The sequence below is a fragment of the Lactobacillus mulieris genome (assembly GCF_007095465.1).
Taxonomy (GTDB): domain Bacteria; phylum Bacillota; class Bacilli; order Lactobacillales; family Lactobacillaceae; genus Lactobacillus; species Lactobacillus mulieris.
This window is the reverse complement of sequence record NZ_SDGL01000005.1, coordinates 1-57,671: the sequence shown is the minus strand read 5'-3', so window position 1 is coordinate 57,671 and position 57,671 is coordinate 1. Positions and strand designations below refer to the sequence as shown.

The window sequence follows — 57,671 nt, the reverse complement described above, 5'->3', positions numbered from 1 at the left end:
GATGTTGGAACTGGTTCGGGGATTTTAGCGATTGCGGCTAGCAAATTAGGAGCAGAAAGTGTTCTTGCTACGGATATTTCCGATGAGGCAGTTACAGCAGCTAACGAGAATATTGCACTTAATAAACTTAACAATATTAAAGTTATTAAAGCTAACTTGTTAAAAAATATAAATGGTAAATTTGACTTAATTTTAGCTAATATTTTAGCTGAAATCTTATTTGATCTAATTCCTGAACTGAATGATCACCTTGCTCCTAATGGTAAAATTATTTTTTCTGGGATTGATTATTTACAAGCAGAAAAAGTTAAACAAAGTTTAGCAGAAAATGGTTTTTCTGTAAAAACCACTATGCAAGAAGGACGTTGGGTTTGCCTATTAATTGAACGTAAACCAGAATAAAGTGCTAGAATTAAAAGAAATTAAAACAGAAAGAGTTGGATAATATGGCAAAATTACAGCTAGCCAAAAAGAAAATATTAGAAGCAAGCTGGATTAAAAAATTAAATAGTTATTCCTTTATGCCAGTAATTTGGTGGACACTATTATTGGTTCTTTTAGCATATGGCTCAAGTTTATTACAAATAAAATTAACTTGGCGAGTAGGATTTATTTTTATTATTTTAAATAGTTTGATTAGTTATCAGGTAGGAAAAGTAATAAATGATAGGAATCTTAAGAAGTATTGGCTGTTATTTTTGCCAATTGTGTTTTTATTAGTTGTATTATCACGATATGCTAAGTATAATTTAGTTTTAATTATTATTTATTTAATTATGGAATTTTTTGGCTCATTGAAGGGCAATATTTATAAAAACTAAATTTTGGAGTAGGTGAGTAAGATGTCTAAATACATTGAAATGACCCATGAAGAGGTTATCTCTGCATGTAAAAAATATATGAATAAAGAACAACTTGCTTTTGTAGAAAGAGCTTATGAATATGCAGATAAAGCACATTCAGGTCAAAAAAGAGCAAGCGGACAGCCATATATTATTCACCCAACTCAAGTTGCTGGGACTTTAGCAAATTTAGGACTAGATCCAGATACTGTTGCTGCGGGATTTTTACATGACACAGTTGAAGATACTTCAGTTACTAATGATGATATAAAGCGTGAATTTGGTGAAGATGTAGCTTTTATTGTTGATGGGGTAACAAAGCTAAACAAGTATGAATATAAGTCACATGAAGAATTTTTAGCTGAAAATCACCGAAAAATGCTGATTGCTATGGCAAAAGATTTGCGGGTAATTATGGTTAAATTGGCAGACCGTTTGCATAATATGCATACCCTTGACCATTTACGCCCCGATAAGCAACGCCGAATTGCATCAGAAACTTTAGATATTTATGCGCCGCTGGCAGATCGTTTAGGTATTGGGACAATTAAATGGGAGCTTGAAGATATGAGCTTGCATTATCTAAACCCTGAAGCCTACTACAATATTGTCAACCAGATGAACTCTAAGCGTAGTGAGCGCGAAGGCTATATTGAAACGGCAATTGCTTATTTAAAAGATACCTTAGATAGTTTGCATATTAAATATGATATTTATGGTCGACCTAAGCATATTTACTCTATTTACAAAAAGATGGTGAATAAGCATAAAGATTTTAGTGAAATCTTTGATTTACTTGCTGTTCGTGTGATAGTTCAAAATGTGCGCGATTGTTATGCCGTGCTTGGTGCTGTTCATACTAAGTGGAAGCCAATGCCTGGAAGGTTTAAAGATTATATTGCTGTTCCAAAGGCTAATGGCTATCAATCATTGCATACTACGATTATTGGACCAGGTGGGAAACCTCTTGAAATTCAAATTAGAACTCAACAAATGCATGAAGTGGCTGAATATGGGGTTGCCGCACACTGGGCATATAAAAAAGGTGACACTCAAGCTGTTGAAGCAACTAGTGCTGGTCGCAAATTAGATATGTTTCGAGAAATTTTGGAATTAAAAGATGAAACTAGTAATGCTGATGAGTTTATGAAGAGTGTGAAATCTGATATCTTTTCAGATTCAGTTTATGTCTTTACTCCAAAAGGGGATGTTTATGAATTAGCAAAGGGTTCTGTCCCACTGGATTTTGCCTATGCAATCCACACTCAAGTTGGAAGTCATGCTGTTGGTGCAAAAGTTAATGACAAGTTAGTCCCACTTGATTATCGTCTTAAAAATGGTGATGTTGTCTCAATTTTGACACAGTCTAATGCCGAACCATCACCAGATTGGATGAATATGGTCAAAACATCACGGGCTCGTAACAAAATTAGACGTTTTCTAAAAGAGCAACGCAAGGATGAAAACATTGAGAAAGGCCGTAGTGACGTTGCTAATTTACTTAGAGAACGTGGCTTGAATGCAAAGGAATATCTTGATAAAGAGCACATTCAAAAATTACTTGACCAATTAAATTATCATTCTGAAGATGAGATGTTCTCACAAGTTGGTTACGGTGAAGTTTCTGCAATTGGAATTGTTAATCGTTTAACTGAAGATTTACGTAAAGAAGAAAATAAAAAGCAAAAAGAATTAGAAGAAAAAATTCTGAATGCTGGGCAAACGGCAACTGAAGAAACTAAAAATATTACTCCAAATCGTGCAGTTATGCATGTAAAACATAATAATGGTGTCGTTATTCAAGGCGTAAGTGACTTAATGTTGCACTTAGCTAAATGTTGCAATCCAGTTCCTGGTGATGAAATTATTGGCTATGTTACAAAAGGCCGTGGTGTAACTATTCACCGGACAGATTGCCGCAATGTGACTGATGAAGCAGCTAAAGAGGGGCGTTTGATTGATGTTGATTGGGAAAATGTCGGAGAACGCTCAGAAACATTCAATGCCAACATTGAAATTTTTGGTTACAATCGTTCTAGCTTACTTAGTGATGTAATTAATAAGTTAAATAGTTTAACTAAAAATATTAAAAATATTTCTGGTAAAGTAAATGAAGAAAATATTGCCCATATTTACGTTACGATTACTGTTAAGGACTCTCAGCAGCTAAATGAAGCTTTGAGTCGCTTGCGCGATATACCAGATGTATATTCAACAAAGAGGTCTGATAATTAATGAGAGTTGTTATTCAAAGAGTTAATCACGCACAAGTGAAAATCGATGATGAAGTTGTAGGTAAGATTAAGCGTGGCTTTTTGTTATTAGTTGGTATTGGACAAGATGATAATGAGAAAGTAATTGCCAAGGCAGCTCAAAAAATAGCTAAAATGCGCATTTTTGAGGATGAAGAAGGAAAAACAAACTTAAGTTTGGCTGATGTAAAAGGCCAAATCTTAAGTGTTAGTCAGTTTACCTTATTGGCAGATACTAAAAGGGGAAATCGGCCTAGCTTTGTCAATGCTATGCGACCACCCAAGGCTGATGAATTATGGCAAGATTTCAATCAAGAGTTAAAGCAACTTGGCTTCCACGTGGAAACAGGTCACTTTGGGGCAGATATGAAAGTTGAACTTGAAAATGATGGCCCTTTCACAATCGTTTTAGATCTTGATTAGTATTGACTTTAATGAAAGAAAAAAGTAAGCTATAAAAGAATTATCAATGACGAAGAATTGAAGATTGAAACTTATTTTCAGAGAGTGTCCGTTTGGGTGAAAGGACATAGAGTAGCAATCTGTGACCCCTTTAGCAGATAATGGTTCGTGTGGCGAGCGTTAATCGTAGCAAGCAAAAGGTGGTACCGTGCTATTTGAGCGCCCTTGGATATATTCCCGGGCGCTCTTTTTAGTTGCAAAATTTAAACATAAAAAGGGTGTAGTTAATGAAGGTACAAAAGCCAAAAGGTACAGTTGATATTTTGCCTGAAGTTTCAGGAAATTGGGAAAAAGTTGAACAAATTGCACGTGACTTTTTCAAACAAGCAAATTACCGTGAAATTAGAACTCCTAGCTTTGAAAGTTATGAAGTCTTTTCTCGTTCATCCGGTGAAACTAGTGATGTCGTTGAAAAGGAAATGTATGACTTTAACGATAAAGGTGGTCGTCATATTGCCTTGCGTCCAGAAGGAACTGCTGGGGTAGTTAGATCATTTGTTGAAAATAAGATGTATGGTCCAGATGTCGTAAAACCATTTAATGTTTATTACATTGAATCTATGTTCCGATATGAAAGACCACAAGCAGGCCGTCAACGTGAATTTCACCAAATTGGTTGTGAAAGCTTTGGCTCAAATAATCCATTAGCTGATATTGAAACAATTATGATGGGGAACGACTTACTTAATAAGTTAGGTGTTAAGAATTTTGAACTTCATATCAATTCACTTGGTAATGAAGATGTTCGCCAAAAGTATCATGATGCTTTAGTTGATTACTTTACTCCAGTAAAAGATCAATTATCAGAAGATTCTCAAAGACGCTTGGGTAAAAACCCACTAAGAATTCTTGATTCTAAAGAAGAACAAGATAAGCAATTTTTACCAAATGCGCCAAGAATTGTGGATTATTTAGATGATGAATCAAAAGCTAATTTCAAATATATAACTGACGCTTTGGATAAGTTAGGCATTAAATATGTTTTAGATGATGACTTAGTTCGTGGGCTTGATTACTATACTGGTGTGATTTTTGAATTTATGGTTGCTGATACTGATTTGTGGGCTTCTCCAACTACTGTATTAGGTGGGGGAAGATATAATCACTTAGTTGAAGAATTTGGTGGACCTGAAACACCAGCTGTTGGTTTTGGTATTGGTGAAGAGCGTTTGATGCTTGTACTTGAAAAGCAAAACCCAGAATTGTTTGCTGATACTGGAATTGACTTCTTCATTGCTAACATTGGTGAAGGAACTGCGATGAAGAGCGTTGAACTTGCCAGAACTTTACGTAAGCAAGGTAAAAAAGTTCAATATGATGTAGATCAAAAGAAGCTTAAAAACCAATTCAAGAAAGCTGACCGTGTTCATGCCGAATTTGTAATTACTTTGGGTGAAAAAGAACTTGCCGAAGGAAATGTTTCAATTAAACGTTTAGCCGACGGCAAGCAAATCAAGTTTAGCTGGGATGAAATGAATAACATTAGCGAAGCTATGAAAAACTTTTAGGGAGATAAAAACTAACAATGGACAAGAGAACTGATTATTGTGGTAACATTACCAGCCAATATTTAGATCAAGAAGTAACTTTGTACGGCTGGGTACAAAGAGTCCGTAACTTGGGTAACTTAATTTTTATTGATTTACGTGACCGTGAAGGTATCGTTCAAGTTGTGGTTAACCATGATTCTGGTAAGGATTTAATGGATAAAGCTGACAGCTTAGGTAACGAATATGTTATTGAAGTTAAGGGTAAGGTAGTTAAGAGAAGTAGCGTTAATCCAGAAATGAAAACTGGTGAAGTTGAAGTTGATGCTACTACAATTACCATCCTAAACGAAGCTAAGAACCCACCATTTGAAATCAAGGATGACTTAAGTGCAAATGAACAAACTAAGCTTAAGTGCCGTTACCTTGACTTACGTCGTTCAACTTTACAAAGAGCTTTAATCACTCGTTCAAAGATTACTACAGCTGTTCACGAATTCTTTGATAGTGAAGGCTTCATTGATATTGAAACTCCTGATTTAGGTAAGTCAACACCAGAAGGTGCACGTGACTACTTAGTACCTTCACGTGTTTACCCAGGTAGTTTCTATGCATTACCACAATCACCTCAATTGTTTAAGCAATTATTAATGGGTGCTGGTTTTGACAAATATTATCAAATTGCACGTTGTTTCCGTGATGAAGACTTACGTGGTGACCGTCAACCAGAATTTACTCAAATTGATATGGAAACTTCATTCCTTGATGAAAAGGGTGTTCAAGACATCACTGAACGTCTTTTGCAAAAGGTAATGCATGATGTTAAAGGAGTAGATATTAAGTTACCACTTCCAAGAATTACTTGGAACGATGCTATGAACTACTACGGTAGTGACAAACCAGATATGCGTTTTGATATGAAGATTCAAGACTTAAATGAAGTCTTCAAGGATTCTGACTTTAAAGTCTTCTCAGGTGCTATTGCTGATGGTGGTTTTGTTAAGGCTATTGCTGTTGAAGGCGGGGCAAAGGCATATAGCCGTAAGAAGATTGAAGAAAAGCAAGAATACATCAAGCGCTTCCACGCTAAGGGCTTGGCTTGGGCTAAGTTTGAAGATGGTGAATTCTCAGGTCCAGTTAGTCGCTTTATTACTGATAATGAAGCTGAACAACTTAAGAAGATCTACAACTTAAAGGGTGGCGAATTGTTACTCTTTGTTGCTGACAAGTGGAAGGTATGTTGTGATGCTTTAGGTTACTTAAGACGTTCAATTGCCATTGAACTTAACATGGTATCTAAGGATGATTACCACTTTGAATGGGTTGTTGATTGGCCATTGTTTGAATATGATGAAGGCGATGATCAATGGATTGCAGCTCACCACCCATTCACTATGCCAGATGATGAAGGTATCAAGCTTCTTGAAACTGAACCACACAAAGCTCACGCAAGAAGTTACGATATCATCTTGAACGGTTACGAACTTGGTGGTGGTTCAATCCGTATCCATAAGAAGGACATCCAACTTAAGATGCTTAAGGCTCTTGGCTTTACTAAGGAAAAGGCTTACGAACAATTTGGCTTCTTACTTGATGCTTTAGACATGGGATTCCCACCACATGCAGGTTTAGCAATTGGTCTTGATAGATTTGCAATGCTCTTAACTGGTAAGGATAACATTCGTGACGTTATTGCCTTCCCTAAGACTGCAAGTGCAAGTGAACCAATGATGAAGGCTCCATCTCCTGTTTCAGATGAACAAATGGCTGAACTTGGAATCGAAGTTACTGCTTCTGCAAGAAGTGTACGTGATGACAACCAAAAAGAACTTGAAAAAGAAGCTGAAGCTGATATTAAGGATCATGAATAATTAAGAAAATAGTCTAGTTCGAAATGGAACTAGGCTATTTTTGTATTTTTTGGGGGAAAGTTTTAAAATGAGTTCAATAATTTAACTAAATCTTATTTCTTTAGTACGAAGTGTTTTTCTTTTTTGCAAAATAAATATGTGATAAAATTAGTAAGACGTAAGATGTAAGAAATGGAGGCAAATTATGGATAATGTAATGACAGGAAGAATGTCACAAAAAGGCCAAATTGTTATTCCGGCATCAATTCGTAAAGCTTTAGGCTTAACCAAAGGAACAGAATTATCTTTTAAGGTAGAAGGCGACGAAATTACAATAAAAAAATTACCAACAGCATTAGATTGGGCTAATCTAGTAAAACAAATTCCTGTTGAAAATGTAGAAATTGATAAAGAAGGGCATTATAATCCTAAGAAATCTCCAGAATTCCATGATTGGATGGTTAATGGTTGATGGAACCAATGGATATTTATATTGCCAATGTCCCATTTGACGAGAATAATAGAAGCAAAGTTCGGCCAGCTCTCGTAATTGAAATTAGTCAAGATAGTGTTATGGTTTTTAAAATAACTAGTCAGTTTAAAAATAAATCAATTCAGATTAAAAATTTATATTACCCAATTGAAGAGTGGAACCAAGCAGGTCTAAAGAAACAATCATATGTAGATATTCACAAATTGTATAAGCTTCCCCAAAAATGGATTTTTAGGCAACAACCAATTGGAAAATTGACAGATAATGATAAATTAGGACTCTTCAACTTTATTAAAAGAAAACAAAAGTAATTTGAATAATAGAAAAACAAGCAAGTAATTTTGCTTGTTTTTTGATTGAAATAATTAACTTAAATTTGCGAGATACATTCTTTGTATGAATATGGTTTGAGATAGTAAAATTTAAGTAGGGATGCATGTAATAAAAAAGGGGGGGTAGTATGAATACTTCATTGAAATATGCACCAAAGTGGAAGTTAGTTCTATATTCGCTGTTAGCAATTATTAGTTCGCTTGGTAATGTTGTTATAGCTTACGTAACAAAAATTATGTTAAATTCCGCTCAAAATCATCAAGGATCAGTGCAATTGATTGTTGTAACGGCCACTATTGGCTCGCTTACATTAATTGCTATTATGTTTATTAATTTTGGATTCCGGTATTTACGAAATGATATTGTCCAAGATATTAATTTGAGTTTGAAGAAGCGTATCGTGACATATTTAATTTACAATCAAAAAGATTCTCAAAAAGATGGTATGAGCTTGCTGACGAATGACATGAAGCAAGTGGAAACTGCAAAGATTCAAAATGAATTGTTAGTTATTTATCAGGGGATAACTTTTGTCATTGCTGTTTCTGTTGGTTTAATCAATTCTTGGCTGTTGACTTTAATTTTCATGGTTACCACCTTAATTCCAGGCTTCATTCAGAAGTTCTTTACTAAGAATATTCAAGAAAAATCAAAAATCTGGGAAGATAATAATGCTATTTATACGCAAAAGGTAAACGATGGTTTAAATGGCGCGAAAACTGTTGCTCTTTATGATGTACAACCAGTTTTAATTAAGAAAATTATCAATAGTGCTACGAATATGGAAGTTGCTCTTAAGAAATTTAATTATACACAAGGAGCAGTGGGTGAACTTATTCTAGCTATTGCTAATGTTTTCAGCTTTATTATTCCATTTTTGATTGGGGCTATTTTAATGTTTAATAATCAAATTGGCGCCGGTACATTGGTAATGATAATTCAACTTTCAAATGATTTTATCAATCCTGTAGTTGATATTTTCCAAAGATATAATGCTATTAAATCAACTGATTCTATTTGGGGTAAAGTCAGTGATGCACTTAACTTTAAGATCGATGACAGTGTCAATGAAGTAATATCAGATTTCAATTCATTAAAAGTATCAAACCTTTCTTATGAAGTGCCAAATAAACAATTGTTTGATAATGTTAATTTTGACGTTAAACCTAAAGATAAAGTTTTGTTAATGGCTCCGAGTGGTTGGGGTAAGACAACTTTACTGGGTATTCTGTTAGGAAGAATTGCCCCAAGTTCGGGTAAAGTTGAAATTAATCAAGTAGATGAGACTGGAAACTGGAAAAAGCTACATTCGTACTTTTCATATATTAACCAAAAACCATTTATTTTTGATGATAGTTTAGAATACAACGTTACGTTGGGGAGAAAGGTTAGCTCAGAAAAATTAAACTATGCCATTAATCAAGCTGGCTTAAAAGACTTGGTTGAAGAAAAAGGTTTAAATTATCAAGTGGGTGAAAAAGGTAATAAGTTATCAGGCGGACAAATTCAGAGAATTGAAATTGCGAGAGATTTATTAGCTGAAAGACCAATCATTTTAGCTGATGAGGCTACAAGTTCACTTGATCCAAAATTATCTTTAGCAATTCACAAGACGATTTTAGAGCAAAACCAAGCTGCTGTAATTGAAGTTGCGCATAAGGTTACTGATGAAGAGCGCGCAATGTTTACGAAGATTGTTAAGTTTAGTAAATAATTTTTTCAAAGACTAAGATGAGCAAAATCTTGGTCTTTTTTGCTATTTTTGAGTATCCTACTAATTTAAAAGAGCTCTTTGTCAAATCCTGTTGATGAAGAATGATTTAAAGAATCAAGCAATGAAGAAGTTGCTTGTTTTTTTCTTCTAACCTAATTCTTGTTAGTAAATTAATGTAATTTGAATAACCATAAGCAGTACGCTCAATCTATTAAAATTTGAGTCGTGTTGAATTTTATTGTAAGTAGAGGGACTATGGCCTCTTTTTTTGCTAGCAATTGTGCTATTTATAACTACTTTCTCGTCATTCTTATATTCTGTTTTTAAACATTAATATTGAAGCAAATGAAAAAAGAAATTGCTCAAGAAAAAGTTTATGACAAGCAATTAAAGCTAAAAACATCTGCAATACAGAATTTGAGAGAATCATGGCAGAATGCAAGCATTAGAGAAAATATGAGAAAGAAGTTTGAATCAAAAGCAAAACTCAGAGCAAAAAAATTAGCTATGAGCAGAGGTTTTGAACGATAGATGATAGCAGACACTAGAAAGACATTATAGTGTCTTTTTTTGGAGAATTAAAATGATAAAAAGAAATATTGAAATTGAATACCATATTAGACAACCAACTGGTGAAGTAATCTTAACTTTTTTATTTCTGGCTTCTGAGAGCACTATTATTTTTTACCGAAAAATAAGTAAATGTGATTACTTTTGTAATTACTTATGATATTATATGTTTATCATTAAGTTAAATAAAGGCGGTGCATTTTATGGATACTGTAAAAGCAAGAATACAAGGTAATGCAACAGTAGTAACAATTCCCAAATCTTTTAATGTAAAGCCCGGCACTGAGTACCGATTTACTAAAGGCAAAGGTGGAGTTCTTACATTAACACCGGCTAAGAGAGTGCCATCTTCGATTGAAGAACTATTTAAAGATTGGCATGGTGAATACCAAGTGCCTGATGACTTAAAGGAATGGCAGAATGTAAAGCCAGAAGGAGAAGAATTATGGTAGAGTATCCCCAGAGTGGTAGTATTATCTATATTAATTTTGATCCTTCAATTGGAGCTGAAATTCAAAAGCGTAGACCAGCAGTGGTCATTAGTAACGATATTTTAGCAAAAACATCACCTTTTGCATGGGTAGTGCCAATATCACATGATTCATTTAATGGAGAAGACTATCCATTACACGTTCAACTGGATGCAAGGACTCAAGTTGATGGAACTATCTATGTGGAACAGATTAAGGCATTTGATTTTAACCATCGTCAGTGGCAATTTGTAGAAATGTTACCAATGGATATCTTTGATGAAGTACGAAAAAAAGCAAGATTGGTCATATGATGCAATTCTCACTTTTGCTGTTTTATGTGTGATTATAAAAAACACATTATCGGTTTGGGAACAATCTGGAATATTACAATGAATATTGGCCCAATTTTAGTAGGTTCTTCTGTTCAGGAAAGTTTGATTTGGTTTTTCTGGACAGAAGTAGTCATTGTTGTAGGCTTGCAGTTTCTTATTATTTTAGTTTATATAATAGGATTTTTTAGAAAGAAATTTTACTCTAAAAATGAATAATTTTTTCAAAGACTAAGATGAGCAAAATCTTGGTCTTTTTTGTCATTTTTGAGTATCCTACTAATTAAAAGGAAGTGTTCTTATGGATTTAAGTGAAAAACAAGCTGCATTGAAAAAGCTAAGTAAAGAGCAATATGAAGTTACACAACATGCTGCAACAGAATACCCATTCTCTGGTAAGTATGATGACTTTTTTGAAGAGGGAATCTATGTTGATGTTGTTAGCGGTGAGCCACTTTTTTCTAGTTTAGATAAGTACAATTCAGGTTGTGGCTGGCCTGCATTTACTAAACCAATCGAAAAAGTGGTTTATAAACGTGATAGTAGCCATAATATGGAGCGAACTGAGGTAAGAAGTAAAGATGCCGATTCTCACTTAGGCCATGTATTTAATGATGGTCCAGTTGATCAAGGCGGAATGCGTTACTGCATTAATTCAGCTGCTTTGCGTTTCATTCCTAAGGCAGATTTGGAAAAAGAGGGTTACGGAAAGTATTTAGCTTTATTTGAAGGAGCAAAATAATGACAGAATATAAAAAGGCGATTTTTGCTGGTGGTTGTTTTTGGTGCATGGTAGCACCATTTGATACCTTACCTGGAGTTAAAAGTGTAATTTCTGGTTATACAGGAGGACATAAAGAAAATCCAACCTATGAAGAAGTATGTAATCATACAACAGGGCATTTAGAAGCTGTTGAAATCACTTATGACCCAGAAAAAATGTCTTATGAAAAGCTCTTGTCATATTATTGGCAAGTAGTTGACCCAACTGATGAAATGGGACAATTCCAAGATCGTGGTGAAACGTATCGTCCAGTAATTTACTATAGTGATGAAGAAGAAAAATCCTTAGCTGAAAAGTCAAAGCAAGAACTAGCTGACTCTGGAAAATTTGACAAGCAAATTGTCGTTGCAATTGAACCGGTGCAAAAGTTCTGGCCAGCTGAAGACTATCATCAATATTTCTACCAAAAGAATCCACTTCGGTACATGATGGAAGAAGCCGGTGGACGTGCTGCTTTTATCGAAAAACACTGGTCAAAAAATAATTAATAAAATATATAAATAACAAACAAAATCTTTCTAAATTTGGTAAACTAGTTGTGTTACTAATTTAAGAAGGTTTTTTTATGGAATCACTAGAAGGACTCTCACGACGTTATAATTTATTATCGAAAATTTCAGCAGCATTTTTATATGCAATTGCTGTTGCTGTGGCTTTGAATTTTTTCTGGCAACCTGGTCATATGTATTCTTCAGGAGTAACAGGATTTGCTCAGCTGATTAATACCTTATCAGAGAGATACTTACCATTCACTTTGACCACTTCGACGCTTTATTTTGCTTTAAATGTGCCATTATTTATTTTAGGCTGGTTTAAGATTGGTAAGAAATTCACTATTTTTACGATTATTGCAGTATTTCTTGCTTCGATTATGATGCATAGTTTACCTGCTCCAGAATGGAAGCTAGATCCGCTTATTTGTGCTATTTTTGGTGGCGTAATCAATGGTGTTGGTACCGGATTAGCTTTGAAAAGTGGTATTTCAACTGGTGGGTTAGATATTGTAGGTATCATTTTACGTAAAAAGACGGGCCAAAGTTTTGGATCAATTAATATTGCAATTAATCTTTTAATTGTGATTGCGGCTGGTTTTGTCTTTGGCTGGACCCGGTCACTTTATACAGCTTTGAACATTTTTATTAACGGCCGGGTAATTGACACTGTTTATACCCAGCATCAAAAGATGCAAGTCATGATTGTAACTGAACATCCTAAAAAAATTATTGATGGTATTCAAGAAAAGATGCATCGTGGGATTACGATAATTCATGATGTTGAAGGAGCTTATGGTCATACGGAAAAGACAATTTTATTTACCATTATTGACCGCTATGACATGTATGATATTCATAATATTATTGTTGCTTGCGATCCGTATGCCTTTGTTAGTGTAAGTGAAGTGGCAAAGGTTTATGGTCGTTTTAAGGAACAAGAACTAGTTTAAATAAATATAAAATAAAATCGCACCTCAAAAGAGATGCGATTTTTTAATTTTTACATTTCATCTTCAATTCCCAAATGACGTAAAATCAATGCTGCAGTTTCTTCAATTGAACGGTGGGCAACATTAACAACATAGCAACCTAACTTAGTAAAGAGCGCTTGTGCGGAAGCTAATTCCTTATTAATTGCGTCCATATTTGAATAAGAAGTTTCAGGATCAAGTCCATAACTCTTAAGCCGAGCAACTCTAATTTCATTTAAAACTTGCGGATCATTTGTTAAACCGATAATCTTTTTAGGATCAATTTGATAAATTTCATCTGGAATATGGGTTTGTGGTACTAGTGGAAGATTGGCTACTTTTAGATTTTTATTAGCCAAGAATAATGAAAGGGGAGTCTTACTTGTTCTTGAAACACCAAGTAACACAACATCAGCTTCCAAAAAGCCCTTGGGGTCTTTTCCATCATCATACATGACAGCAAATTCCATAGCTGAAATACGATCAAAATAATTTTTGGTTAATTGGTGACTAGCTCCAATTTGACCTGAAGGTTCAAGCCCTGTCATTGCATGAATATCATCAACGACACTTGAAAAAATATCGACTGGTTTTGCACCATGTTCACGGGCAAACTTAATAGTCGCTAATTGTAAATCACTGTTTACAAGAGTATAGCCAATTAACATATGCTCACAGCTATCAAGTTCATCAAAAACTTTTTCTAATTTTTCCATTGTTGTGATGAATGGATAACGACGGTAGTTTACTTCAGCATCAGGATATTGTGCTGCAGCAGCTTTCATTAAGTTAAAGGCAGTATCACCAACACTGTCGGAAATGATTATAATGTTAACAATTTTGCTTTTTTCCATAACTTTTTACCTCATTTATATTTTCAATTCTATTATACTCTGAAATTTTTTCTAAAAGAACTATTGACGTATAAGGACCTTTTTGGCTATAATTTAACTATATTGTTATGGCAGTACTGCCAAGAAATGGAAGGAGGGATCTCACATGGCCAAGACTATTGTTCACGAAAACGAGTCAATTGATGATGCTCTTCGTCGTTTTAAGCGTTCCGTTTCTAGAAGTGGTACTTTGCAAGAATACCGCAAGCGTGAATTCTACGAAAAACCAAGCGTCCGCAGAAAGTTGAAATCTGAAGCTGCTCGCAAGCGTAGACATTATTAATTAATAGAAAGCTCTCGACGAATAGTTTTTGTCGGGAGCTTTTTTGCACCAAGAAAGAAGGATTTTTCAAATGTCATTAATGGATCAACTCATGGCTGATATGAAAGAAGCTATGAAGGCTAAAGATAAGGAAAGACTAGCAACAATTAGAATGCTTAAGTCAGCTTTAATGTATGCCACTATTAAGGATGAAGGTAAGCTCTCAGATAATGAATTATCACGTGAACAAGAACTTGCCGTTTTAGGTAAGGAAAAGAAGCAACGTGAAGAATCAATTGCTGACTTTAAAAAAGCAGGTCGTGACGACTTAGTAGCTGCCACTGAAAAAGAACTTGAAATTGTTGAAAGTTACATGCCAAAACCATTTACTGAAGCAGAATTAAGTCAGCTAGTAGATGAAACAATTGCTGAAGTTGGTGCAAGTAGCAAGGCTGATTTTGGTAAAGTAATGAAGGCAATTGTACCTAAGATTACCGGTCGAGCAGATGGTAAAGAAGTTTCTAAATTAGTTGGAGCAGCACTTTCTAAATAATTTACTAAAAGGATGATGAAATGCCTCAATTTACATTTACGCCACAAAATCCCGCAAATATTATGAGTTTAGTGGGAGTTAATGACTCTAATTTAAAATTATTGGCTGATGGTTATGATTTAACTGTTGCCGATACTGGTGATGGCATCTTGATAGATTCGCCAGACGAAAAGAAAGTCAAACTTGTCATTAAAGTATTAGCTGCCTTAGAAAAAGTTGTCAATTCTGGAGTAAGTATTGCAGCTCCAGACGTAGTTAGTGCTATGAAGATGGCTGAAAAAGGAACAGTTGAATTTTTTGGTGATTTATATAATAAAATCTTGATTAGAGATGCCAAGGGGCGTCCAATTCGTCCGAAAAATGCTGGGCAACAAGCTTATATTGCAGCTATTCAAAAAAGTGATATTGTTTTTGGAATTGGACCAGCAGGTACTGGTAAAACTTTTCTAGCGGTTGTAATGGCAGTTAGTGCTTTTAAAAATGGTGAAGTTTCTCGAATTATTTTGACTAGACCAGCTGTTGAAGCTGGTGAAAGTTTGGGATTTTTACCAGGTGATTTGAAAGAAAAAGTTGATCCATATTTGCGCCCAATTTATGATTCATTGTATGCCGTCCTTGGTACTGAAACGACTAATAGGTTGATGGAACGAGGAGTAATTGAAGTAGCTCCTCTTGCATATATGAGAGGTCGTACTTTAGATGAAGCATATGTTATTTTGGATGAAGCTCAGAATACAACTGATGCCCAAATGAAAATGTTTTTAACGAGACTTGGATTTAATTCTAAAATGATTGTCAACGGGGATGTTACCCAGGTTGACTTACCAGGGAAACAACATAGTGGTTTACTTGATGCAATGCATATTTTAAAAGATGTAGATCAAGTTAAGTTTGTTAACTTTACATTTAATGACGTTGTGCGGCACCCTGTTGTAGCCAAGATTATTAGAGCTTATGAAGAAGAAGGACATTAATGGACGCTATTGATATTACTTATAACGATGAAACCAATTTCTTAGCTGACACAAGTCGTGATTGGCGCAAATGGATTATGGATTTACTCCTCATGGCTAAGAAAGAAATTAGTAAAGATAATAATTTAGAAATGAGTATTAACTTCGTAGATGAAGATAAAAGTCACCAAATTAATCGTGATTATCGAGGTAAAGATCGCCCAACAGATGTAATTTCATTTGCAATTGAAGATGGAGAAGAAGGCGTGGATCTTTCTAGCTTTATTGAAGATCCAGATTTCACAGAAGATATAGGTGACTTGTTCATGTGCATCAGTGTGATTAAGCGGCATGCTGAAGAATATGGGACAGGATTCGATAGAGAATTTGGTTATACTTTAGTTCATGGCTTTTTACACTTGAATGGGTATGATCATATTGAACCTGCTGAAGCTAAGGAAATGTTTGGCATTCAGGGGAAAGTTCTAGAAGAATATGGTCTTCCTCTTTATCCAGATCAATTAGATGAAGGACGTGGAAAGTAATGAATACTGAAGAAAAGAAGTTATATGAACTTGCAGTTGCACATTTGAATACTGCTTATGCTCCTTATTCTAAATTTCATGTTTCAGCAGCGCTTTTAACAGAATCAGGAAAAATTACTACTGGTGTTAATATTGAAAATGCAGCTTATGGCTCAACTATTTGTGCAGAGCGAGTAGCACTTTTTAATTATGTTAATCAAGGTTTGAAGGATGATCCAATCAAATGCTTATTAATTACTGGCAATACTAGTCGGCCAATTTCCCCATGTGGTTCTTGCCGTCAAGTTATGGCAGAATTTATGAAAGCTGATAGTAAAATTATCTTAACTAATGCTCAAGGTGACTATAAAATGACAACTTTAGCTGATATTTTACCTTATTACTTTACAGATGGAGATTTAGCAGATGGTAGAAACAAGTAAATTTAAATCTGGTTTTGTTGCGCTAATTGGGCGCCCAAATGTAGGTAAATCAACTTTGATGAACCATTTAATTGGACAAAAAGTTGTTATTACATCTAATAAATCTCAAACAACTCGTAATAAAATTTCAGGTATTTTCACTACTGAAAATTTACAAGCTGTTTTTGTTGATACTCCAGGCATTCATAAGCCACAAAATAAATTAGATGATTATATGGATAAAGCTAGTCTTTCATCATTAAATGATGTTGATTTAGTTTTTTTCATGGTTGAACCGGAAAAAGTTGGTAAAGGTGATGAATACATTGCTGACTTACTTAGCAAAGTTAAAGTTCCAATTTTCTTAATCATTAATAAAATTGACCAGGTTCATCCGGATAGCTTGCTTCCTGTTATCGAGTCATATCAAAAATTAGGAAAATTTGCAGAAATTGTTCCAATTTCTGCAACCAACGGCAATAATATGGAAGATTTAGTTGCTACTTTATACAAATATTTGCCAGAAGGACCACAATTTTATGGTAGTGATGAAGTTACTGATCGTCCGGAATATTTTGTTGTTGCAGAATTAATTCGAGAACAAATTTTGCGCTTAACGCAACAAGAAATTCCACATGCTACTGCAGTTGTAGTTGAAAGAATGAATCAAAGAATTAATGGCAAATTGCAAGTTGAAGCCACAATTTATGTGGAACGTGATGGCCAAAAGAAGATTATCATCGGTAAGGGTGGTAGTATGCTTAAAAAGATTGGAATTCAATCACGTAAGCAAGTTGAAGCTTTATTAGGTGAAAAAATTAATCTTCATTTATGGGTAAAAGTTCAAAAGAATTGGCGAACTGATCCAAGCTTCTTAAAGCAAATTGGTTATGACAGTAAGGACTTGTTTTAATGACTAGAGAAGTCGTTGAAGTAACAGGGATTGTATTTAAACGTCAAAGATATAAAGAAGCCGATGTCTTAGCTAAGATAATTAGTAAGGACATGGGCATTTTTACTATGCTGGTGAGAGGAGCTCTTAGACCTAAGTCTAAATTAAGTGCTAGTGTGTTGGCATTTTCTTATGGAAATTATCAAGTTTTGACAAGCCAGAAGGGCTTGAGCCCCCTAAAAACCTATAAAGATATTAAACAATTTTCTAATTTATATAGTGATTTAACTTTAAATAGCTATGCTTGTTATCTTTGTGATTTGGTGGATCATGCATTTGTAGAATACCAATCTTTAGGTGAATTTTATAATTTGATATTAGTGGCTTTGACCAAGTTAAATGCTGGACAAGATCCTGAAATTATTTGTCAATTAGTTGAACTTCAGATGCTAGCTGCATATGGAGTAAGACCACAATTCAAGCAGTGTGCTATTTGTGGTGAAATACACGGCCCTTTTGATTATTCGATTAGTGCAGGTGGAGTGATCTGTCAAAAACATTTTAATGAAGTAGCTCGAATGCATTTGGATGCCAAGCAAGTCGCCATGATTAGAACGTTGGGGTTAGTTAATATCAATCGTTTAGGACAAATAAATGTGAAACCTGATACTAAAAAAGCAATTAGAAGAGCAATTGATCGAATTTATTTTCAAACAGTTGATTTGAATCTCAAGACGAAGAAATTTTTAGATGAGATGCGTAGACTTGAGATTTAATTGCACAATTTAAATAAAAATATGGTAAAATGTTAAAGTATACTGACAAAGATGAGGATAAGAAAAGTACTAGTTAAGCGAGTGCTGTTTGATGGGAGAGCACCTAGGAAAAGGCACCTCTAGTCAACTTAATTAAGAGCAGGAAACGATAGCTTCCTGAATTAGGGTGGAACCGCGATTCAATCGTCCCTATGCAAAATTTTGCATAGGCTTTTTTTATGCCTTTGCACAGGAGGAAATTAGATGACAAATAAGAAATTAAATGTCCAAGATATGATTTTTAAATTAGAACAATTTTGGGCTTCTAAAGGTTGCATGATTATGCCTTCTTACGATGTTGAAAAAGGGGCAGGAACTATGAGTCCGTATACTTTTTTACGTGCAGTAGGTCCAGAACCTTGGGCTGCATGTTATGTTGAGCCATCAAGAAGACCAGCTGACGGTAGATACGGTGACAACCCTAACCGGTTATTCCAACACCACCAATTCCAAGCTGTTATTAAACCTGCACCAATTGATATTCAACAATATTATTTAGATAGTCTTCGTGTTTTGGGAATTGAACCTTTAGAACATGATATTCGTTTTGTTGAAGATAACTGGGAAAACCCATCAATGGGTTGTGCCGGTGTTGGTTGGGAAGTATGGCTTGATGGGATGGAAGTTTCACAATTCACTTACTTCCAAGTTGTTGGTGAATTAGATGTTAAGCCAACTATGAGTGAAATTACTTATGGTGTTGAAAGATTGGCTTCATATATTCAAGATGTTAACAGTGTCTTTGATCTTGAATGGGGTAATGGAATTTTATACCGTGATATCTTCAAAGAACCAGAATATGAACATTCTAAATATGCATTTGAAGAAAGTAATCAAGAAGAATTGTTACAATTCTTTGACACTTATGAAGCAACAGCTAAAGAATTGCTTGGCAAGAACTTAGTTCACCCAGCATATGACTATATCTTGAAGTGTAGTCACACATTCAACTTGCTTGATGCACGTGGTGCTGTTTCTGTTACTGAAAGAGCTGGTTACTTAGCAAGAATTAGAAATATGGCCCATGAAGTTGCTCAATGCTTTGTTGAAGAACGTGAAAAGAGAGGATTCCCTTTACTTAAGAGCGCAGAAGTAGAAAAGGCGGAGAGTGAAAATGACTAAAGATTATTTATTTGAAATTGGCACTGAAGAAATGCCAGCTCATGTTGTTTCTAGAAGTGTAAAACAATTAGCAGATCGTACTAGTAAGTTCTTGAAAGATAATGGCTTGGAATTTAAAGCAATTAAGACTTTTTCAACTCCTCGCCGTTTAACGATTTTGGTGCAAGATTTAGCTGAAAAGCAAGCAGATATTGATGAAATAAAAAAAGGCCCTGCAAAGAAGATTGCTTTAGATAGTGAGGGTAATTTTACTAAAGCTGCTCAAGGTTTTGTTCGTGGTCAAGGAATGACGACTGATGATATTTACTTTGAGGAATTAAAGGGAACTGAATATGCTTATGTTCATGTTCAAAAAGCAGGCAAACTTGCCACTGATATTTTACTGGGCATGAGCGACATTATTAAGGCGATGACTTTCCCAACTAAAATGCGCTGGGGCAGCAATGACTTTGAATTTGTACGTCCAATTCATTGGTTAGTTTCATTATTCGGTAGTGAAGTAGTACCTGTTAAAATTTTAGACATCACAGCTGGACGTAAAACAATGGGCCACCGCTTTTTAGGTGATAGCGTTATTTTAGCAAATAGTGATGATTATGAAGAAGCTTTGAAAGGCCAATTCGTAATTGCCGATGCTGCTGAACGCAAGACAATGATTGTTAACCAAATTGATCAATTAGTTGCTGAAAACAATTGGAAAGTTAAGCTTGATGCCAGCTTATTGGAAGAAGTAACGAACTTGGTTGAATATCCAACTGTATTTGCAGGTAGCTTTGATGAAAGTTACTTAAATATTCCAGATGAAGTTTTGATTACATCTATGAAAGATAATCAAAGATACTTTGAAGTTTATGATCAAGATGGCAAATTAATTAACCACTTCATTTCAGTTCGTAATGGTAATAAAGAATTCCTTGAAAATGTTATTAGCGGAAATGAAAAGGTATTAGTTGCTCGTTTAGATGATGCTAAGTTCTTCTATGATGAAGATAAGAAATACCCACTTAGTCATTTTGTTTCAAGACTTGATAAAGTTTCATTCCACGATAAAATTGGTTCAATGGCTGAGAAATTAGTACGTGTACGTATCATTGGTGAATACTTGGCCAAGAAATTTGGATTAAGTGATGGAGTTATTAAGAACTTTGATCGTGCTAGTGAACTTTATAAATTTGATTTAGTTACTCAAATGGTTGGTGAGTTTGCTGAACTTCAAGGGGTAATGGGGATGCACTATGCAGAGCTTGCTGGTGAAAATAAAGATGTTGCTCTTGCAATTAAGGAACACTATATGCCTCTTACTGCAGAAGGCGAATTACCAACTAGTGAAGTTGGTGCATTATTGTCAGTTGCAGATAAATTTGATAATATTATTACTTTCTTCGCTGCTGGTATGATTCCAACATCATCAAATGATCCATATGCTCTTAGAAGATATGCATATGGAATCGTTAGAATTTTACTTAACCAAAATTGGTCACTAGCAATTGATAAGGCTTTGCCAGAAATGGTTGAATTGCTTGATGGTAAGACAAAGGCTAAGATGCCTAAGACTGGCCAAGAAGATGAAGAAATTTCACTCTTCATTCGTGATAGAATTAAACAATTTTTGCAAACAAATAATTACAAGTATGATGTAATTGATGCAGTTCTTCATTCTAGTCAAAAGGATCCAAGTCGAATTTTAGCAGCAGCTAAAGTATTGCAAGCACATCACGATTCACCAGAATTTAAGCCTGTAGTTGAAAGTTTAATTCGAATCGAAAATATTTTGAAGAAGGCTAAATATAAAGGCGATAGTGTAGTTAAGAGCGATTTATTTGAAGATAATTCAGAAAACGAATTATATTTAGCTAGTCAAAACTTGCAAGCAATTGATAACTTTACAGAATTGTATGAAGCATTTGTTTCAATGCAAAAAGTAATTGACAGATACTTTGAAGTAAATATGATTATGGCTAAAGATGAAGCAGTTAAAAATAATCGCTTGGCACAATTAAGCCAAATCAATGAATTAGCTACTCGTTTAGGTGCATTAAGCAAGTTAGTTATTAAATAAAATGCTTTGTTATAAAATAAAGACAAGTGTCTATTGAAAGAGGTGATACAATTGGCAGGACGCATCCCAGAAGATTTTATCAATGAGGTACGAAATAGTATCAATATTGTTGACGTAATAAGTCAGTATGTATCACTTGAAAAAAGGGGCAAAGACTACGTAGGCCTTTGTCCTTTTCATCAAGAAAAGACCCCATCATTTACTGTTAGTGAAGATAAGCAGTTTTTTAAGTGCTTTGGATGTGGTAAGGGTGGTAATGTCTTTAGTTTTATGCAGTATAAGGAAGGCTTAAGCTTTCCAGAAGCAGTGGCTGAAGTAGCAAAAATGGCCAATTTAGCAATGCCAAGTGGCTATCAATCTGAGATGAAGCCATTAAGTCCTTTGAAAAAAGTTCATCAAGATGCCTGTGATTTTTTTCATCAAGTATTACTAACTAGTAAAGCAGGTGAGCGAGCTCTAAATTATGCTAAAGAGCGTGAATTATCTGAAGATTTACTTGAACACTTCCAAATCGGATATGCACCAAATAGTGATCATCTATTATTAACTTTTTTACGTGGTAAAGGATACGATGATACAGTGCTTGCTAAAAGCGGGCTCTTTTCTCAAAATGAAAATGGACAATTATTTGATCGTTTTCGTGATCGATTGATGTTTCCTTTAGCAGATGAAGTAGGGTATATAGTCGGTTTTTCTGGACGAAGAATTTCTAATAATAAAGAATTAGCGAAATACTTAAATAGTCCGGAAACTGAAATTTTTAATAAATCTAAGGTCCTATTTCACTTAAAAGAAGCTAAAAAGGCAGCGCGAACTGAAAAGCACCTTGTTTTATATGAAGGATATATGGATGTAATTGCAGCCTATAAGGCTGGGATTAAGACAGGGATTGCTTCGATGGGAACTAGCTTGACTGATGATCAGGTATATTTACTTAAACGTATTAGTCGCAATATCATTATTAACTATGATGGTGATGAGCCTGGACAGCACGCAATTGAGAGAGCAAGTCATATGTTTGAAACAGTTGGTGGCTTTCAAGTTGGCGTAGTTTCCTTGCCAGAAGGGCTTGATCCAGACGAATATGTAAAAAAATATGGCCCTGAGCGCTACCAAGATGAAGTTAAAGGTGCGATTACGCCAACTGACTTTTTCTTAAAACGGTTGGAATTAAAGTATAATTTTTCAAATGATCGTGAAAAATTAGCTTATTTAGATGAAGCAGTTAAATTGATTGCACCGCTCAATAATCCTGTTGAACGGGATCTTTATGTTACTAAGCTTGCCAAAAAGGTAGGTGTTTCAGAAGACTCATTGAAAGTGAGTTTGCTGAGAGAAGGACGCAAACTTCGAGTAGCTGAAAGAAGAAAAAAACAATATGATTTTGAACCTGAAGAACAAAGTAAGACTCAAGTAGCAACACTGCATAATGCTAATCCAGCTCTTGTTAGACTGTTTTATTTATTTGTTCACTCTGAAAAGGTTAGAAATTATTTGCTGGACTTACATTTTCTCTTTCCAGATGAAAGCTATGCCAAATTGGCTGAATCTTGGCTTGATTTTGAAGAAACACATGATAATGCTACAATTAACAGTTTCTATGATTTTATTCCTGATGATTTAAAGGGTATAATAGATAACATGGAAATGATGACAATGCCTGAAGACTTTTCTAAAGAAGAAGTCGATGGATTGTTGGCATCACTCAAAAAGCTTGACACTCAACGGAAAATTAGCAATTTGCAAATGCAATTGCAGGATGCTCAACGTAGACAAGATGAAGATCAAGTGCTTAAAACTTTAGAAATGATTATTAATGCAAAACGCAATAACAATTAGGGAGGCTTATTAATGGCAGATATGACTTTAGACAAAAAAGTTAAAGAACTTGTCAAAGAAGTCAAAAAGAGTAAAGAGATTACTGAAACCGACTTTACTGAAAAGTTAATCAAGCCATACAAGCTTGAGGGCAAGGCTGTTGACCAACTGGTTCAAGAATTCGAAGATAATGGAATCAGTATCGTTGATGCAAACGGTGAACCATCAAACTTAGCCTTAAAGAAGCAGAAAGATGTTGAAAAAGAAGAACTTAAAGATTTATCTGCACCTGCAAGTGTGCGAATGAATGACCCAGTTAGAATGTACTTAAAGGAAATTGGTCGGGTTCCTCTTTTGAATGCTGATGAAGAAATTGCTCTTGCTAAGAGAATTCAAGATGGTGATGAAGAAGCAAAGCAAGAACTTGCAGAAGCTAACTTGAGATTAGTTGTTTCAATTGCTAAACGTTATGTTGGTCGTGGAATGCAATTCCTAGACTTAATCCAAGAAGGTAATATGGGGTTAATGAAGGCTGTTGACAAGTTTAACTATAAGCTTGGTTTCAAGTTTTCAACTTATGCTACTTGGTGGATTCGTCAAGCAATTACACGTGCAATTGCAGACCAGGCTAGAACAATTAGAATTCCAGTTCACATGGTTGAAACAATTAACAAGTTAATCAGAATTCAACGTCAACTTTTACAAGATTTAGGACGTGAACCAACGCCTGAAGAAATTGGTGCAGAAATGGACATGGGAACAGATAAGGTACGTGATATCTTAAAGATTGCCCAAGAACCAGTTTCTCTTGAAACACCAATTGGTGAAGAAGACGATTCACACTTAGGTGACTTTATTGAAGATAAGGATGCAACTAGTCCTGAACAACATGCTTCATATGAAATGCTTAAGGAACAACTTGAAGAAGTACTTGATACATTAACTGATCGTGAAGAAAACGTTCTTCGCTTACGTTTCGGTTTAGATGATGGCCGGACTAGAACCTTGGAAGAAGTTGGTAAGGTGTTTGGAGTTACTCGTGAACGTATTCGTCAGATTGAAGCAAAGGCTTTACGTAAATTACGTCACCCAAGTAGATCAAACCAATTAAAGGATTTCTTAGATTAATAAAGAAATAACAGATAGCATTTGCTATCTGTTTTTTTTACTTAATATTATTTCCCCATTAGCAAGAGCTTTTTTGATACAATCAATTAATAGGAGGGATAGCATGCTTGAAACAAGACTTGCCCATTTGGCGGCAATGGTAGACGAAAATACACGTTTAGCTGATATAGGAACGGATCATGCATACTTACCAATTGATTTGGTTAAATCAGGGAAAATTGACTTTGCAATTGCTTCAGATGTTGCTGAAGGGCCACTAGATAATGCCAAAACTGACATTCTTGCAGCAGGTTTAAGTAAAAATATAGAAACAAGACTTGGTAGTGGTTTAGAAACGTTAAGACCAGAAGACAATATCCAGACAGTTGTTATCGCTGGAATGGGTGGAAAGTTAATGTCTGATTTGCTTGAAACAGCTAAAGTAAATGGAAACTTATATCCTACTTTAATCTTGGAACCAAATATTGGTGAACCACGTGTTAGAAAATGGTTAATGGAAAATAATTACCAGATTATTCAAGAAGAGATAATTGATACAGCTGGGCATATCTATGAATTGATTAAAGCTACATTAACTACTAGCAAACATTCACTAACTGATAAGGAACTTCTCTTTGGTCCATTTTTGTTAAAGGAAAAAACTGCTGTTTTTACAAAAAAATGGACTAATCAACTAGCTTATCAAAAGCAATTGTTACTCAATTTAAATAAGGCTAAAAATAAAGATATGGCCCGCATTTCTGAAGTTGAACAAAGAATTAAGTTTATTGAAGGAGAGCTAGAAAATGACTAAAGTTAAAGATATAATTGCTAAATTAAATGAACGTTTTCCTGAAAATATTGCGAGCAGCGGAGATCCTGTTGGACTTCAAATTGGCTCAGTTGATGCAGAAGTTACTAAAATTATGACTACACTTGATGTGCGCCCAAATGTGGTTGACGAAGCAATAAAAAAAGGTGTCGATTTAATTATTTCTCACCACCCAGTAATGTTTAGACCTGCTAGAAATTTAGACTTCAGTGATCCACAAAATGCAATGTATGGAAAAATTATTGCTCACGGAATTACCGTTTATTCTATCCATACTAATTCAGATAAGGCCGAAAATGGTTCAAGTGATTGGCAAGCAGAGGAATTAGGTTTAACTAATATTGAGCCTTTTGCAATTGATGATGATGGGATTGCAGTTGGCCGAAAGGGGAAACTACCCAAACCGATGAAAGCAATTGATTTTGCTTATTACACCAAAAAGCAAATGAATGTTGACTTTGTTCGCCTAATCACAGCTAATAATGATAAAATAATATCAACAGTTGGTTTTGTATGTGGTGATGGTGGCAAGTTCTGGCGTGATGCTCTGAAAGATAACTTGGATGCATATATCACTGGGGACGTCTACTACCACGTTGGTCATGATATGATTTCTAGTGGTTTAACAGTAGTTGACCCTGGTCACTACACCGAAAGTCTTTTCAAGACAAAATGTGCTGAAGTGCTTGATGATTTCAAGGCTAGTGAAAATTGGCCAGTTGAGATTGTAATCTCCCAAGAATCAACTGATCCATTCCAAGATTTAATGTAAGAAAGAAGAAATAATTATGGAATATCCAAATTTACTACCACGTTTTTTGAAATATGTAAAAATCAATTCTCGTTCTGATGAACACGCTGACCGTTTCCCATCAACTCAACGTGAAGTTGATTTCCAAATGGTTATCAAGAAAGATTTGGAAGAACTAGGCCTATCAGACATTCATTATAATGAAAAAGCTGGTGTTTTAATTGCTGAAATTCCATCAAATGTTGACTACGATATGCCAGTTATGGGCTTTTTAGCACACTGTGATACAGCTGATTTTAATAGTGAAAACATTAAACCTCAAATCACAGAAAACTATGATGGAGAAAGTAAGATTCAATTAGGTGATAGTGAATTTTACTTAGATCCAGCAGTTTTCCCTAATATGAAGAAATATAAAGGTCAAACTATTATTTCTGCCTCAGGTGATACCTTACTTGATGGGGATGACAAGTGTGGTGTTAGTGAATTAGTAACATTTGCTGAATATCTGCTTGCTCATCCTGAAATTAAGCACGGTCGTATTCGCTTAGGCTTTACTCCAGATGAAGAAATCGGTACTGGTGCTGGACACTTTGATGTTGAAGATTTTGGAGCTGATTTTGCTTACACTGTTGATGGTGAAGCACCTGGTAAACTTGACTGGGGTACTTTTTCAGCTGCACAATTTGGACTCGACATTCAAGGAGTTAATGTTCACCCAGCTGTTGCTAAAGGCCAAATGATTAATGCTATTCAAGTTGGTATTAACTTCCAAAACTCATTGCCACAAAATGAAGTCCCAGAACAAACTGAAGGTAGAGAAGGATTCTACCACTTGATGAACTTCCAAGGTACCGTTGATAATGCTCACCTTGACTACATTATTCGTGACTTTGAACGTGATGGCCTTGAAGCTCGTAAGAACTTGGTTAAATCAATTGTAAAGAAAATGAACGATGAATTTGGCGAAGAACGTCTTAAGCTCAAGATGTGGGACCAATACTACAACATGGCTGATGAACTTAAGAAGCACATGGAAGTTGTAGATTTGGCTCGTGATGCTTACAAGGCTGAAGGCTTGACAATCAATGAAGATCCAGTACGTGGTGGTACTGATGGTTCTCAATTAACTTACATGGGGCTTCCTTGTCCAAACTTATTTGCTGGTGAAGAAAACATGCATGGTCGCTTTGAATATACTGTGCTTGAATCTATGTGGAAAGCTGTCGATGTAATGGTTAAAATGGCAGAATTACACGCAGAAAGAAGCAAGTAGTGAAACAAAATTAATATAAATATTTTTACTTTGCTTTAATGAATAATTTTTTATTATTGATATATAAAGCTTCTTTGATAATAAAAAATTAAGAAAAAGTTATGCACTAATACTAATTAATAAAAAATATAGCTGATAAATACTGATATATAGGTATTTGTTGGCTTATTTTTTTGGAAAATATCAATAAATGAAAAATTGTGAAACATAAAAACTATCTACTTGCAAAAAAGTATAAGTTAAGATAACATAATAGTGTATTACACGACTAACACAATAAATGAGGCGAGAATATGGAATTTAAAGACAATGTGCCTATTTATATTCAAATTGAGCAATATTTATATCGGCTCATAGTGCAAGGAGAATTACCAGCTGGTCAAAGAATTCCATCTGTTAGACAGCTAGCTGTTGATTTAACGGTTAACGTCAATACAGTTCAAAGAGCATTGCAAGAGATGAATAATCAGGGGATTTTATTTACCAAACGTGGAGAAGGTAATTTTGTTACTGAAGATACTGCTCTTTTAGAAAAGACCAAAAAAGAGTTATTAACGCGAGAATTAGATGATTTTGTCGAAAACATGCATCGTTTAGGCATCAAGAATGACGAACTTGTTCCAACACTATCAGAATATTTAGAGAGTTTAGGAGAAAAGTAATGAACAAAGCATTAGAAATTCAAAATTTAACTTACAAGAAAAATCAAAAAGTAATTCTGGATAATATTAATTTAGATCTCGCCCAAGGAAAAATTGTTGCCTTGTTAGGAGAAAATGGTGCAGGTAAGACTACTTTAATGCGTTGCATTGCTGGCGTTGCCAAGAATTGGTCCGGTAGTATTAAAGTGGCAGGAAAAAGTGGTGAAGCAGAGAAAAAAGCTAAATTAGCATTTACAGATAAACTAACTGGTTTTTCAGATTCAACCAAAATTAAACATGTAATTAAGTTTTATGAAACTATTTATTCTGATTTTGATTTAGAAGAATTTACTAAATTACGTGAATTCATGAAGTTATCACCTGATATGCGTTTAGGTCAACTTTCACGGGGGATGCGTGAAAAGTTGGTAATTGCTTTAACATTTGCTAGAAAAGCAGATTTGTATCTTTTAGATGAACCATTTTCAGGAATTGACCCAATGGCAAGAAAGAAGATTATTAATTCTATTATTTTGTGGAAAGATGACAATGCTACTATTTTGATTTCTGACCATTTTGTTAATGAAATTGCAACTTTGCTTGATGAAGTTATTATTTTGAAAGATAACAGAATTTTAACTCATCAAAGTGCTGATCAAATTAGAAGTGAGAATACCAGTATTGAATCCTTCTACCAAGCCTTTTATGAGGGGGAAGAATAAATGACCTCTTTTAGTAAGTTATTTAAGGTAATGCAGCTACCTAAGTTAAAAATTGCAAGTTGGATATATTTAGTGCAATTAGTTGGAATGATTGCAATTGGACTATACTTTCAATTTTCTAATAGTGTTAGGCTACCTTATGAAAGTGCGTTTTTAGCTGAAGCTATCACACTTGTTTTAGCTGGTTTGTTTTTATACTTTTATTTGCTCAATAAAGAAATAAAAAGCTATAAAAGTCAAACTTGGCAACTAATGCCAGTTTCGTCAATTAAGTTATATTTAACAAATCAATTAACTACTTATTTAGCAATAGCATTATTTTTAGTATTTCAAGTTATAAATTTTGGGCTAATTTTGGGAGCATTTGCAGTTTCTTATCCAATAAATTTTTCTGAAATATCGAAAGCTCTTAATAACCCTACATCAACTTCTGTATTAGGGCAAATGGCAGTCTACATGATTTCATTAGGATGTTTATTTGTACTATCAGCAATTAGTTTCATGGTAATAATTATCTTTTTAGTAATGGTATCGCAAGTGATTGTCAATTTATTACCAGGATTTAAGAGTAAGAACTTAGTAAATTTAGTTCGAATAATTATTGGAATAATTGGTTATTTGATTATTGGTAATGTTTCTAGTTTTGCCTTTGAATCACTTTTAAAAATAAAGGATAATCCTTTGGCAGCTTTATCAAGTTCTGGATTAAGTGCTTTATGGACAAGTAATGGAATTTCTTTATTGTTTATTTTAGTCATTACAGCAGTCAACTTATATCTTTTAAAGAGATTCTTTGAAGCCAAGGCTAATTAGAAATGGAGGATAAAATGACGAGTTTTAGTACAGTATTTAAGCTACTTCAAGCAAAAAAAGCTAAAAAGATTTTAATGATTTACCTGATTCAATTAGCAGCGATTATGGCAATTGGAACATATTTGTATTTGGTAAATGCAAAAGAATTTCAATCAATTTTTGTTAGCTATGAAGTTATTGCTTTAACTACAAGTTTCTTTGCGTTGTTAATTAGTTGGTGCATTTTATTTATTGATGAAATAAAAATGTATGAGTCACAAACATGGCAACTTTTGCCAATTAGTTCTAAAAAATTCTTTTTAGCTAATATTTTGACAACTTATGTAACACTTTTTTATATGGCATTACTTGATTTAGGAACTTGCGCAATTTTAATATCAGTAGCATTTGCGGCAAGTAAGCCAGAATTAAAAGATATTTCGGTAGGTAAAACCCTAGGACAGCTACCTATTGGTGAAATTGCTCTATATGGATTGGGCATAGCTTTATTAATAGCTTTAGGATTAATTAGTTTTTCTTTGATGATTAATTTCTTGAGCTTTTCTTCAAAAACAATTGTTAATTTGTTGCCGGGCTTTAAGAGTAAGAAATTAGTTGGCTTATTACGTTTTATTTTCGCAATAGTGCTTTACGCAATTCTTACATACTTTATTAATACTTTTTCAAATGTTTTCGAAAAGGGCATTATTGATCGACAAGTCAATTTATTGGTATTGTGGCTCAGTGTTGCAGAAACTGGAATTTTTGTATTAATAGGGTCTATTGTTGATACTTGGATTTATCAAAAATTCTTTGAAGCCAAGGCTGTATAAAGGAGGGAGCTAAGGTGTTAGCTTTAACGGATTCTCTTTTTCAGACTAAAAAAAATCAAGCCAAAATCACCTTATTGGGGTATTTTTTAATAAGCTTAATTTTAGCTGTATTTTTAATTACAGGTAGAGCTTGGAGCTTCGTAGATTTTTCACTTGTTCCTGAAGATAAAGGTCTACCACTAGTTATGAGTTTTTCATCAACACTTTATAAATTTGATTTACTCTTTTTTGTATGGTGTATATATTACTTTGCTAAAGATTTAAGAAAGCAAACTTGGCAATTGGTTCCTTTATCAAGTACCAAAATATTTACTGCACAGTGGTTGAGTACATTGCTAGCTTGTGCCTATCTATTTATTGGGCAATTATTGTTAACTTTTATTTCTTATGTTGTATCTTATTTATGGGCAAGTAACCAGGTCTTAAATGGTTTAAGATTACTTTTTGATGCAAAATTTGAATTTCTCAATGATTTAGTATTTTTGACATTCTTTTGTTTAGCATGGCTTTTATTCACTGCATTAGTTGAAATCTGTAAATATGGAATTATTTCTCTATTACCTTTTTCTGGAAACAAAATTTTTGAAAATATTATTGAAATAATTCTTGTTATAATTGGGTTAATAATTGCTATTAACGGTTTTAACTTTATGTTTTTTAATGTTGGTACAACAGAAGAAGCAGGAACAATTTTTATGATAATTACATCTGTAATTCTGTGGTTAATTGTTCAACCATTATTCAATCGAATTGGTGAAAGTAAGGCAGAATAAAAGTATAGTCTAAAAAAATGTATTATACTAAAAACATTCACATGAAAAGGAGGAAATTTAGTGAAGATTATTTCATATTTGAAAAAAATAGGTCTTTTTATAGTTTCATTTTTATTATATGAATTGTTAATGAGTTCATATGTCATTCCCAAATCATTAAATAGTAACAAAGAAATGATTGGAAAATATCATTTTGTACTCTATGTGGCAACCATTGCGTTAGTGATGCTCGTGTATCATATCTATAAAAAACAGTTAGAGCAAGAGAATGAATGGCATTTCAATGAGAAGCCACATTTTAAGTGGTCAAAATTAGGATATAGTGGTTTAGCTTTTGTGGTAATGATTGCTGCCCAAGTTTTAATAAATATGTTTTTATCCTCTTCATCCAATTCTGCTAATCAAAAAGCAATTGATCAATTAGCAAAGGGAACGGATTGGCATTTTATTGTCTTTATTATTTTCTTAGCACCAATGTTTGAAGAAATAATCTTACGTGGTCAATTTTTCAATATTGCTTTTACTAAAGAAAATAAGTTGAATTACTGGTTAGGGATTGTAATCAATGGTCTATTCTTTGCTTGGTTGCATGATCCAAATTTCTCAATTCATATCATTACTTATTGGGTAATGGGGGCAATTTTAGCGACAACATATTTAAATACCAAAGATTTAAGATATTCATTTGTAACTCATATGCTTAATAATACTATTGCTGCATTACCATTAATCTTTGGGATGCATTAAACAAAAAAGAGTAGCACTTTTTTATTTAAGTGCTACTCTTTTAATTTGATTAATCTTGACTCTGAATATATTCCAAGATTTGATTAATTTCTTCACCTGTAAATGATCCATCACCAGTTTTCATAGCATGAATTTTTTCTACTGAAAGATGGCTAGCAAAGGCTAACTCAGTATCATTAACGTGATGTTTTACTTGGTAAGTTATAATTACATCTGAAAGTTCTTCTTGGTTCATATTAGCTTGGCTCCTTTAAAATAAATCCACTATTTATCTCTACATCTATTGTAGTTGAAATAAGGCCTTATTAAAAGGTAGACCACTTGGTTAATGGCCAATACCGGAAAATCACCTTGCCGACAATTGCGCTTCGTTTTACAAAGCCGAAGTATCGGGAGTCTTTCGAAACATTACGGTGATCACCCATTACGAAGTATTCACCACTTGGAACTTTATTAACACCAAATTTACTCTTTAAACTAAAGTTTTCTGTATAAAGTTGCCCACCTGAGTAAAGCTTTTTACCTTCAGTTAAGTATGGTTCGGAATATTTCTTCCCATTTAAGTATAGTTGATCATTTTTGTAAGTAATACTGTCACCAGGCATTCCCACAATACGCTTAATATATAATGCTCCTGGTTCATCGGGAGCATTTAAAATGACAATATCACCACGTTTTAAACTGGTATGACGCAAAGCAATAATTCGGTCACCATTTTCAAATGTTGGTTGCATTGATGGACCTGATACAGTTTCATTTGATAATACAAAACTAAAGATTAAGTAATAAATCCCCAACAAAATTGCAGCCATAACAAAAACTTGAAGTAGCCATTTACCTAAGCTTTCGTTTTCAGCCGCTTTATTCGATATATTTTTTCCCATTAAAACGTCTCCTTTATTAATCTATTTTCAATTATAACTGATTTTAACCTGATTGAATGGTAAAATCCTATTAAGGATAAGGAAATATGACTGATTTTTTAACAAAATTAATTAAAATAGATAATGAATTGAATATTCCAAGGCTTCATCAAGAAGTTTGTGAAGTTAAACGTGTTTGTTCAGTATTAGATAAAAAAGAAGTGCCTAACTGCCAAATTATGAATTTAGGTCCTATTACCGCGCAAAAAAGTGCAGCTAAAAAAATACAAGTAGCTAATAATTTACTTAATAGCTTTCGGCAATATTTATCTTTACATTATGGATTGTGGTCTTTGCCCAATGTCCAGACAGCACGAATAATCAAAGAAAAGTATAATATAACTAGTGCAGTTGAAGTTATGGCTGGCAATGCAGCGTGGTCTAAAGCTTTAAGTATGGCAGGAGTAAAAGTCTATGCTAGTGATAATTTGGTATGGTCTAAAACTTCCAAAACAGGTGGAGATTTGTTTTATCCAGTCGAGAACTTAGACGCAAGTTCAGCGATAATCAAATATCAAAATTGTGATTTAATTATTTGCTCTTGGGCGCCTAATTTTGGTCATGCTGATATTGATTTAATAAAAGTATGGAAAAAGCTAGAGCATAGACCCAAGTTGTTGTTTGTCGGTGAAGAATTTGGGGTAACGAATTCAGAAGAATTTTGGCAAACAGTATCATTTATTAAAAAGCCAGAATTAGCTTCAGTTAATGCTAGTTTTTCAAGCTTTGACTTTATTGAGGAAAGATTTTTTGAGATAGATGAAGATTAAGAAGATATTTTTAGGGATTTTTTTATTTGCTTGTTTTTTAGTAGCAGGAGTGTTAGTTTCAAATATTCAAAGTATAAGTGCAGATCAAGTTTTAACTGCTAGTGGGCTATCAAGCTATTCTAGAAACTTAAAAACTAATAGCAAAGTTGAGATTAGGACACTTTTGAAATACCTTACTAAAAAGTATCCTAATGAAAAGATAACTTTAGAACTGAATAATAAATATGATCAAGATCAAGTATTAATTTGGTCAAACTATCAAAATGAATTATTACCAGTTGCTAAGGGACGTTATTTTAATCCAGAAGAATTCGAAGGGGTAGTAAGCTTTGGTATTGTATCGCCAACTTCTAATATTCAACTTTTGAATACACAGGATAATAAATATATTGTCTTAAATAACCGTTATATTTCTGTAGTAGGGACTTTAAAAGAAGTTAGTGATAATATTCAAACCAAATATTATTTGACCACTGGAATTAATCAAGGCAATTCCAAAGCACGTCTTAATAATTTTGATATTATTATTGATACTCCATCTAACAGAGTGGTTCAGGGCGTAAGTAAATATCTGAATGGACAAGTAACTTTTTCAGAATTAGTTTCTACTCACCGTAGGACTCACTTCATTCGAGCAATGGCTTTTTCGATTTTATTAGGAATCATAGTGCTATTTGCAGGATTAGTTGCGGGTGCTTGTGCGATTATTAATCACATTCATAGTCAAATGGATAAAATTGAACGACCATTGAAAAAGTATTTTATTGCAAGTAAGTTGGGAAGATTTGTTTTTATTAATATTCTTATGGGCTTGGCAGCATATTTCTTTTTAACTTGGCGATTATATTTTACTAGTTTGAGTTATTTGATAATTTTATTTGTATTAATGATGACATTAAATGTTGTGATATATATGTTGGTTGTATTTTTCTTGAACAGAAAGGAAAAATTGGATAAATTAGTTTTACCTAAAGAATTTAAAGATAAATATCAAAAACTATTGGCTAAAAAAGCTGATAGCTTTTTTACTGCACTTGAAGCAGAACCTAAGAAGGCCTTTCGTTTGAACCCATTAAAGGCTGATTACCAAGAAGTAAGTTATGATTTATCTAAACCTGTTGATGGGGTAGCAGATGCTTATTATGGGGAAATAAGTGGTCGAGATATTGAGTGGGTTAGTGGTTATGTGTATTCTCAAGATCCTTCGGCAATGTATCCAGCTGAAGCACTTGGTGTTAAGCCTGGTCAGAAGGTTTTAGATCTTTGTGCAGCTCCAGGTGGAAAATCAACTGCTTTATTATCCGCTTTAAAAAATAAAGGCTTATTAGTTGCCAATGAAATTTCAACTAGTCGAGCAAAGAACTTACGAGAAAATATCGAACGTTGGGGAGCTGACAATTGCTTAGTTACTAATGAAGATACCAGTCATCTAGCCCAAAAATTCCCCCGCTTTTTTGATGCGATTTTAGTTGATGCACCATGTAGTGGTGAAGGGATGTTCAGAAAAAATCATGATGCAGTAACTTATTGGAGTCAAGAATATGTTCTTGAATGTAGCAATCGGCAAAAGGAAATTTTAAATGAAGCAGTTAAAATGTTAAAACCAGGTGGTAGTCTTTTATATTCAACTTGTACATATGCACCAGAAGAAGATGAAGAAATTTGTGCTTATTTGGTTAATGAATTAGGCTTCAAATTGGTTGAAACTAAAGTTAGTGTGGCTAGCCAAGGAGTCCCTGCTTGGGGAGAAAATCTTGATGGAATTGAGTATGCAAGAAGATTTTGGCCAGAAGATGAGATAGGTGAAGGGCAATTTTTGGCCAAGTTTATCTTGCCTGAGATTAATAATGAAGAAGCAGTTACTAACTCTAAGCAGAAAAGTAAAAAAAGAGGAAAAAAAGCTAATAAGAGATTAGAAGTCTTTACAAAGGCGGAAAAAGAATTAGTACAAGAATTACTGGCCGATTTTAATTTACCGAATAATTTTGACTTTAGTAAAGCAGTTAAAAGTAAGGATCATGTATATATTCCAGCTGTTGAGGATGTTTCTCAAATAAAAGTATTAAACAATGGGTTGGAACTAGGAGTTTTGAAAAAAGGTCGTTTTGAACCTAGTCAGCAATTGGCACAATATTTAGGACAAGTGCGACAAGAAAAAGTTGTTGAGTTACAGAATCAAGCTGAATTTGAGAAATATTTGCATGGAGAAACAGTACGGACAGAGGCGAAGTTAAAAGGCTTTGTATTAATTAGTTATCAAGATAAAATTTTCAGTTTTGGTAAAGTAACAGGGCAAGTAGTTAAAAATTTTTATCCTAAAGGGTTGAGAATTTAAGACATACTTTAAATTATGTAAAGTAGTAAGAATAAACATATAACTTCCTAGAGAAAAATACAGTAATACAAAAAATGTTGATAATCTTGGTTATATAAAACCTTGATATATCAACATTTTTTCTTTTTTATAAAACATTTTGTTCTTAGGGCAATATCATACTAACGGTTCCATTTTCTTAGTTGAATGCAGCCAATAGTATTTTTTTATCCCCGGCTTAGTTTTCATCAATTTAACAATTCTATAGTAAATTTCGTATTCCAATGTTTCTTTTTTAACATTAACAGCCTTGCTAGTTTTTTCAAAAGAAGTAAGTTTTGCATCAAAATTACTTTTGTTAATGTCCTTCTTGATAATCTGTAGTAATTTTATATACCCATTCAGTTGAATTATCTTCTAATAAATCAACTGACATAAAATATAAAGTAATCATTTTTTACCTCTTTTCTTTTATATTCCAGCCGCTATTTAATCATCAACAATGATTTGAATCAATTCTTTCCATAACCCCTTAGTTAAAGCATATTTTATCTTTTTAGCTTCGTTTACATTATTAATTCCAAAGAGAGCAAATAGACCAGCTAGTTCATCTTCGAAACGTAATACCGTTTCAACCAATCCGTCTTCGCCACTATTTTCATAGGCCTGCAAGAATAAGTTGGCAATACCAACAGATTTGGCACCCAAAACAAGACATTTCAAAATATCTAAAGCATTCCTTATACCTCCCGAGGCAAAGAAGTCAATGCCACATTCTTCTGCGATAAGTGCTGATTTAACAGTTGACAGGCCTAGCTCATCTAAATAGGGGAGCGGATGACTTGAGCGAGCATTTTCAATTTGAGCAAAGTTAGTTCCACCAGCGCCACCAAGATCTATAAGGTTAAAATTATTCTTTTGTAGTAATTCAATGCTTGCTTTATCAAATCCAAAGCCAACCTCTTTAATAATTACAGGGACATCGACGACATCTCTGATTGCTTTTAATTTATCAATCCAAACAAAGTCCCGATCTCCCTCAGGCATTGCTAATTCTTGAACAGTATTTATATGAATTTGAAGAGCGTCAGCTTGTAATTCTTGTACAATATTTTTAGCTGTATTAGCGGGCGTATTTGGATTAACATTGGCAAAAAATAGCCCATCAGGATTTTCTTCTCTTGCAACATAGAAACTAGCAAGTTGATCTTTCTCTTTTGCCAAGATGCTGCTTGACCCAGTAGCAAAGGGGATTTGTCCAATTCTACTTGCCTTACCAATTGCTCGATTAATTTCTTTTGATTTTTCAGATCCGCCTGTCATTGCGTTGATATAAAAAGGCGCCTTGACCTTTTTACCTAAAATCTCACAAGCAATTGCGGCTGATGAAACCCGGCTTTCTGGAAGGGCAGGGCGTACCAATTCAATACGATCAAAATCATTGTCTTTTATGGTGAAATATTTTTTAGCTAAAGCTAAATGTTCTTCTTTTCTTTTTGAGTGATTTGACATTATTTTTCCTTAGTTTGCTTTAAAACATGAACTCGAAAATCAAGTGGCAAAATACCAACTTTTCGCCAAGCTGCTTTTAGATCGGAAATTTTCCCACTATGATTGGTAATAACAATTCCACAATCACCGTTTCCAGCACCAGAAGTTTTGGCAGCAAAGCCTAATTTCTCAGCAATTTCAATTAATTCTGTTAAACGCGGAATTTCAATTGCAATATGATTTAATTTTGCAAAATGAGCTAGCAATTTTCTGTTCACACGAATTTGTTCCTGGATAAGATTGATATTTTGTTCTTTAAAACCAGCAATCATTTTTAGAACACATTGACGTGAATTTGCTAAAAATGCTTCATATTCTCTTTGAAAATTCTCTTTTTGAGCATTCGTTTCATCAACTAGACGAGAAGTTGATGCTGGTTTTTGGCTCCAACCAATGACTAATTCCATTCCAGCAGGTGGAGTTAATAATTGAACTTGTAAACCAGGCCATGCCTCACTTAGAACTTCGCTGAGTTTTTTAGTTGTTAGTTCACGTTTAAGCCATTTTTTGTCAAATGTTTGATAAGCTAACCATCCACCATAAACGCTTGCGGCAATATCGCCAGCTGAGCCATTTCCTTGAACGGAGTAGTGACTAATTGCGGCTAACTTATAAACTAAGTCGTGCTTACGTTCAATTCCATAAAAGGCCAAAATTGCTTTAACAGTTGCTACAGTAACAGCAGCTGAAGATCCTAACCCATATTTACGACCATCTTTGCTATCTAAATCTGAATTAACATGCAAATCATATACTTTAAGTGAAATTCCATTTTCAAGTAAGTATTGTTCAGTAAAGCGAATTGCAGCCAAGATATATTCAAAGGGGTTATCACGATTATCAATTACCATTTTATTACCTTGACGGCGCCAATGAATTGAATCTTGTGAATATTGCTTAGAATGAATTATTCCAGTATTCCCAACTGCAGCTGAAATAGATACACGTACAAATTGATTAAGGGCGACGATAATCGCTGGACAATTTTGTTCTAAAACAGCATATTCACCAGCAATATAAAGCTTGCCAGGTGCTTTTTCTGTAATCAAATTATCTTCCTCGAATCTTTATAAATTAATTTTTGAATTTAATCTAAATATGTGATTCCTGGTCCAAAACCAGCTTCGACTATTTTAACATTAGGTAAGATATTTTTAACATATTTTTTTATATTAGAGCAAGAATTTTTCTGACAAAGGATTTTAACATTAGGCCCAGCATCAATTGTGTAGTAGCATTCAAGCCCCTTGTTACGAAGTTCTTGAATTAGTTTAATAATTTCTAAAGTTTCGTTTGCAAAATATGTAAAACCAGGTTGAGCGGCTAAGTTTATGGCGTGCATTTCACTAGCACTAAGTTCAGCAAGTTGGCCCAATTTGGTAAAATCATTGCTTTTAATTGCAGCTTCCATTTGAGCAATTTCTTCATCATTGCGTGCTATCCATGGTTTAAAGAATGGGGAAGTTTGGGCTAGTTTCATGCCTTTAGTTGATGAAAGCTTTTTTTCAGCTTCGCTGATTTCAACAGCAAGCAATTTTAAATCCATTTGTGGTTTTTCATCAATTACTTCAGCAAATGAATTTGCGCTGTTAGTCCCTTTATTCCATTTGACAAATCCACCATATATTGATCTGGTTGCACTTCCTGAGCCTAAACGTGCTAAAATTGAAAGCCCCTTTGGAGAGATTGATAAATTATAAGCTTTTACAAAACTAGCCGCTAAGGCAGCAAAAGCAGAACTCGAAGAGGCTAGTCCAGCGGCAGTAGGTACGTGATTGTCACTGATAACATGAAAATTACCAGCAACATTGAAGAGTTTTTGCAGACGCTCAACATAATCAAAAACACGATTAGCTGCAGGGCCAGTTACTTCTTGGCCATTTAAAATGAATTTTTTATCTTCTGTGTCAATCAATAGACTAGTATCTGTATAAAAGGCATCTAAAGTCATTGAGATGCTCGACATTAATGGTAAACGTAAATCAGCATCTTTTTTACCCCAATATTTAATTAAAGCAATATTTGTATGTGCGCGTGCGGTATTCTTCATTAAATTTCCTCAATCCAGTAATTACTTATTAACTTGTGACATTTATTGGCAATTGTTTGAGCCAGTTCTTGATTAGGGCAAAGAGCAATAACTATTCCTCCTAAACCTCCACCAGATAGTTTGGCACCGTAAGCTCCAGTATCAATAGCTAGTTGACACAAGTGGTCAATTTTAGGAGTTGAAACTTTGAGTTCTGCTAGATATTTTTGAGATTTTGTAAATGCTTGGCCAACTTGTTTAGCATCTTGACTTATCCAGGCTTGCTTAACTTGGTCAGTTAAGTTGCCTAAATTTTCTAAATTATTAGCTTGCTTTTTTGAGCTAGTGACTTCATTTTTTACTAGTTCTACAGCCTCTTTAGTATTACCTAAATCTCCAGTATCCATAATTAGCAAAGTCGCATTTAATTTTTGCTTCAATATTTGAACGCCGGTTTTTTTATTGAAAAATACTAAATAGTCAGAGTTAACAGTAGCACTATCAAGTCCTGATGCCTTTCCGTGATTAATAGTTTCGGCATGATTAGTAATTGCCATAATTTCTTTATCACTTAACTTAAGCTTGAAAAACTCATTTAAAGCCTTAGTTGTTCCAAGCGATACAGTAGCACTAGAACCTAAACCACGCTCAATTGGAATTAAGCCTCGATAACTGATCTTTAAATAAGGGCTGGATGGTTTAAGATTTAAAAAATATTGCAAAATATATTTAAGTCCGGCATATTCAGCTGGTGCCTTGAAAAAATCTCCATGATAACGATCAGTATCCATATAGTGATAGTTATCATTATTTTCACTGACAGTAGTTTTAATATTTAAACTTTGAATAGGCATACTTAAAGCATTATAACCATAAACTACTGAATGCTCACCAATCAAAATTACTTTACCATGGGCTAAATAACTTGTTTGCAAAAGAATTCCTCCAATAAATGCTTATGGTAAAATTAAGACCATAAGGAGTTTGAACAATGTTAAAAATTTTAACTGGGCGTCAAAGTGACCCACTACATGAAAAAATTCTGGCTGAAGCTGTAAACAATTACGAGCAAAATCCAGAATTGGAAACTTTTATTATCGTTCCTAATCATATTAAGTTTACCACAGAAATTGAAGCAATAACTAAATTAGCAGGTTTACGTCGTAAATCTGAAGCTTCTGTTAAGAATTTACACATTCTGTCTTTTTCTCGTTTGGCTTGGTTCTTTTTGCAAGATCGTCCGGAAGTGTTAAAACCTGTTATTGATGAAGCTGCTAGTAGCATGCTTTTGGAAAAAATAGTAACAGAAAAAAAGAATGAATTAGTTTTATTTAACCAATTTTCTCAAAATTCGGGGCTTATTAAGCAGATTTACCAGTCGATTAATGAAGTAAGTAGTAGTGACTTTGACTTGCTTGATGCACAAAGCCATGTCACTGATGAAGAAACTAAAAATAAATTACATGATTTAGCAATTATCAAAACGGCTTTTGATGAAGCAATTGTTGATCGTTTTATTACCAAACAAGATTTCTTGACGGAAATGAATATTTTCCTTGCTGGCAGTAATCGACTAAAGGATTGTAGTTTTTATTTTGTGGATTTTTCACAGTTTAATGGCACGGAGCAAGTAGCTATTGAACTTTTTGCCCAAAAGGCTAAACAAGTTGTTCTGGCTTTTGCTACTGAAGATGGAACCATTAAAGCCAGTCCTGAAGCAGGGGATTATGACTATGTTGTTCAAAAAACTATCAAGAAATTACAAAGACGATTAAGTTTTACTTATGAGCAGTATGCAAGTCCAGTGAAAGATTTAACTGCCAAGCAGCGACTAGATCATTATTGGACAGGTGATTTAGACTATGATGAACAAAATAAGCCCAATGTCCAACTAATTAAGGCTGATTCTCGTTATGATGAAGCATATTTTGTGGCTCGAACAATATATCAGCAAGTAAGTTTGAATAAGTTTAGGTATCAGGACTTTTTAGTTTTAGCACCTAATTTACACGAATATGAAACTTATTTAACCCCAATTTTGCGTCAAAATGGTATTCCATTTTTCAATGATTTACAAAAAGAAATGAAATATCATCCCTTAGTTATCTTTATTGAAAGTTTGCAAACTTTCCTTGAAACAGGTTTTGAATCGGCAAGTTTATTTTCTTTACTCAAGACAAGATTATTTATTCCATCTTTTTATCAAGATGAAGCGGCTTTTTTGCGTGATGTTGATGAGTTAGAAAATTTTGCATTAGCACATGGAATTAATTATTATTTGTGGAATCGACCATTAACTAGTTTTGTAAAGATAAAACGACCAATTATTGCTCTTGATAAAAGAAATAATGAAGTAGAGCGATTGGAAAAACTTCGTCAAGTAGTATTTAAAGAGCTAAATAATTTTATAGAACAATTTAAGAAGGCAGAAGAAGTTAAGGCAGGAGTTAAGTTCTTTTTTGACTTCTTAGTAAAGATTGGGCTAACTAAGCGCTTAGAATCATGGCGTAAACAGGCTGTTGATAAGAATGATTTGCAGGCAAGTCAAGAACCAAAGCAGATATGGGATTTATTGCTTAACTTGTTAAATGACTTTTTGTTAATAAATAAGCCTGAGGATCAGTTTTCAGCTAGTGACTTTTTAAGAATTTTGATTTCAGGGTTTAAAGAAGCTAACTTTGCACAAATTCCTGCTAGTCTTGATGCAGTTTCTTTATCTGAAATGGGAATGGTTCAAGCAAAAAATTATAAAAATGTTTTTATTATTGGTGCAAGTAGCAATAATTTACCTCAAATTAGCAATACCCCTGGCTTTTTAACAAGTGAAAATTTAGCGCAGATTAGCAGTGCTGATGGTGATAATGCATTAGAAGATCGCCAAGAATTAGCTAATTTAGATCAAGATTATCAATTTGGAGCCTGCCTAACACTAGCAAGCAATTGGGTATATATTTCATATCCATTTTTAAACACAGCTAATGAATCAATAGAGCCATCAACTTATTACACAAAATTGCAAAAATTAGGAGCTAGAGAGTTAGAACAAGCAGATTTACCTAAAGAAGATGCTAGCGATATTTTAAGTTTTACAACTAATGCTAGTGCTAGTTTAGGGTACTTAACTAGTTTGTTACCATCTTATCAAAATACACTTTTAGATTTAGCTAAGAATTATGCTCCACAAAAATACACGCAGCTAATTCAAGGTCGTAATTTCAATAATCAACCTGTTAATTTGGGGCAGAAGCTAGCAAAAGAATTATATGGATTGAAATTAACCTCATCTGTGTCTCAACTTGAAACCTACTACCAAAACTCCTTGGAATATTTCTTTAATTATGGTTTGCGATTAAAGCCAAGAGCAGAAAATGAACTTGATGTAATTCAAGCAGGAAATTATTTCCACCAAACCTTTGATTATTTAGTTAAATATGCGCAAGCTCATCAATATGATTTAGCTGCTTTGTCTGATGAGCAAGTTCTAGCAGCCTTAACTGAAGTTAGAAATCAAATTCACCAAGAGGGTAGTTATGAACAATTATTATCCGATCCATTTAATCAATATTTATTTACTAGTTTGGATAAGACAGTTAATACAGTAGCCTTTAATTGGAAAAAGCGCATGGCGCAAACACCATTTAGACCAGCATATTCTGAATTAGCTTTTGGTAGTGGAAATAAGTTGGCTGGATTAAAATTTAAGTTAGATCAGACAAGAGAAATAGACTTACGAGGAAAAATTGACCGGGTTGATTTAGCTCCATACAAAAATGAGCTATTAGGCCAAGTAATTGATTATAAGTCTTCAAGTAAAAACTTTGATTTGGCGCTGTTTGCAAGTGGAATTAGTTTACAAATGGTTTCCTATCTTGATGTTTTAGCAAAAAATGCTAGCTTTTTCGGAAATGATTCACTTGACTTATTGGGGGCCTTTTACCAAACAATTACCAAGCAAGTTGAAAGATTGAATAAGCCAGATCAACTTGATGCCAATTTATTACCTAAAAAGGCGTTAGCACAGGCAAAGCAACGATTAGTTTATTCAGGATTACTTGTAAATAATGAAGATTACATTTTGACAGCTGACCCTGAACTAAAAGAGCCTAAAGTTAGTTCCAAACTATATAAGTCAGTACGCTCAAAGGCACGTGGCGGGCTAACTTTACCAAGGGATCGCCATTTTACGGAAGATGAATTAAAGTTAGTTTTACGTTATAACGAATATTTGATTAAAAAAGCTGGTAAGGCGATTTTAACAGGTGATCTGGCTCTTAATCCATATCAATATGGACAAGAAAATGGGCTAAAATATTCTAATTATCAAGATATTTTCTTTTTTGATGCAAAACTTGCCGAAAACAATTATCGCAAAATTAGTAGTTTAGATAAGGCGAGTTTTATGCAATACATTAAGGAAATACTAGAAAAGGAAGAAGATAATGGTTAATTATACAAAAGAGCAAGAAGCCGCCATTAATACACGAGGAAAGGATATTCTGGTTTCAGCATCAGCTGGTTCAGGTAAAACAATGGTTCTGGCTGAAAGAGTAATCAAGCTAATAAAAAATGGTACTAGTTTAGATAATTTATTAGTTATTACTTTTACAAAAGCGGCCGCAAATGAAATGAAGGAGCGAATCAAGCGAGTTTTAAACGATGAAATTGCTAAAAATAATAGTCGTAAGCTAAAGCGGGAACTTTTGCGAGCAGAAGTTGCCAATATTTCAACAATTGACTCTTTTTGTTTAGATGTAGTACATCGCTTTTATTATGTAATTGGCCTTGATCCTAGTTTTTCAGTTTTAACTGATGAAACTCAAGCCGCCTTATTAAAAGAAAAGGCTTTACGTGAGCTTGAAAAAAAGGCCTTTGCTAGTCCAGATAATCCATATCGAGTTTTTTATGATAATTTTGCTGGAGATCGGGATGCAAATGGGGCCAGAGAATTGCTGCTTGATTTGTATAATTATGCAATGGCACGCCCAGATTATGATTTATGGCTTGATGGACTTGCTAAGGATTATGAATTTGCTGATGATTTAAGTGAGGCCCCCTTTTTTGTGAAGGCCATAAAGCCATACTTGTCTAAAATTTTGCTGGAAATGTCAAATAAAGTGGATAAGATTTTGTCTGATCCATTCAATGAAGCAACTGAATTAGAAAAAATCATAAAAGATTTTTCTGGTTTTAGTAAAAGATTGACTCGAGTTGAGGCTAGTTTAGAAAGTGATACTTTTGATCAAATTAGGGCTAGTTTACAGAATTGTCAATTTACTGAAAATCCTCGAAAAAGTTCTAAGTGGGATGAAGACCTACTTGATCGATATGCAAGTTTAAGCCAAACCAGAGCTGAACTAAAAGATCAGATTAAATCATTATTTGCAGCCTTTTTTGTTGCGGATAATGAAGAACAAACTGCTGTAATGAAACAATCTAGTTCAATTATTAAAGCAGTTTGTTTGGCTGAAAAAGAATTAATTGCTAGCTTTAATTCATTGAAGCGAAAGCAAAACTTGCTTGATTATAGTGATATGGAGCAGCTGGCTTATCAAATTTTGACTAGTGATACAACAGCTGGTCATTTAGCTAGACAATTTTATCAAAATAAATTTACAGAAATTTTAGTTGATGAGTATCAAGATATTAATAAATTGCAAGAGCGCATTATTCAATTAATGAAATGTGAGCATAATAACTTATTTATGGTCGGGGATGTTAAGCAGTCAATTTATGGATTTCGACAAGCAGATCCAAGCTTATTTCTTAATAAGTATCGAGCTTTTGCTAAAGAAGAAGCAGCTGAGCGAATTGTTTTGGCGGATAATTTCCGTTCGACCAAGCCCGTTACTAAGCTAGTCAACAAGCTTTTCAATCCGCTATTGACACCAGATTTTGGTGGAATAGATTATCAAAGTGAGGGACAACTGAAATTTGGAGCAAGTTATTATCCTGATGATTTGCCTACTGCAAGTGAATTGCTTTTTTATGATAAAAGTGAAGGTAGTGAAGAAAGTAATCAAATTCAACTTGTAATTAACCGAATTAAGCAGTTAATAGATGAAGGTTTTGAGGTGTTTGATGTCAAAACTGGCTTAAAGCGGCCAATTGAGTTTTCTGATATCGCAATCTTAACTCGAAGTCGTAGCCAAAATTTAGATTTGCTAAAACAATTTGCGCAAAATAATATTCCTTTGTTTGTTTCAGATGTAGCCAATTATTTCCAAACTTTTGAATTGACTATCATTATGAACTACTTAAAAATTGTAGATAATCCCGATCAAGATATTCCATTAGCTGCGGTTCTTCGATCGCCTATTTTTAACTTTAAAGAGACAGACCTTGCTAAAATTCGAATAAAATCCCCTAATACGAGTTTTTATTCTGCTTTGATTAATTATGTTTCTGAAAATGATGAATTGAGTAAAAGAATCAAGGACTTCTTGAATCAACTTGCTGACTTGCGTGATTTTGCCCTTAATCATCGAATTAGTGAAACTATTTGGAGTATTTATGCTCGAACAAGTTTGTTAGAAATAGTAACTAGTTTACCTAATGGTAAGCAAAGGCGAATTAACTTAGAAAACCTTTATGAAAGAGCAAATTCTTATGAAAGTGCTGGCTTCAAAGGACTTTATCAGTTTATTAACTTTATTAATCGAATGCGCAAAAATCAAAAAGATTTAGCACAACCTTTGCTTAGTAAAGAAGCAGAAAATAGTGTTCAATTAATGACAATTCATGCTTCTAAAGGGCTAGAATTTCCAATTGTTTTTTATTTGGGATTAGAACATCAATTCCAAAAAAGTGACTTGTCAGGTAATTATATAATTAGTGGTGATAGTTGCGGAATTACCGTTGTCCGGTCCGATTGGCGAATTGATTCTTTAGTTAAAGCTATGGGCAATGTAACTAAACAAAAGCAGTTACTTGAAGAAGAAGCTAGAATTATGTATGTTGCAGTGACTAGAGCAAGACAGAAACTAATTTTAGTGACCAATTTTAAAGAATTCTCTAAAGATACAGAAAATATGGGGGCTAGTTTAGCTAATGATGGTTCATTAACATTAACCAGTGAATTGGCAGCACAAAAGCCAGCAGATTTACTTTTACCACAGCTTGCTTTAAACAGACAATTTATTAACCAGGTTACTGATTTGCGACCAGAAGTGGAAAGCAAACAAGATTTTTTGGTAGTGACAGGGGATGCGGAAGCTGTCGAACTTGTTGAAAAACAAGATGTTAATGAAGAGGGTAAAGTAAGTGAATTCATCGTTAAAAATGTAAAAAAACTTTTTGAAGCTACATATCCATTTCAAGATGCCACCACCACCACAGCATACCAATCAGTTAGTGAATTGAAAAAAGCTTTTAATGATCCAATTGATGATGAATTAGCAAATTCACGATTTATCAAGTCTGCTAACCGCTATTTGCAAGATATTGATACTAGACCGGGCTTTTTATTTGAAGATGGATTTACTGGGGCAGAAATCGGAACGGCCATGCACTTAATCTTGCAATTTTTCGATTATCAAGGAAAGACTAGCGTGGAAGCAGAAATTGAAAAACTTGTTCAATCAGGGAAATTAAATCCTAAAATAGTCCCACATCTGCCAATTACTGAAATTTCTTGGTTCGTAAATAGCAATTTTGCAAAGAAGTTTTGGAATGATCCAACTAAGTTAAAACGTGAAGTATCATTTTCAAGTTTGTTACCAGCAGCGGATGTTTTTAAGCCGTTTTCGGATCCTAACGCTAAAATTTTAGTTCATGGGACAATTGACGGTTATTATCTTGATGATGATGGAATTATATTATTTGACTATAAAACAGATTATGTAAATAAAAACCAGCTTGCTCAATCAATAGCCAAAATAAAAGATAAATATACTGGGCAATTAAGACTATATGAACGGGCGCTTAACCAACTAGGAAAAGAAAAAGTCAAAAGTAAATATTTAATTTTGCTAGATGCACAAGAGATTGTAGAAGTTGATTAGATTTAATGGTGAATTAAAAGCGATAAATGGTAATATAAATAAGTAGATTTTTGATCAAATTTAATGAAAGGAGTCGATCAGGGTGAGTCAGGCACTTTCTGATCAGGTTTTTGCTGTTGTTGATTTAGAAACGACAGGAACAAGACGTGGCCAAGATCGTATTATTCAATTTGGCTGTGCGATTATCAAAAACCGACAAATAATTAAGACTTATTCTTTCTTGATTAACCCTAAAGCTGATATTCCACAAGCAGTCCAAAATCTAACTGGTATTAAACCAGCTGATGTTGTTAATCAGCCAGTGTTTAAAAATTTTGCGACTCAGATTGAAGATATTTTGCAAGACACAGTTTTTGTAGCGCATAATATCAACTTTGACTTACCATTTTTAAATGCGGAATTAGCAGCTAATGGTTTTCCCAAGTTACGTAATCGGGCAATTGACACGGTTGAATTATCCAAAATTGCCTTTCCAACTTTGCCATCATATCGTTTGAGTGATTTAACCCATTCTCTTAATTTAAAACATACCAATCCACATCAAGCTGATTCTGATGCCTATGCAACAGCTAGTTTATTATTGAAAATTCTTGATAAGTTAGAAAGCTTACCACAATCAACCTTAAATACTCTAACTAGTTTAAGTAAGGGATTATTGCGCGATACACAGTTTATTTTTAAAGAAATCAGTGAATTTACAAGGCAAGAAAAAAGGCCACTTTCTAAAAAATACTTACAAATTCACTCATTAGTGTTAAAAAAGCAAGAACATTTACTACATTCTGAAACAGCAAAAAAAGCGATTTTTCCTAAAACTGATGAAGAAAAAAAGCGTTTATTTAAGGGAAAAATAGAATTTCGGCCAGCTCAAGTTAATTTAATTAATAAGTTGCATGCATTCTTTAATAACGAGCGTAAGGCAATTTTGGTTGAAGCACCAAGTGGGACAGGGAAATCATTTAGTTATCTCTTTAGCTGTTTTTATAATCTATATCGCGGGCAAAAATTAGTAATTGCTACGCCAACTATGATTTTGCAAAACCAACTAATTGAAAAAGACTTGCCCCTTGCTTTGCAAGTCTCTGGATTAGATTTAAGTAGTCAAGTGGTCAAGGCTTCTAGACATTATCTTGATTTGGATGGGTTTGAACAAAGCCTAAAACAGAAAACTGACAATCAAGAAACTTTAATTTTGAAAATGAAAATCTTGATTTGGTTAACTGAAACTTCGACAGGTGATTTAGATGAATTGCATACAACGAACTTTGCTGCACCATATTTTGCACAAGTTCAGCATCCAGGTGATGCTCGTGTAGGAACAGTTTTTGCACCATATGATTTTTGGAATCTAGCCCGCTATCGTCAAGAACAAGCTGATATTTTAATAACAAATCAAGCCTATTTAGCGAACCATTATCAAGATTCAATTTGGGGACAAAATCCTTATTTGATTGTTGATGAAGCTCATCGCTTTAGTGACATTGTGATGAATTCTCGTAACAACAGTCTACAATTTGAATCTTTTTGGGGGATGCTTAGCCATTTAAGGAATATTATCTTATTTGGTGAAGACAATATTGCTCAAGATTACAAAAATAGTCCGGTTATTACCGATCTTGCAACTAAAGCAGATGGAGTAATTGGGGATGTTGTTCATGCAATAAATGATTTGCAAGTTTATTTATATGACAAAAAAGACAATGCTATTGCTAGGAAAATCCTTCCTAATGGACATTTACAAGTAGCAGTTGAGTCAGAAGCATTTACTGATTTAGATAAGTTTCTTCAGTTATTGACTAATTTGCAAAATAAAATTGAGGAAATTCGGACAATTGTTAATCGATTGTTAGGAGTTTTATATCAAATTAGTGACAGTTTTTTACCAAGAGAAGAAGCAAGGTTAAATGAATTATCGGAGCAGGTTGATTTGCTTGATTATTATTCTGAACAAGCTTATTTATTAAGTGATTTGCTCAATGATCATGAGCAGTTTAGTAATTGTGGATTGGTACTTGATGTAACTAATCCAGCAGATTCGCTAGCTACTAACTTAAACTGGATGCTACTAGATTCCAAGTTTGAACTTGAAAAAATTTATTCTGGTTTCAAAAAAATAGTCTTTATTTCAGCAACCTTGTCCAATAATGGTGACTTTTCATTTAGTAAGAAAAATCTAAGTTTAACTAAAGTAGATTGTGCTGAAGTTTATAGTAACTATAATTTTAAGTTAGAAAAGCAAGTATTAGCCTTATCTTTAACTGATCCAGCTGCTCCATCATATCCATCAGATGAATCATATGGCGATTTTGTGGCACCGCTTTTACTTAATTCTATTAGGAAGCAAGATAAAGTATTAGTCTTATTTACTAATCTCGAAGCAATCTCTGATGTGTATTCAGCAATTGTTACACGACCAGAATTTAAAGATTTTGAGCTATTAGCTCAAGGTGTGACTGGTTCTAACGAAAAGATTGTCAAGCGATTTAATGTAGCTAAAAGGGCCATTATTTTAGGAGCTAATAGTTTTTGGGAAGGTGTTGATTTCGGTCAGACAAAAGTCAACTTAGTAATTGCTACTAAGTTGCCATTTGAATCTCCAGATCAAATTGAAGTGAAATTAAGACAGACTAACTTGGCTAGACAGGGAATAGATGTTTTTAATGAAGATAGTTTACCAAGGGCTATTTTACGACTTAAACAAGGGATGGGGCGGCTTATTAGAAGTCCCAAAGATAGCGGCATTTTTGCCTTGCTTGATCAAAGAATCTGGACCAGTAATTATGGACCGGAATTTTTAAAGAGTTTGCCAGTTCAACTGGTGCAAGTAAATTTAGATGAACTAGAAGAAAATATCAGAAAAGGATACGATAAGGATAATGTATCTGGGAAATAGAATTTGGAAATATGTTTTTGCGGCAGTAGCTGCAGTAGTAGTTTTGATAATTGCTTTTTATACTGTTTTGGGATTAGCAGCACATGGCCAAGCAGCAGGAAAAGTTCAGGCTGCCAACCGGGCAGTAAAATATACTGCAATAAAAAAGGTAACAGCTTATTATCATTTAAATCGGGGTGTTAATTCTTATGCTGTTAAAGGACAAACTGCTAAAGGCAAGACTGCTTATTATATTTACCTAACTAAACAAAAAAAGGGCCACTATCTCTTAGCTAAAAAAGGCTATAGTGCAAGTCAAGTAACTAAAAAATTTAGTAAGCAGCATTCTGATACCAAGGCTAATGGTCTTAATTTGGGATGGTATAATAATGAAGCTGTTTGGGAAATTGCATACCGCAAGTATAATGGTAAATATGGATATGCAATTTATTCATTTAGAACAGAAAAAGAATTATCATTTATAGATAACGTATAATATTGTTAATAATATAGATAAATCATTAAAGCTTTGGTATGATTTATTTAGTACAATTCTAAGGTGGGGTTAATTTTATGACAGATTTAATTTCAATTAAACAAGCGCCTGAATATGTTGGCAAGGAAGTCAAGATGCATGTTTGGCTTACTGATAAACGTTCAAGCGGTAAGATTATGTTCTTGCAATTACGTGATGGTACAGCCTTTTTCCAAGGTGTTCTTTTAAAAAAGGACGTTAGTGAAGAAAAATTTGATTTAGCTAAGTCATTGCGTCAGGAAGCAAGTTTTTATATTACTGGTGTGATTAATGAAGATGAACGTTCACACTTTGGTTATGAAATCAAGATTAGTGACCTTGAATTAGTATCAAATACTGAAGATTACCCAATTGGTAACAAGGAACATGGTATTGATTTCTTACTTGACCACCGTCATTTATGGTTAAGAAGCCGTCGTCCTTTTGCTATTATGCAAATCCGTAACGAAATGATTAACGCTACCTACGACTTCTTCAAAAAAGAAGGCTTTATCAAGTTTGATGCACCTATTTTGATGAATTCAGCTCCAGAAGGAACAACTGAATTATTCCATATCGAATACTTTGATAATGATGCTTATCTTTCACAGTCTGGACAATTATATGCTGAAGTAGGTGCTGAAGCATTTGGTAAAGTATTTACTTTTGGTCCGACATTTAGAGCTGAAAAGTCTAAGACTCGTCGTCACTTGACTGAATTCTGGATGATTGAACCTGAAATGGCTTGGACACACCAAGATGAATCCTTAGATGTTCAAGAAAGATACATTTCATACCTTGTTAAGCGTGTAATCGAAAATTGCGAATATGAACTTAATATTTTGGGACGTGATGTTGAAAAACTTCGTCCAGCAGCTGAAGGTAACTACACTCGTCTTAAGTACGATGATGCAGTAAAGATGTTACAAGATGCTGGTCGTGACTTTAAGTGGGGCGATGACTTTGGTGCACCTGATGAAGCTTACATTTCAGAACAATTTGATCGTCCAGTCTTTATTATGAATTATCCAACTTCAATTAAGCCATTCTACATGAAGAAGGACCCAGAAAATCCTAAGGAATACTTATGTGCTGATATGCTTGCTCCTGAAGGTTATGGTGAAATCGTGGGTGGTAGTGAACGTGAAGAAAACTTTGACGTCCTCAAGGCTCAAATTGAAGAAGCAGGTTTAAACCTTGATAATTATGAATGGTACCTTGACTTACGTAGATATGGTAGTGTTCCACACTCAGGATTTGGTTTAGGATTCGAAAGAGCAATTACTTGGATTTGTCACTTGGATCACTTACGTGAAGCAATTCCATTCCCAAGAATGATTAACAGAATGGAACCTTAATATTATCACTAAAAAAGTTGAACTATTTAGTTCAACTTTTTTTAGCTAGTTATGAAAGTAGGATGTAATGAAGTCATTTTTTAATTATCGATCCTTTGGCTTTACAACTTTGACTAATGCCTTGCTAGCATCATATTCAAAATTAGGTTTATCAGATAGTGCCTTTTTAGTTATTGTTCAGCTAGAGGGCTTTGCTCAAGCCAAAAATTATTTACCTAATGAGAATGAAATTGCGGCTCGTACAAATATGACTGCCGGAACAGTTTCGACTATTTTGCAAAATTTGCTTGAAAATGGTTATCTTGAACTAGTTCAAAATCGAGACAAGCAAGGTCTGATTAATAATGAATATAGCCTAGAACCACTTTATATAAAATTAGACCAGTATTTACAAGATCACTATGTTGAAACTAAAGCCAATATAAATAAACAAGAAATTAACACTTCTACTAATCCAGTTAATGAATTGGCTCGTCAATTTGAAATTGAATTTGGAAGATTGTTGAGTCCAATTGAACGTGAAGAAATCTCGGCTTGGTTAACTGTTGACCATTATGATCCGGAAGTCATTAAATTAGCTCTTAGAGAAGCTATTTTAAGTCAAGTATATAATTTTAAATATGTTGATCGAATATTATTAAATTGGCAAAAGATGGGATTAAAAACCCCTAGTGATGTAACTACATATTTGGGAGATAGATGATGACTACTGCAAAAAATAAACAAGTTAGTCACGATGAACAACTATTAAATGACGAAGAAGCTTTGAAAGTTTTAAATCGAATTTTAGCAATGTATCCAGATGCTAAGGGCGAATTAAATTGGGATAATGTTTTCCATTTAGTTTGTGCGGTGGCTATTAGTGCGCAAACAACTGACAAAATGGTAAATCGTGTAACTCCAAAACTATTTAGTGATTATCCCACACCTGCAGATATGGCCCAGGCGGATATTAAAGACTTAGAAGCTGATATTAGCAAAATTGGCCTCTTTCGTTCAAAAGCAAAGCATTTAAAAGAAATGGCGCAAATCTTGGTTGAGAATTTTGATGGGGAAGTCCCTAAGGACAAGAAGTTGTTAATGACTCTACCAGGAGTAGGAGAGAAAACAGCTAATGTTGTTTTAGCAGAGGCGTATGGTGTACCTGCAATTGCAGTGGATACACATGTTGCAAGGATATCTAAAAAATTCAAGATCGTCCCTGAAAATGCTAAGCCACATGAAATTGAAAAAAGGTTAGAAGAAATTTTGCCTAAAGAGCAATGGATAAAAACTCATCATGCAATGATTTTCTTTGGTAGATATACAATGCCAGCACGGGCGAAAGATCCTAATCCTTATAATTATTTGAAATAGTAAAAGGTAAGATATGACTGAAAAAATTATTGATACTGTTACCAGTATGCAGGATATAAAAAATTTGCTTATACCACACGTAGCAAAAACTGATAGCTGCATTGTGCATACATCTTTAAGTGCTTTTGGATATATTCCAGGTGGTGAACGAATAATTGTTGAGGCACTGAAGGATATATTTTCTGAAGGAAATATTGTGATGGCTGCCCAAACTGCAGATTTAAGTGATCCTGCTGAATGGGGAGAACCACCAGCTACAGAACAAGCACAAATGATAATTAAGGAAAATATGCTACCATTTGATAAGAAGGAAACGCCAATTCATTATATTGGCAAAACACCGGAGTACTTTAGAACTAGTGATGGTGTTAAGAGAACTAATCATCCTTTATATTCGATGTGTGCTTGGGGCAGGGATGCAGACCATATTTGTCGCAATCGCAAATACGACATGCCATTTGATTGGGATAGTCCGCTCGGTGATTTGTACAAGCTAGATGCCAAAGTAATCATGCTGGGTACAGATTTTGAAAGTTGCACTGCTTTGCATTTGGCAGATTCTACGATTGATCGTCCATTGTTAGAAGAAACTGCTCCTGTTAAGAACGAAAAAGGCGAGAGTGAATGGATAACTTTTAAAAATGTAGATGAGCTTGATAAATATGATGACTTCAATGAATTTGGCACTTATTTTGAAGAACATTATCCAGAAGCAATCGTTAAAATCCAAATTTATAAAGGTTTTGTGCGAATTATTCAAATGCGCCAATTAGTTGACAGCGCACAAATTTATTATCGAAAAAAAGATTTACAAAATAAATAATAGTATAAACCTCGAATTTCTGACACGAACTTCGGGTTTTTTTATGTCTAAATTATCAAAACAGGATAAAATTAATATCTATTATAACTATAACGTTGAAAGAATGAAGACAAGACAAAACAAAAAGGATTAACTCCGATTCAATATCGGAATTAATCCTTAGTGTATTTTACTATGTATGAATAATATCAATATTTAATTATTGCCACCGTTATTTTGTCCTTGGCCAGCAGTATTGTTATTATTCGTTTGATTATTAGTAGTTGTACCTTGATTATTATTAGGGTTACCACCACTACTTGCTTGACTACTACTTGAATTAGAAGTTGAGCCATCTTCACGTCCTTGACTAGATGAAGAACTGGATGATGAACTACTACTGCTTCTATTTGTAACTACTTCATTATCTTTTGAAGAACTAGATGATGAAGTTGACGAAGAACTTTCATCTGAATCATCGTTTGAGCCATCTGGAGTATGACCACGTAAGAATAACTCAGAGGTTGAATTACTTTTTGAAGAAGTAACTTCAAGTGGGTCAGAACCTTTAACAATCCGCTTTCGAACAACATTACTTGGTTTAGTCCAATTGCTGTTTTCTTTATCACTCATTAAGTATTTCATCATATACTTATAGAGATATTGTGAAGCATATTGTCCTTGTCCGGTAATAGTACCATCACTCAAATTGTCGTAACCAGTCCAAACCCCAATTGAGTATTTCTTAGTGTAACCAACAAACCAGGCATCTTTAGGGGTGCTTGCATATGAAGGATATTTTACCAGTTCATCATCGGAGTACTTAACAGTACCAGTCTTACCAGCTTCATAAAGTCCAGTTCTAGCATTTGTCCCAGAGCCTTCAGTTAATACACCTTTAAGCATATCAGTAATCATGTAGGCTGTTGACTTCTTCATAACGCGAGTTCCAGTTGATGAGTATGAATGAACTACGCCATCAGCTGTTTCAATTTGAGAGACAAATTGTGGCTTGTAATATACTCCTTCATTAGCAAAGGCTGCATATGCACCAGCCATTTGTAGTGATGATGCGTTTGCCCCAATCGCTACTGAAAGACCTTGATTTGACCCAACAGAAATGTTCATCTTTCTTGCAAATAATGAAGCTTTCTTCATACCAACCTTAGCTAAAGTCTTAACAGCTGGAACATTTCTTGATTGTTCTAGGGCATACCGCATTGTCATTTTACCCATATATTTGTTATCCCAGTCATAAAGTTGAATGTTAGTTCCAGGATATACATACTTAGTATCTTCAAGGTAGTGGGCGGTAGACCAGTTAAGGTATTCAATTGCTGGAGCATAGTCTAAAACGGGTTTAATTGAAGAACCAGTTGATCGACCAGTTTGAACAGCCCGGTCTAGCCCTAGTTGAACTGATGGTAAATTGCGTCCACCAATTATGGCTACTACATGACCATTGCTTGGATTAATAATGGTTGCACCTACTTGCATTTTACTTGATGAAAATGGAATTGTTGAACCATTAGCTAGTTCATAAAGTTTATTTTGAGCATCTTGATCAATATTTAAGGTAATCTTCAAATTGTCATTATAAGGATCGTAGCCCTTGGATTTAACTTCAGTAATTGCTTCCTTAATATATGGATCATCAATTTTTCTAATCGATGATTCTGAACTAGTTTGTTGCGTTTTAAGGCCTTGGGTAATTGATTCAGCCTTAGCAGCTTTTAGTTGTGCTTTGGTGATTTTGCCATTAGCATACATTGCATTTAAAACAATATCACGACGATATTTAGCAGCTTTTGGATAGGTATAAGGATCGTAAGCAACAGGGGCATTAGGCATACCAGCAATTAAGGCTGTTTGTGCTAGGTCGAGGTCTTTTAAAGACTTGCCATAGTAATAATCAGCAGCTGTTCCCATGCCATATACACCATAGTTCATGTATACCTTATTAATGTAGTATTCCAAAATCTGATTCTTGGTATAATCGTGTTCAACCTTGATTGCTAGCCAAGCTTCTTGTGCTTTTCGTTTCAAAGTTCTTTGTGAAGCAGCAGTGGAGAAAACAGTTAACTTAACTAATTGCTGAGTAATACTTGAACCACCAGCTGCGATACCACTTGATTTTGCGTTGGAAACGATTGAACCCAAGATTCTGATTGGATCAATTCCTAAATTTTCTTGATAAAATCTTTTATCTTCTACAGATACTACTGCATCTTTCAAAGTTTGAGGAATATCAGAATTCTTAACATAGGTTCTTTTTTCTGAACCTAATGAAAGAAGAAATTTACCATCACTAGTATAGAAACTACTTGAACCACCGCTTTGTAGTTGATCTTGACTAATTGATGGAGCGTCTTTGGCGTAATAGGCAAATAAACCGACGCCAGAAACGAGTATCAGCAAAACAACAATTGAAAACCACTTAAGAATTTGTAGCCAGAGGCGTCTCTTAGGTTTGCTATTATCATGATGTAAGTTAGCCATTCGAGAATTCTTAGGTGCAGTATTGTTTGCTGAACGATGATTATTCTCTGCCATTTAGCTTTTGCTCCTATCTGCAATAAATTTATCTACGGCTTCCAAATAAGGGAGAGTAGGGCGAAAGCCTGATTGGATTTCGTATGAAACAGTTTCTATCTCTTGTAAAGTGATACTACTTTTGTCGGGATCTTTATATGCGTTGATTACAAAACTAGCTGGAACAATAAAATACCGTCCCAAACTTGAAAAACGGATAATTGTAAAACAAATACCATTTTGTTTAAGACAACGTGAAAGATGAATTATTTGGTGGTCATGAAAATTCTTTAAAGGAAAAGAGCGATGATTTTTCGTCTCTTTTGCTTCAAAATCTAAATAGTAACCCTTGTAAACTCCATTATAATCAGTAGTGGAAGCTTGTCTAAAATAAGCTTCGCGGATTACTGCTTTAGAGCGTTTAGGATAATCTACTTTAACAATTTGGATAGGGGTAGGCTTTTTATGAACTACACAAAGATTCTTTTCAAGATAATATTTATTGGATTCATTGATTTGTTCTTCTAAAGTCATCCCTCGATCAGAGAAACTGATTTCTTTTTTGGCTCTCTTTGTCTGCTTCGGTCGGTGGAAGTCCTGACCATTAAGTCGAGCAGAAGAGCCGGAAGGATATTTTACCAACTTTTCTTCACTCCCTGAATATGATTATAGCAAAAATAGTAAAAAGATACGCATAAAGTGGGATTTAATATAGTTAAATAACTATTTATCTACGCGTGGTGCTAGTTAAATCGTTTTAGTTAATAAAAAAGTCCAATCTTGTTAGACTCGACTTGTAAATAGTAATA

The 57,671-nt window shown here is 34.1% G+C and carries 54 protein-coding genes (1 of these 54 running past the window's edge); 45 read left to right on the top strand and 9 right to left on the bottom strand.

From position 1 onward, the window contains the following. The 15 genes from prmA to ETI37_RS03050 all read left to right on the top strand — a co-directional run. A protein-coding gene (prmA, locus tag ETI37_RS03125; RefSeq protein ID WP_006587338.1) for a 50S ribosomal protein L11 methyltransferase crosses the window boundary here: on the top strand, window positions 1-402 show its 3' end. Its footprint begins 543 nt before the window's first position; only the last 402 of its 945 coding nucleotides appear in the window; its start codon lies beyond the left edge, outside the window; the stop codon is at window positions 400-402. 44 nt (window positions 403-446) lie between these two features. Then, complete coding sequence (locus tag ETI37_RS03120; protein ID WP_006586810.1) at window positions 447-821, top strand: hypothetical protein; 375 nt, start codon at window positions 447-449, stop codon at window positions 819-821. Window positions 822-842: 21 nt separating this feature from the next. Further along, window positions 843-3,077 carry a RelA/SpoT family protein gene (locus tag ETI37_RS03115; RefSeq protein WP_143458390.1) on the top strand — a complete coding sequence of 745 codons (2,235 nt, stop codon included), beginning with the start codon at window positions 843-845 and terminating at the stop codon, window positions 3,075-3,077. After that, window positions 3,077-3,517 carry a D-aminoacyl-tRNA deacylase gene (dtd, locus tag ETI37_RS03110; RefSeq protein ID WP_006586808.1) on the top strand — a complete coding sequence of 147 codons (441 nt, stop codon included), beginning with the start codon at window positions 3,077-3,079 and terminating at the stop codon, window positions 3,515-3,517. Before ETI37_RS03115 ends, dtd begins: the two co-directional genes overlap by 1 nt. A gap of 266 nt (window positions 3,518-3,783) precedes the next feature. Beyond that, window positions 3,784-5,064, top strand: coding sequence for a histidine--tRNA ligase (gene hisS, locus ETI37_RS03105; protein WP_006586807.1), 1,281 nt, complete (start codon window positions 3,784-3,786; stop codon window positions 5,062-5,064). A 17-nt stretch (window positions 5,065-5,081) separates the two neighbouring features. Then, on the top strand, window positions 5,082-6,914 hold the full coding sequence (gene aspS / locus ETI37_RS03100; RefSeq protein ID WP_006586806.1) for an aspartate--tRNA ligase: 1,833 nt from the start codon (window positions 5,082-5,084) through the stop codon (window positions 6,912-6,914). Between the two features lie 184 nt (window positions 6,915-7,098). Next, window positions 7,099-7,365: an AbrB/MazE/SpoVT family DNA-binding domain-containing protein gene (locus ETI37_RS03095; protein ID WP_006587336.1), complete on the top strand. Its 267-nt coding sequence runs from the start codon at window positions 7,099-7,101 to the stop codon at window positions 7,363-7,365. After that, window positions 7,365-7,697 carry a type II toxin-antitoxin system PemK/MazF family toxin gene (locus tag ETI37_RS03090; protein WP_006586804.1) on the top strand — a complete coding sequence of 111 codons (333 nt, stop codon included), beginning with the start codon at window positions 7,365-7,367 and terminating at the stop codon, window positions 7,695-7,697. Before ETI37_RS03095 ends, ETI37_RS03090 begins: the two co-directional genes overlap by 1 nt. Before the next feature lie 149 nt (window positions 7,698-7,846). Continuing rightward, window positions 7,847-9,433 carry an ATP-binding cassette domain-containing protein gene (locus ETI37_RS03085; protein ID WP_006586803.1) on the top strand — a complete coding sequence of 529 codons (1,587 nt, stop codon included), beginning with the start codon at window positions 7,847-7,849 and terminating at the stop codon, window positions 9,431-9,433. A gap of 345 nt (window positions 9,434-9,778) precedes the next feature. Then, window positions 9,779-9,964, top strand: coding sequence for a hypothetical protein (locus ETI37_RS03080; protein WP_006586802.1), 186 nt, complete (start codon window positions 9,779-9,781; stop codon window positions 9,962-9,964). A gap of 242 nt (window positions 9,965-10,206) precedes the next feature. Continuing rightward, on the top strand, window positions 10,207-10,455 hold the full coding sequence (gene mazE / locus ETI37_RS03075; protein WP_006586801.1) for a type II toxin-antitoxin system PemI/MazE family antitoxin: 249 nt from the start codon (window positions 10,207-10,209) through the stop codon (window positions 10,453-10,455). Continuing rightward, window positions 10,449-10,787, top strand: a complete 339-nt coding sequence (locus ETI37_RS03070; RefSeq protein WP_006586800.1) for a type II toxin-antitoxin system PemK/MazF family toxin — start codon at window positions 10,449-10,451, stop codon at window positions 10,785-10,787. The genes mazE and ETI37_RS03070 overlap by 7 nt, the downstream gene beginning before the upstream one ends. A gap of 319 nt (window positions 10,788-11,106) precedes the next feature. Continuing rightward, window positions 11,107-11,547: a peptide-methionine (R)-S-oxide reductase MsrB gene (msrB, locus tag ETI37_RS03060; RefSeq protein WP_006586798.1), complete on the top strand. Its 441-nt coding sequence runs from the start codon at window positions 11,107-11,109 to the stop codon at window positions 11,545-11,547. Further along, complete coding sequence (gene msrA / locus ETI37_RS03055; RefSeq protein ID WP_006586797.1) at window positions 11,547-12,077, top strand: peptide-methionine (S)-S-oxide reductase MsrA; 531 nt, start codon at window positions 11,547-11,549, stop codon at window positions 12,075-12,077. The genes msrB and msrA overlap by 1 nt, the downstream gene beginning before the upstream one ends. 77 nt (window positions 12,078-12,154) lie before the next feature. Continuing rightward, entirely contained in the window at window positions 12,155-13,033 is an 879-nt protein-coding gene (locus ETI37_RS03050; protein ID WP_006586796.1) for a YitT family protein, read from the top strand. 50 nt (window positions 13,034-13,083) lie between these two features. Here the strand turns inward: ETI37_RS03050 and ETI37_RS03045 are convergent, their stop codons facing one another. Further along, the gene (locus ETI37_RS03045; protein WP_006584812.1) at window positions 13,084-13,908 is read right to left on the bottom strand and encodes a pyruvate, water dikinase regulatory protein; all 825 of its coding nucleotides are present in this window, start codon (window positions 13,906-13,908) and stop codon (window positions 13,084-13,086) included. 145 nt (window positions 13,909-14,053) lie between these two features. On the opposite strand from ETI37_RS03045, the gene rpsU reads away from it, so the two are divergent. The 20 genes from rpsU to ETI37_RS02945 all read left to right on the top strand — a co-directional run bounded on the left by rpsU (window position 14,054) and on the right by ETI37_RS02945 (window position 31,841). Then, window positions 14,054-14,230 (top strand): 30S ribosomal protein S21, encoded by a 177-nt coding sequence (gene rpsU / locus ETI37_RS03040; protein ID WP_002880182.1) that lies wholly within the window; start codon window positions 14,054-14,056, stop codon window positions 14,228-14,230. A 70-nt stretch (window positions 14,231-14,300) separates the two neighbouring features. Next, window positions 14,301-14,762 carry a GatB/YqeY domain-containing protein gene (locus tag ETI37_RS03035; RefSeq protein WP_006586795.1) on the top strand — a complete coding sequence of 154 codons (462 nt, stop codon included), beginning with the start codon at window positions 14,301-14,303 and terminating at the stop codon, window positions 14,760-14,762. Window positions 14,763-14,782: 20 nt separating this feature from the next. Then, the gene (locus ETI37_RS03030) at window positions 14,783-15,736 is read left to right on the top strand and encodes a PhoH family protein (protein ID WP_006586794.1); all 954 of its coding nucleotides are present in this window, start codon (window positions 14,783-14,785) and stop codon (window positions 15,734-15,736) included. Continuing rightward, window positions 15,736-16,260 carry an rRNA maturation RNase YbeY gene (gene ybeY / locus ETI37_RS03025; protein ID WP_006586793.1) on the top strand — a complete coding sequence of 175 codons (525 nt, stop codon included), beginning with the start codon at window positions 15,736-15,738 and terminating at the stop codon, window positions 16,258-16,260. Before ETI37_RS03030 ends, ybeY begins: the two co-directional genes overlap by 1 nt. Continuing rightward, on the top strand, window positions 16,260-16,682 hold the full coding sequence (cdd, locus tag ETI37_RS03020) for a cytidine deaminase (protein ID WP_006586792.1): 423 nt from the start codon (window positions 16,260-16,262) through the stop codon (window positions 16,680-16,682). The genes ybeY and cdd overlap by 1 nt, the downstream gene beginning before the upstream one ends. Continuing rightward, window positions 16,666-17,574: a GTPase Era gene (gene era, locus ETI37_RS03015; RefSeq protein WP_006586791.1), complete on the top strand. Its 909-nt coding sequence runs from the start codon at window positions 16,666-16,668 to the stop codon at window positions 17,572-17,574. Before cdd ends, era begins: the two co-directional genes overlap by 17 nt. Next, window positions 17,574-18,329 carry a DNA repair protein RecO gene (gene recO, locus ETI37_RS03010; RefSeq protein ID WP_006586790.1) on the top strand — a complete coding sequence of 252 codons (756 nt, stop codon included), beginning with the start codon at window positions 17,574-17,576 and terminating at the stop codon, window positions 18,327-18,329. The genes era and recO overlap by 1 nt, the downstream gene beginning before the upstream one ends. 243 nt (window positions 18,330-18,572) lie before the next feature. Continuing rightward, window positions 18,573-19,490: a glycine--tRNA ligase subunit alpha gene (glyQ, locus tag ETI37_RS03005; RefSeq protein WP_006584805.1), complete on the top strand. Its 918-nt coding sequence runs from the start codon at window positions 18,573-18,575 to the stop codon at window positions 19,488-19,490. After that, window positions 19,483-21,549: a glycine--tRNA ligase subunit beta gene (glyS, locus tag ETI37_RS03000; RefSeq protein WP_006586789.1), complete on the top strand. Its 2,067-nt coding sequence runs from the start codon at window positions 19,483-19,485 to the stop codon at window positions 21,547-21,549. Before glyQ ends, glyS begins: the two co-directional genes overlap by 8 nt. 51 nt (window positions 21,550-21,600) lie before the next feature. Then, complete coding sequence (gene dnaG, locus ETI37_RS02995) at window positions 21,601-23,388, top strand: DNA primase (protein ID WP_022091167.1); 1,788 nt, start codon at window positions 21,601-21,603, stop codon at window positions 23,386-23,388. 12 nt (window positions 23,389-23,400) lie between these two features. Next, window positions 23,401-24,495 carry an RNA polymerase sigma factor RpoD gene (gene rpoD, locus ETI37_RS02990; RefSeq protein ID WP_006586787.1) on the top strand — a complete coding sequence of 365 codons (1,095 nt, stop codon included), beginning with the start codon at window positions 23,401-23,403 and terminating at the stop codon, window positions 24,493-24,495. Window positions 24,496-24,598: 103 nt separating this feature from the next. Beyond that, window positions 24,599-25,288 (top strand): tRNA (adenine(22)-N(1))-methyltransferase, encoded by a 690-nt coding sequence (locus ETI37_RS02985; RefSeq protein WP_006586786.1) that lies wholly within the window; start codon window positions 24,599-24,601, stop codon window positions 25,286-25,288. Further along, window positions 25,281-26,078, top strand: a complete 798-nt coding sequence (locus ETI37_RS02980) for a Nif3-like dinuclear metal center hexameric protein (protein WP_006586785.1) — start codon at window positions 25,281-25,283, stop codon at window positions 26,076-26,078. Before ETI37_RS02985 ends, ETI37_RS02980 begins: the two co-directional genes overlap by 8 nt. A 16-nt stretch (window positions 26,079-26,094) precedes the next feature. After that, a complete protein-coding gene (pepT, locus tag ETI37_RS02975) occupies window positions 26,095-27,333 on the top strand; it encodes a peptidase T (protein WP_143458389.1) in 1,239 nt (412 codons plus the stop codon). A gap of 293 nt (window positions 27,334-27,626) precedes the next feature. Next, on the top strand, window positions 27,627-27,995 hold the full coding sequence (locus ETI37_RS02970) for a GntR family transcriptional regulator (protein ID WP_006586783.1): 369 nt from the start codon (window positions 27,627-27,629) through the stop codon (window positions 27,993-27,995). Continuing rightward, entirely contained in the window at window positions 27,995-28,696 is a 702-nt protein-coding gene (locus tag ETI37_RS02965; protein ID WP_006586782.1) for an ABC transporter ATP-binding protein, read from the top strand. The genes ETI37_RS02970 and ETI37_RS02965 overlap by 1 nt, the downstream gene beginning before the upstream one ends. Continuing rightward, window positions 28,697-29,509: a hypothetical protein gene (locus ETI37_RS02960; protein WP_006586781.1), complete on the top strand. Its 813-nt coding sequence runs from the start codon at window positions 28,697-28,699 to the stop codon at window positions 29,507-29,509. 14 nt (window positions 29,510-29,523) lie between these two features. After that, window positions 29,524-30,321, top strand: coding sequence for a hypothetical protein (locus tag ETI37_RS02955; RefSeq protein WP_022091166.1), 798 nt, complete (start codon window positions 29,524-29,526; stop codon window positions 30,319-30,321). A 14-nt stretch (window positions 30,322-30,335) separates the two neighbouring features. Beyond that, complete coding sequence (locus ETI37_RS02950) at window positions 30,336-31,094, top strand: hypothetical protein (RefSeq protein WP_006586779.1); 759 nt, start codon at window positions 30,336-30,338, stop codon at window positions 31,092-31,094. 60 nt (window positions 31,095-31,154) lie between these two features. Next, window positions 31,155-31,841 (top strand): CPBP family intramembrane glutamic endopeptidase, encoded by a 687-nt coding sequence (locus ETI37_RS02945; RefSeq protein ID WP_006586778.1) that lies wholly within the window; start codon window positions 31,155-31,157, stop codon window positions 31,839-31,841. Between the two features lie 49 nt (window positions 31,842-31,890). On the opposite strand, the gene ETI37_RS02940 is transcribed toward ETI37_RS02945, so the two are convergent. Both ETI37_RS02940 and lepB read right to left on the bottom strand, forming a co-directional pair. Beyond that, entirely contained in the window at window positions 31,891-32,076 is a 186-nt protein-coding gene (locus tag ETI37_RS02940; protein WP_006586777.1) for an LBP_cg2779 family protein, read from the bottom strand. A 70-nt stretch (window positions 32,077-32,146) separates the two neighbouring features. After that, complete coding sequence (gene lepB / locus ETI37_RS02935; RefSeq protein WP_006586776.1) at window positions 32,147-32,725, bottom strand: signal peptidase I; 579 nt, start codon at window positions 32,723-32,725, stop codon at window positions 32,147-32,149. Between the two features lie 86 nt (window positions 32,726-32,811). Between lepB and ETI37_RS02930 the strand changes: the two genes are divergently transcribed. Continuing rightward, window positions 32,812-33,534, top strand: coding sequence for a hypothetical protein (locus ETI37_RS02930; RefSeq protein ID WP_006586775.1), 723 nt, complete (start codon window positions 32,812-32,814; stop codon window positions 33,532-33,534). A gap of 949 nt (window positions 33,535-34,483) precedes the next feature. Continuing rightward, window positions 34,484-35,869 (top strand): RsmB/NOP family class I SAM-dependent RNA methyltransferase, encoded by a 1,386-nt coding sequence (locus ETI37_RS02925; protein WP_006587330.1) that lies wholly within the window; start codon window positions 34,484-34,486, stop codon window positions 35,867-35,869. Window positions 35,870-36,337: 468 nt separating this feature from the next. Here ETI37_RS02925 and fni read toward each other — a convergent pair whose 3' ends face one another. Genes fni through mvk form a run of 4 tightly spaced genes read right to left on the bottom strand, consistent with a single transcriptional unit; the run spans window position 36,338 to window position 40,363 of the window. Then, window positions 36,338-37,360: a type 2 isopentenyl-diphosphate Delta-isomerase gene (fni, locus tag ETI37_RS02915; RefSeq protein ID WP_006586773.1), complete on the bottom strand. Its 1,023-nt coding sequence runs from the start codon at window positions 37,358-37,360 to the stop codon at window positions 36,338-36,340. Further along, window positions 37,360-38,448 (bottom strand): phosphomevalonate kinase, encoded by a 1,089-nt coding sequence (locus tag ETI37_RS02910; RefSeq protein ID WP_006586772.1) that lies wholly within the window; start codon window positions 38,446-38,448, stop codon window positions 37,360-37,362. The genes fni and ETI37_RS02910 overlap by 1 nt, the downstream gene beginning before the upstream one ends. Window positions 38,449-38,486: 38 nt before the next feature. Next, complete coding sequence (gene mvaD / locus ETI37_RS02905) at window positions 38,487-39,449, bottom strand: diphosphomevalonate decarboxylase (RefSeq protein WP_006586771.1); 963 nt, start codon at window positions 39,447-39,449, stop codon at window positions 38,487-38,489. Continuing rightward, window positions 39,449-40,363: a mevalonate kinase gene (mvk, locus tag ETI37_RS02900; RefSeq protein WP_006586770.1), complete on the bottom strand. Its 915-nt coding sequence runs from the start codon at window positions 40,361-40,363 to the stop codon at window positions 39,449-39,451. The genes mvaD and mvk overlap by 1 nt, the downstream gene beginning before the upstream one ends. A 56-nt stretch (window positions 40,364-40,419) precedes the next feature. On the opposite strand from mvk, the gene ETI37_RS02895 reads away from it, so the two are divergent. From ETI37_RS02895 to ETI37_RS02860, 8 genes are all read left to right on the top strand, one after another. Then, on the top strand, window positions 40,420-43,875 hold the full coding sequence (locus tag ETI37_RS02895; RefSeq protein ID WP_006586769.1) for a PD-(D/E)XK nuclease family protein: 3,456 nt from the start codon (window positions 40,420-40,422) through the stop codon (window positions 43,873-43,875). Then, complete coding sequence (gene addA, locus ETI37_RS02890) at window positions 43,868-47,428, top strand: helicase-exonuclease AddAB subunit AddA (RefSeq protein WP_006586768.1); 3,561 nt, start codon at window positions 43,868-43,870, stop codon at window positions 47,426-47,428. The genes ETI37_RS02895 and addA overlap by 8 nt, the downstream gene beginning before the upstream one ends. A gap of 82 nt (window positions 47,429-47,510) precedes the next feature. Continuing rightward, window positions 47,511-50,321, top strand: a complete 2,811-nt coding sequence (locus tag ETI37_RS02885) for a helicase C-terminal domain-containing protein (RefSeq protein ID WP_006586767.1) — start codon at window positions 47,511-47,513, stop codon at window positions 50,319-50,321. After that, window positions 50,305-50,796: a hypothetical protein gene (locus tag ETI37_RS02880; protein ID WP_006586766.1), complete on the top strand. Its 492-nt coding sequence runs from the start codon at window positions 50,305-50,307 to the stop codon at window positions 50,794-50,796. The genes ETI37_RS02885 and ETI37_RS02880 overlap by 17 nt, the downstream gene beginning before the upstream one ends. Window positions 50,797-50,873: 77 nt before the next feature. Further along, window positions 50,874-52,172 (top strand): asparagine--tRNA ligase, encoded by a 1,299-nt coding sequence (asnS, locus tag ETI37_RS02875; protein ID WP_006586765.1) that lies wholly within the window; start codon window positions 50,874-50,876, stop codon window positions 52,170-52,172. A gap of 67 nt (window positions 52,173-52,239) precedes the next feature. Continuing rightward, window positions 52,240-52,875 (top strand): DnaD domain protein, encoded by a 636-nt coding sequence (locus ETI37_RS02870; RefSeq protein WP_006586764.1) that lies wholly within the window; start codon window positions 52,240-52,242, stop codon window positions 52,873-52,875. After that, window positions 52,875-53,528 (top strand): endonuclease III, encoded by a 654-nt coding sequence (gene nth, locus ETI37_RS02865; RefSeq protein ID WP_006587326.1) that lies wholly within the window; start codon window positions 52,875-52,877, stop codon window positions 53,526-53,528. Before ETI37_RS02870 ends, nth begins: the two co-directional genes overlap by 1 nt. A 13-nt stretch (window positions 53,529-53,541) precedes the next feature. Then, complete coding sequence (locus ETI37_RS02860; protein WP_006586762.1) at window positions 53,542-54,351, top strand: AAC(3) family N-acetyltransferase; 810 nt, start codon at window positions 53,542-53,544, stop codon at window positions 54,349-54,351. A gap of 195 nt (window positions 54,352-54,546) precedes the next feature. On the opposite strand, the gene ETI37_RS02855 is transcribed toward ETI37_RS02860, so the two are convergent. Both ETI37_RS02855 and recU read right to left on the bottom strand, forming a co-directional pair. Continuing rightward, window positions 54,547-56,883, bottom strand: coding sequence for a transglycosylase domain-containing protein (locus tag ETI37_RS02855; protein ID WP_006586761.1), 2,337 nt, complete (start codon window positions 56,881-56,883; stop codon window positions 54,547-54,549). After that, window positions 56,884-57,504: a Holliday junction resolvase RecU gene (gene recU / locus ETI37_RS02850; protein ID WP_006586760.1), complete on the bottom strand. Its 621-nt coding sequence runs from the start codon at window positions 57,502-57,504 to the stop codon at window positions 56,884-56,886. Between the last annotated feature and the right edge of the window lie 167 nt (window positions 57,505-57,671).

Bases quoted from the DNA above. Each gene is read 5' to 3' on its own strand.
- dtd (WP_006586808.1), top strand. From the start codon at position 3,077: ATGAGAGTTGTTATTCAAAGAGTTAATCACGCACAAGTGAAAATCGAT.
- mvaD (WP_006586771.1), bottom strand. From the start codon at position 39,449: ATGAAGAATACCGCACGCGCACATACAAATATTGCTTTAATTAAATAT.
- mazE (WP_006586801.1), top strand. From the start codon at position 10,207: ATGGATACTGTAAAAGCAAGAATACAAGGTAATGCAACAGTAGTAACA.
- ETI37_RS02970 (WP_006586783.1), top strand. From the start codon at position 27,627: ATGGAATTTAAAGACAATGTGCCTATTTATATTCAAATTGAGCAATAT.
- recO (WP_006586790.1), top strand. From the start codon at position 17,574: ATGACTAGAGAAGTCGTTGAAGTAACAGGGATTGTATTTAAACGTCAA.
- rpoD (WP_006586787.1), top strand. From the start codon at position 23,401: ATGGCAGATATGACTTTAGACAAAAAAGTTAAAGAACTTGTCAAAGAA.
- ETI37_RS02960 (WP_006586781.1), top strand. From the start codon at position 28,697: ATGACCTCTTTTAGTAAGTTATTTAAGGTAATGCAGCTACCTAAGTTA.
- ETI37_RS03085 (WP_006586803.1), top strand. From the start codon at position 7,847: ATGAATACTTCATTGAAATATGCACCAAAGTGGAAGTTAGTTCTATAT.
- aspS (WP_006586806.1), top strand. From the start codon at position 5,082: ATGGACAAGAGAACTGATTATTGTGGTAACATTACCAGCCAATATTTA.
- ETI37_RS02870 (WP_006586764.1), top strand. From the start codon at position 52,240: ATGAAGTCATTTTTTAATTATCGATCCTTTGGCTTTACAACTTTGACT.
- glyS (WP_006586789.1), top strand. From the start codon at position 19,483: ATGACTAAAGATTATTTATTTGAAATTGGCACTGAAGAAATGCCAGCT.
- lepB (WP_006586776.1), bottom strand. From the start codon at position 32,725: ATGGGAAAAAATATATCGAATAAAGCGGCTGAAAACGAAAGCTTAGGT.
- msrB (WP_006586798.1), top strand. From the start codon at position 11,107: ATGGATTTAAGTGAAAAACAAGCTGCATTGAAAAAGCTAAGTAAAGAG.
- ETI37_RS03120 (WP_006586810.1), top strand. From the start codon at position 447: ATGGCAAAATTACAGCTAGCCAAAAAGAAAATATTAGAAGCAAGCTGG.
- ETI37_RS03070 (WP_006586800.1), top strand. From the start codon at position 10,449: ATGGTAGAGTATCCCCAGAGTGGTAGTATTATCTATATTAATTTTGAT.
- msrA (WP_006586797.1), top strand. From the start codon at position 11,547: ATGACAGAATATAAAAAGGCGATTTTTGCTGGTGGTTGTTTTTGGTGC.
- pepT (WP_143458389.1), top strand. From the start codon at position 26,095: ATGGAATATCCAAATTTACTACCACGTTTTTTGAAATATGTAAAAATC.
- ETI37_RS03030 (WP_006586794.1), top strand. From the start codon at position 14,783: ATGCCTCAATTTACATTTACGCCACAAAATCCCGCAAATATTATGAGT.
- ETI37_RS03045 (WP_006584812.1), bottom strand. From the start codon at position 13,908: ATGGAAAAAAGCAAAATTGTTAACATTATAATCATTTCCGACAGTGTT.
- hisS (WP_006586807.1), top strand. From the start codon at position 3,784: ATGAAGGTACAAAAGCCAAAAGGTACAGTTGATATTTTGCCTGAAGTT.
- ETI37_RS02940 (WP_006586777.1), bottom strand. From the start codon at position 32,076: ATGAACCAAGAAGAACTTTCAGATGTAATTATAACTTACCAAGTAAAA.
- cdd (WP_006586792.1), top strand. From the start codon at position 16,260: ATGAATACTGAAGAAAAGAAGTTATATGAACTTGCAGTTGCACATTTG.
- ETI37_RS02985 (WP_006586786.1), top strand. From the start codon at position 24,599: ATGCTTGAAACAAGACTTGCCCATTTGGCGGCAATGGTAGACGAAAAT.
- era (WP_006586791.1), top strand. From the start codon at position 16,666: ATGGTAGAAACAAGTAAATTTAAATCTGGTTTTGTTGCGCTAATTGGG.
- ETI37_RS02965 (WP_006586782.1), top strand. From the start codon at position 27,995: ATGAACAAAGCATTAGAAATTCAAAATTTAACTTACAAGAAAAATCAA.
- ETI37_RS03115 (WP_143458390.1), top strand. From the start codon at position 843: ATGTCTAAATACATTGAAATGACCCATGAAGAGGTTATCTCTGCATGT.
- addA (WP_006586768.1), top strand. From the start codon at position 43,868: ATGGTTAATTATACAAAAGAGCAAGAAGCCGCCATTAATACACGAGGA.
- ybeY (WP_006586793.1), top strand. From the start codon at position 15,736: ATGGACGCTATTGATATTACTTATAACGATGAAACCAATTTCTTAGCT.
- ETI37_RS03090 (WP_006586804.1), top strand. From the start codon at position 7,365: ATGGAACCAATGGATATTTATATTGCCAATGTCCCATTTGACGAGAAT.
- asnS (WP_006586765.1), top strand. From the start codon at position 50,874: ATGACAGATTTAATTTCAATTAAACAAGCGCCTGAATATGTTGGCAAG.
- rpsU (WP_002880182.1), top strand. From the start codon at position 14,054: ATGGCCAAGACTATTGTTCACGAAAACGAGTCAATTGATGATGCTCTT.
- ETI37_RS03095 (WP_006587336.1), top strand. From the start codon at position 7,099: ATGGATAATGTAATGACAGGAAGAATGTCACAAAAAGGCCAAATTGTT.
- nth (WP_006587326.1), top strand. From the start codon at position 52,875: ATGACTACTGCAAAAAATAAACAAGTTAGTCACGATGAACAACTATTA.
- ETI37_RS02880 (WP_006586766.1), top strand. From the start codon at position 50,305: ATGTATCTGGGAAATAGAATTTGGAAATATGTTTTTGCGGCAGTAGCT.
- fni (WP_006586773.1), bottom strand. From the start codon at position 37,360: ATGTCAAATCACTCAAAAAGAAAAGAAGAACATTTAGCTTTAGCTAAA.
- ETI37_RS02855 (WP_006586761.1), bottom strand. From the start codon at position 56,883: ATGGCAGAGAATAATCATCGTTCAGCAAACAATACTGCACCTAAGAAT.
- ETI37_RS02980 (WP_006586785.1), top strand. From the start codon at position 25,281: ATGACTAAAGTTAAAGATATAATTGCTAAATTAAATGAACGTTTTCCT.
- ETI37_RS02930 (WP_006586775.1), top strand. From the start codon at position 32,812: ATGACTGATTTTTTAACAAAATTAATTAAAATAGATAATGAATTGAAT.
- ETI37_RS02895 (WP_006586769.1), top strand. From the start codon at position 40,420: ATGTTAAAAATTTTAACTGGGCGTCAAAGTGACCCACTACATGAAAAA.
- ETI37_RS02955 (WP_022091166.1), top strand. From the start codon at position 29,524: ATGACGAGTTTTAGTACAGTATTTAAGCTACTTCAAGCAAAAAAAGCT.
- ETI37_RS03050 (WP_006586796.1), top strand. From the start codon at position 12,155: ATGGAATCACTAGAAGGACTCTCACGACGTTATAATTTATTATCGAAA.
- ETI37_RS02860 (WP_006586762.1), top strand. From the start codon at position 53,542: ATGACTGAAAAAATTATTGATACTGTTACCAGTATGCAGGATATAAAA.
- ETI37_RS03080 (WP_006586802.1), top strand. From the start codon at position 9,779: ATGAAAAAAGAAATTGCTCAAGAAAAAGTTTATGACAAGCAATTAAAG.
- ETI37_RS03035 (WP_006586795.1), top strand. From the start codon at position 14,301: ATGTCATTAATGGATCAACTCATGGCTGATATGAAAGAAGCTATGAAG.
- glyQ (WP_006584805.1), top strand. From the start codon at position 18,573: ATGACAAATAAGAAATTAAATGTCCAAGATATGATTTTTAAATTAGAA.